Raw genomic sequence first — 41726 nt, forward strand, 5'->3', positions numbered from 1 at the left:
AATAATATCTTCTCCAAAAACCAAGCCTTTATCTGCTGCATAGTTAATGGCATAGACCCAGGATGGATCGAGTCCTGTAGCAAGCGGTCTCAAATTCGGCAGAAACCGAATGAGAAGATAACCCATGCAGGTAATAAGAGCCACCAAAGAAAAAGTAAGCTTGAAATGTCTGGGCAACGTGTTATTAGGCAGCATCGGGTTCGAGAATTCGGTTAGAGACGTTTAGAGAACTTAATGAGCAGGCCTTGTCCACCAGGCGATCGCGTAGGGCTGGGTGGCTTCATTAACCTGGCGCTGAAACTGTACGCGCAATTTGTATCGTCCGGTTTCAGGCACTGGATGAAAAAGATGCTGGACGCTATCAACATCGCTGATCGATGACCAGATACTCTGATTGACATCGTTGTCATCGGCACGCATGAGGTAAAGCGTGAGGGTGTTCAAGCCGCGATCGCGGAAGCTTTCCTCCATGTCAAACTCACCGTTGTTGTTTTTGTCTATCAGTTCCACTAGCCGATTCCAAACGAGTGTTGCGGAGACAAAGCTTCCCTTTTGCAACGGTTTGTCCAGCACATAATCTCGAAACGACGGCGTATCGGCTTCGGCTGCTTTAGTTTTCCCTTCGCTCTCACTTTTTAGCCCTACCGTGCGGTAGTCCCACCCGATCGCGGGTACGGCTGCAATTGGGGCATACTGACCGGGGCTAAACTGCTGATAAGCGCGAAAGGCGTTTAGTTGCCCTGCACCCATCTGAGTGTTTAGGGGTACTTTGCGATCGCTATAAGCATCAGATTCAATCCAGCTACGATTGTTCTTGTTCAGGATGGTGCGGCTCATGCCAAGAGTAAGCCCATCACCTGCATCTTGGATCTTGTCTGCTGAGTTGAGCAGCACGGCTTTCATGACTTGCTCACGCCGCGCATCAAGTGTCCAGGGGAGGGTACAGCCCGGCTGTATGCAACTTCGCCGCAGTTGGCGATCGCCATATTCTTGCAGTAGCGCTACGGTTGCCGTGACGTGAGGAGCCGCAAAGCTCGTGCCGCTGGAGGTCATCAGACTACCATTGAGAGCAACCAGGCTGACATCGTTACCGGGAGCCACCAGCCCAATCGCGCGGCGTGGCCCGACGTTACTTTCGATACCCGCGATCGCAGAACCTGACCCAGACGCATCACCCAGGTTGGCAAAGTCAAGCTTGCGAAAGATGCCTTCTAACCGGGTTGTAAAAGCAACATTAATGCCGTTGAAATTGTCGGTGGGAATGGAAATGCCGCCCTTGCCCTGATTGCCTGCAATGACATATAGCACGTCATGCACACGGGCAGACCAATCAATACACTGGGTCAGCAGGGCATTACCGTCTAGCGTTGGATTCGATCGCGGATCTTGCCGCAACGACTCACCAAAACTGAAGTTGATAGCTCGTACATCGCCGCCGTTTTGTTCCGCGACATATTGAGCCGATAAGCATTCTTCGGGTTGCCCGTAACGTTTGGGCGTTCCAGCGGCTGATGAATACAGTCGCGCCCCTGGTGCTACACCCGGTAGCCCCTTTGCTGCGCTGATCATAATGCTGGCAACGTTTTGAGCATGACCATCCACATTGGCGTTCATGCGAGCTGGAGAATCACGGAAAAAGACGCGTACCAGCGGTACGGTGCGATGTTGCGTGACGGCTTTATCAATGCCAAACTGACCTGGGCGACCGATTTCCACCTGACCGATCGCAATTTTGCGTCCAATCAGGTTATACGGCGGAGCGTGTAGTCGTAAGGCGTCAATGCCAGCTTCCCCGACTGAACTCGACTGTGGGGCTTTGCTAACTGCTGCGGTGGCACCGAGTACGATCGCGCACACGCCTCCACTGAACCAGACTATCGTTCTCAGAACTTGCCGCCACGCCACAACGGTTTCTCCACAAGATTAGTGTTTTGCCAAGCATTTTTTGAGGCATTAAGAATCCTCAAGCAATAAACCCAACGATTTTCTGGCTCTCAAGGCGAAGTTGATTAGGCGTCAATGAGTCGTTCAGCACAGGCACTCAGCCACTCATCGATCCCTTCACTCAAAGTTGACAATCTACTAGGGACTTGAATCACAGTTTGTTAAACTAACTACAATACAGCGCCGCTAGGAGATCCATACCGCCATGACCCAAACGCCATCCAGTAAAAAGCCGATTGTCGTTGCTCCATCGATTCTATCAGCCGATTTTAGCCGCTTGGGCGACGAAATTCGCGCGGTTGATGAGGCTGGTGCCGATTGGATTCATGTAGACGTGATGGATGGTCGCTTTGTCCCCAATATCACGATCGGCCCGCTGATTGTAGAGGCAATTCGCCCCGTGACCCAAAAGCCGCTCGACGTTCATCTGATGATTGTGGAGCCAGAAAAGTATGTGGAAGACTTTGCCAAAGCCGGAGCCGATCACATCTATGTGCACTGCGAACATAATGCCTCGCCGCACCTGCACCGGACATTGGGGCAAATTAAAGAATTGGGTAAGCTTGCGGGTGTTGTACTGAATCCTGGTAGCCCTCTAGAGCTGATTGAGTATGTGCTTGAGCTTTGCGATTTGGTTTTGATCATGAGCGTCAACCCTGGCTTTGGCGGGCAAGGCTTTATTCCAGGTGTGATACCCAAAATTCGTCAGTTGCGCCAAATGTGTGACGAGCGGGGTCTCGATCCCTGGATTGAAGTGGATGGCGGCTTGAAAGGTAACAACACCTGGCAAGTGCTGGAAGCGGGTGCAAACGCGATCGTGGCTGGATCGGCTGTGTTCAAAGCCCCCAGTTATGCTGAGGCGATCGAGGGCATTCGCAACAGCAAGCGACCAACTCCAGAGTTGGCGAAGGTTTAGCGTCTGGTCTTCAGTTTTGATCATGAGGGGGCGATCGTGTGACGATCGCCCCCTTTGTCATAAGCATTAATGACAGAATCGCCGATTAATGTCTTAGTAGGAACTGTTGCGCTGAAAGGTCATCCTTAATGTCGTCGCCTCACCCTCGGCTGGTTAGGATTGTTCGCCTTTTGAGTATCGCGTTGCTGGTGCTGGCAGTCTGCTTTCGGGTTATACACCTCGATCGTAAGGTGTACTGGCATGACGAAGCCTACACCTCTATGGTCATTACTGCCCGCCCTGGAAATTATCTTAGCCGAGGTCTGTTTCAAAACACCGTAGTGAAACCAGCAGATTTGCTGGCCTATCAGCACTTTGTACCCACGTTGTCTTTGACAGATATGATTGCGCGCAAAGGCGTTGAAGATGCTCAACATCCGCCTCTGTACTACATCCTTTTACGGTTTTGGGCAGAAGTGTGGGGAACCTCTCCGACCGTCACCCGTGGGTTTACAGCATTGCTCAGCCTACTGCTGTTTCCAGCCGTGTACTGGTTTTGTGTCGAGTTATTTGAATCTTCCCTTGTCGGCTGGATCGCGATCGCCCTCTTCGCCGTTTCGCCCTTCCAGTTGGTCTATGCGCAAGAAGCGCGGGAATATGGGCTTTGGACAATTCTAAGCCTCGCTAGCAGTACGCTTTTGTTGCAAGCCATTCGGTCTCCTTCCTGGCGAAACTGGGTTTTGTATGGGGTGTCAATGGTGACAACACTTTATACAGCCTTATTTGCCGTGTGGCTTGCTGTTGGTCATTTTTTCTACCTTCTTGTTGTAGATGAAGGCAACCAGTTGATGAAGCTGCCCTGGCGGCTTGGCAAGCGCACGGTGCTTTTTGTCATTACGCTTCTGGTTGTTGGCTTACTCTTTATGCCCTGGGCGTATTTTGTGACCACGTCTGGCGGGTTACTAGAAAGCTCGACTTCGTGGATTACAGTGCCGTTGCCATTGATTGACAGCATTCAATCCACCATCTTTAATTTTAGCCGCAGCTTTGTCGATTTCAATTTTGAGTTGAGTAATCCCGTTGCTTACGGGTTTGCAATTCCTGTTTTGATGCTCCAGGGGTATGCGATATTTGTGCTTTGCCGTCATGCTTCCAGGCGAATCTGGTGGTTTATGCTGACCTTTGTTGGTAGCACCGCATTGGCCTTTGGACTACCGGATTTATTGTCGGGTGGGCAGCGGTTCACCGTAACACGATATATCATTCCTTGTTTTGTTGGGCTGCAAATTGCGGTTGCTTATCTTCTAGCCATCTATTTAACCAGGCTGCAACGCTGGAAAATGCAGGCTGCAACGCTAGTTTTTTCCCTTCTCCTGACTATGGGAGTTGCGTCTAGCAGTGTATACATACAGTCAAATACCTGGTGGAATAAGGTACTCAATGCCAATTATGAGCAGGTTGCTGCGATCGTCAATGGAAGCGATCGACCGCTCATAGTTACCGATGCGTTTGGCTATAACCCTGCCAGCATGATCTCTTTGAGCTATCTTCTCAAGCCCGATGCTCAATTCTTGTTGTTGCCACCCGTTGGTAATGCTTTTTCACTTAAGACACTGCCTCAAGACGCTCACAACATTTTTTTAATGAATCTTCCAGAGGTGTTTCGCCGCCAATTTATCGCGAAATATCAACGATCGCTCACACCCATTTTTCAAGATTCGTGGAATGAACTGTGGAAGGTTCAATAATCACAGAGATTGTGAGAAAAGTGATACAGGATGTATGGCAAATTATTTTCGCAACTGGCGTTGAGCGAGAAGTCGATCGCGCACAACCTAGGGCGTGTTTTAAAACCCTCGAAAGCCCCCCACCCCCAATTCTGGGGGCTTCCAAACAGGCTTCAAAGTCCCCCAATCTTGGGGGCTTAAAGCCCTTTGGGCATACAAGAAAAGGGGGCAGAAGCTTCAGCAACGAAGCGATTAGGAGTTTTAAAACACAACCTAGAAACCACATCGTTTCAGTGCGCCATCGAGAGACACGTTAAAATTATAGCCTCGCTCGACTGTTGGAAAGTAACCGGGAGGCGGTGGTGCCATGTTGGGTTCCCTGCCCTGCTTGTAATCCATCCGCTTGGTTTGTGGGTTGTATGTCCATGCAATCAGCCATTCGCCAGAAAGCGTTTGCCATCCCACCTGGTCATACATTTTGCGGTAGTCACCCAGTGCTTTCAAAATATTTTGCTGTGCCGTAAAGCCAAATTTACCCTCGCTAGCAGCACTCCAAAGCGCATCTACTGTTTTGAGGTCTGTGCAGGAGAAGGTATCCATCTCATCCTGGGGAGTGTATCCCAGTGCTTGGGCTTTTGGCCCTGCGGCATCGAGAAGGCGAAGGTCGGTTTCTCGATCGGCGGCTTTCCAATCTTTTTTCTGAAGGTCGGCTTTCAATTGGCTGTAATCGACGTGGCGATCGCTGGCGAGTGCAAGTTGCCCAGATGCAGCAAGGGGTGCAGATGTAGAAGGCGATGGAGAAGGAGTGAGTGGCGCAGCAGAGTGAGTAGAGTTCGCCTCGCTGAATGAATTAACCCTTGTATCAGACTGACGAAACCACCAAAACCCACCACCCATTAAGCTAGCGGTGATTAAAAAGGCAAGTATTAAAGCCGGAGTTTCATTTTTTTGTGGCATACGATCGAAGGTGCATTTAAGACAAAAGGATTCTCTGTCAACCGCTGCTCAACTGCTAGAGAAGAGAACAGTTAATGGGTAGAAGCGTCTTAGAACAATAGAGAAACTGAATAATTGAGCAATGAAACAATAGCTACAAAAGTAATAGGGCTATACGCAAAGTTTAACTTTCTACTGAGTCAGAAAACAGCACAGAACTGAAGAGATTGAGCTGTTTAGATGATCTTTATATGTTGAGATATAGATACATCTAAACGAACCGAACGCTTCTAGTTTTCAAGAGATAAGGCAAGAAGTATACAAATCTGTAGGGACAAATTATACTTGTGGTTTTCCATAAAATCTTCCATGATTGGAGTTGAAAGCTTTTATAAGTGCTAATTGGCATTGGCAGAAAAGCTGCTCTACCGAAACGTTTGTCATGATTGCTCTGGCTGCTTCTTAGGCTTCTTTACAAAAGGCTTTTGATTGCGTTTAGAGGAACTGTTGATGAGGGCGATCGCTTGTTGCTTTTATGGATAGATTGTGTGGCAAAGCTGATTGACTTCAAGAATGGTATCCGTTCAAACACGAAATTTTAATGACAATCGGTTTTCGGTCAGAGGTTCACATTCAACGTTCAACTGGAGTTCAGTGAACCCATGCTTCAAGGATGGATTCAAATTGCATTAACGCTACTCATTGTGGTAGCAATTACTCCTGTTCTTGGGGAGTATATGGCTCGTGTCTATTTAGGACAGCGAACTTTTTTAGACCCACTCTTAAAACCGATCGAGCAGATCATTCTGAAACTTAGTGGCGTACAGAGCCGTGAAGATATGACGGGTTGGCAGTATGCGCGATCGGTGCTTTACAGCAATCTCGCGATGGCGCTGCTGCTAGCGTTGATCATTGTGAATCAAGCGTGGTTACCGTTTAACCCAACCGGGTTGAGTGCGCCGACCTGGGACACTACATTACATACGGTGATTTCATTTATCACAAATACCAATCAGCAGCACTATTCTGGCGAATCGACCTACGGGTATTTCGCACAGTTTGCAGGGTTAGGATATATGTTTTTTGTCTCGGCTGCAACTGGATTAGCGGTCGGGATTGCATTTATTCGTGGCTTGACGGGTAGACCACTCGGTAATTTTTATGTGGATCTGACGTTATCCATTACTCGCATTCTGTTGCCGATCGGTATTATCGGTACGATCCTTTTCATTGCGGCGGGTGTCCCAGAAACGCTGGCAGGCCCTGTGGTCATTCCCACACTGGAAAATCCTGCCATTAGTCAAGCGATCGCGCGGGGGCCTGTCGCTCACTATGAAATCCTCAAGCAGCTTGGTGAGAATGGTGGCGGATTCTTTGCCATCAACTCGGCGCATCCCTTCGAGAATCCCAACCCCTTTACCAATTTGTTGCAGATTGTGGGCATGGTGGCGATTCCAGCCTCGTTTATTTATACCTATGGCGTGTTTGCTAATAATCGCAAGCAAGCCTGGTTGGTGTATGGGATGGTGCTGGCGATTTCGGTGACGTTTATCATTGTGACGGCGATCGGTGAGTATAACGGCAATCCGGCAGTGAATGCGTTGCTGGGTGGTCAAGCGCCGAACCTGGAAGGGAAGGAAGTCCGGTTTGGGTGGGCACAGTCTGCTTTGTTTGCTGCCATTACAACCGGAACAATGTGTGGTGCGGTCAATAGCTTGCACGATTCGTTTATGCCCAATGGTGGCTTTGTCACGCTGGCAAATATGTTTCTGCAAATTATTTGGGGTGGGCAGGGGACGGGCACGGCGTATCTCTTTGCCTACCTGCTGTTGGCAGTCTTTGTGACAGGGCTGATGGTGGGTCGCACTCCCGAATTTTTGGGACGCAAGATTGAGAAGCGAGAGGTTGTACTGGCAAGCTTTTTAATTCTACTGGTGCATCCGATCGCCATTCTCATTCCCGGCGCGATCGCAATGGCGTTGCCGAGCGCTCCGGATGGAACCACTTTACAGGGCTTCTACAACGGTATTGCCAACCCCAGTTTTCACGGTTTGACAGAGGTGCTTTACGAATACGCTTCCGCAGCGGCTAATAATGGTTCTGGCTTTGAAGGGCTATTGGACAGCCAACCTGCTCCCTCAGCGCTGTGGTGGAATCTTAGCGCGAGCTTTAGCCTGCTGGTGGGACGCTATGTGCCGATCGTGGCGTTGCTGCTGTTGGCTGATAGTATGTCGCGCAAGCAGCCCGTGCCAATGACCACTGGCACGCTTCGCACCGATACCTGGCTCTTTACGGGTGTGACAGCAGGCGTGATTTTGATTATGGGTGCGCTGTCGTTCTTTCCGGTGCTGGCGTTGGGGCCGATCGCCGAAGCCTTTCAGATTGCCAAGGGGATTGGGTAAGTGATGCTATATGATCCCCGAAACTTCTCTGACCTGTGCTGAAGGCGTTTCTCCTGGCTTGCAGCAGGCAATCAATATATATCGCTCCAGTCCTCTCTCCGTTGCTAATTTCTTTGGTCTGGGGGCTGTGCTAATCCTCACGCTTCTCGCCAGTCAGAAACTCGTCCTTAGACTGCATGCTCAGTGACAGTAGCATTGCTTTGCTTCATTCCAGCGGATGACGATGTTAGAACGCCAGTGGCATCGAAGACCGTTTTAAGCAATGCCGAAGACAAGACTGTCTCAATCATCTCAACCCAACCTTTACGCCCAACACGGCATTGTCTTCTATGGAATCCAGTTCTACCTCTCTTCGTTCGATTAAGGTGCCTCAGGGTCCCCGCGACTCTCGCAGGCATACGCCCAAGGTAAATATGTCTGGTTTGTATCAACGGGCGGTGCGCGAGTCATTTGTGAAGCTCAATCCCCGCATTCAAGTGCGAAACCCAGTGATGTTTGTGGTATGGGTAGGCACTGTAGTGACGCTTTTGGTGACGATCGATCCCAATTTATTTGGTTCTGTACAGGCAGATGTGGGGCAGCAACGCTTGCTCAATGGGTTAATTACAGCAATTTTGTTTTTCACGATTCTGTTTGCCAATTTTGCAGAAGCAGTGGCAGAGGGACGCGGCAAGGCCCAGGCAGATTCGCTGCGATCGACTCGATCAGATACCCTGGCTCGTAAGTTGATGACGGATGGGTCCATTCAAGAAGTCAGTTCTACGGCACTGCGCCGGGGCGATCGGGTGAAAGTGATTGCGGGCGATATGATTCCAGCCGATGGTGAAGTGACTGAAGGCATTGCCTCCGTAGACGAATCGGCCATTACGGGCGAATCGGCTCCCGTCCTTAAACAACCTGGAACAGACATTTCAAGCTCTGTGACGGGTGGGACGCGCATTCTGTCGGATGAGTTGATCATCAGCGTAACCTCTGATCCAGGACAAGGCTTTATCGATCGCATGATTGCCCTGGTGGAAGGCGCAGAACGCACTAAAACGCCGAATGAGATTGCGTTGACAGTGCTGTTAGCGGTGTTGACGCTGGTGTTTCTCATTGTGGTTTCGACAATTCCACCGTTGGCAAATTATGTGCAATCGCCCACGACGATCGCCATTTTGATCTCGCTGCTGGTAGCGTTAATTCCCACGACGATCGGGGGCTTGTTGAGCGCGATCGGCATTGCTGGGATGGATCGGGTGGCTCAATTCAATGTCATCGCCACCTCTGGTCGTGCAGTGGAAGCCTGCGGTGACATCAATACCCTGGTGTTGGATAAAACGGGCACGATCACGTTAGGAAATCGTTTGGCGGATGAATTTATTCCTGTCAACGGACACACAGTTGAAGAGGTGGCTCAAATTGCACTCGCTGCCAGCGTGTTTGATGAAACACCAGAGGGACGGTCGATCGTCAGCCTTGCAGAGAAGTGTCAAGCTGTAACCGATTTCAATTTGAAGGACGCGACAGGTGTTGAATTTTCTGCTCGCACCCGCATGAGTGGCACAGATCTTCCAAATGGGCGTGAAGTGCGAAAAGGCGCGGTAGATGCAATTAAAGGGTTTGTTAGATCGCGCAGTGGATCGGTACCATCTGATCTGGATAGCGCCTACGAGCGAGTGTCGCGTTTGGGTGGTACGCCGCTTGCGGTGTGCGAGGACAGCGAAATCTATGGTGTGATTTATCTCAAAGACATTGTAAAAGCAGGTCTGCGAGAGCGATTTGACCAACTCCGCCGCATGGGAGTAAAAACCATTATGCTCACAGGCGACAACCAAATTACCGCCTCCGTCATTGCGAAAGAAGCGGGTGTGGATGATTTCATTGCTGAAGCCACACCCGAAGACAAAATTGATGTCATTCGGCGAGAGCAGTCGCAAGGCAAGCTGGTTGCCATGACAGGAGACGGCACCAACGATGCACCCGCTCTGGCACAGGCAAATGTGGGTGTAGCAATGAACTCAGGCACCCAGGCCGCCAAAGAAGCTGCCAACATGGTGGATTTAGATTCTGATCCCACAAAGTTGATCGATTTGGTGACGATCGGCAAGCAGCTTCTCATTACTCGCGGTGCGCTGACGACGTTCTCGATCGCCAATGACATCGCCAAATACTTTGCGATCATTCCTACCATTTTCGCGGCAGCAGGGATCGGCGCACTCAATATTATGGGATTGAAAAGTCCCCAGTCTGCCATTATTTCAGCGCTCATTTACAACGCCCTGATTATTCCTGCCCTCATTCCATTAGCCCTCAAAGGGGTGCAGTTTCGCCCCCTGACAGCAGACCAACTCTTGCGCCGTAATATCTTGCTCTATGGCGTTGGTGGTGTTATTGCGCCGTTTATTGCCATCAAAATCATCGACGTGCTGATTCCCTTTTCATAACATCCACATCTGTTCTAGCAGGTTGCAACCTCTTCCATACTTTCTCCCTTCTGCCTCCTGCCTTCTACCCTCTGCCTTCAACAGCCCACCTTTCCCGACTTCCTCCATCCCTTTACCTTCTACTGACTATGAAACGCCTCCTCGATCGACCACCCCTTCTTTTCACTCAAACCCTTGCACCCGCCGCCGAAACCATCATCGAGATCTGGACGGAGTGGCGGAGACAAAAACTACCGCTTTATCTCTTTCTCGGTTTGTGTCTCAACCTCGTACTGGCACCTGCCGTGTTTGCTGCAACGGGTAACGATCTGTCTCGCACCCAGGCGTATTGGCTGGCAGCACTCGGTTTAGTCACTATTGCCCTTGCGATTTACCTCTTTTTTGTCATGTTTGTACCGGAGAAATTCTAATGAGTTTTGCGCGTGAGGCTGGTAGAGCCGTTCGATCTACCTTGGTGCTGTGGGTCATTACCGCGATCGCCTATCCCCTGATCATGATTGCGTTTGGGCAAATTGTCTTTCCCTTTCAAGCGAATGGTAGTTTGTTGAAAAATGCGAAAGGCGATGTGGTGGGTTCTGCATTAATTGGTCAGCCCTTTACATCTGACAAATACTTCAACAGTCGTCCCAGCACCACCAGCTACAGTACGGCTGACCCTGGTAAAGATAAGGATGGCAAGCCCCTGGACACGTCGGGGGTGCTAAATACGGGAGTCTCTGGTGCGAGTAATTTGGCTCCTAGCAACCCAGCATTGCTCGATCGCATCAAAGGCAAGAGCGATCCTGACCCCAGTAAAGCGATCGAGGGTGATCTGCCGCGACTGCAAAAAGCGGGTGTTAAACCAACCGCAGATCTGGTCTATACCTCTGGCTCTAGCCTTGATCCCCACATTACGCGAGAAGGGGCGATCGCTCAAATTGATCGAGTTGCCAAAGCGCGGGCACTGCAACCCAACCAGTTAGAAGACCTGATCAAACAGAATACTGATGGTCGGTTTCTGGGTCTTTTGGGTGAACCAGGTGTCAATGTGCTGAAGCTGAATTTGGCGCTAGATGCCCTCAAGCCTGCCAGCTAGAACACTAAGACCTCCGATCGCCTCAAGAAATCGGAGGTCTGATATCAGAGTTTTTGTATGTGTAGTGATTTTTCGCTCCGTGCCCCTTCACGGTTCGCTGTCGTGGGGGATGGGTTGTCTTTAGAAATTTCTTGCCGTCGCCCTTTCAGTCATTCCAATGCTTGCTTGCATCAGCGCTATCGCCTCCTCAAGCCTTTGGGACAGGGCGGTTTTGGCAAAACCTTTCTCGCCCAGGATGAATACCAATCTACAAAGGCGCTTTGTGTCGTCAAGCAGATTCTGCCTAACCACAACAATCCACAAGTAACTGAGCGCTTTCAACAAGAAACCCAACGCTTAGCCGAGGTGGGTGAACATCCTCAAATTCCCCAATTGTTGAACCACTTTGAGCAGGATGGACAGTGCTTCATCGTGCAGGAATGGATTGACGGCTCGACGCTGGAACAAGAGGCGGTGGAACAACTCTTTGATGAAGGGGAAGTGTGGGCGCTACTTCGAGACTTGCTGCCTATTTTACAGTATCTCCACGATCGCAACATCATCCATCGTGACATCAAACCCGCAAACATCATTCGTCGCCGCCACACGGGTGCCACTGATTGCAGCTCTCATTCATTCGTGCTGGTTGATTTTGGTGCAGCTAAGCAGATTGATGAGATGCAGCCCGTTTCCACCGGAACTATCATTGGCAGTGCAGAGTATGCCGCTCCTGAGCAAATTCGAGGTCGTGCCGTGTTTGCCAGCGATCTCTATAGTTTAGGAGTAACTTGCCTGCACTTACTCACCCAAATGTCACCCTTTGAGTTATACGATGTGGGCGATGCCATTTGGAAATGGGAGGCGTACTTAACGCAGCCAATTAGTACCGCTCTAAAGCACATGCTCTGTACGTTGGTGCAACCAGCCATGAGGCGGCGCTATCAGTCGGCGGCAGAGGCATTCGTAGCATTAGAGGCTTTGACCCTACAGCCAGCCAAACGGATCGCACCGTCTGCTTTAGCTCTAACAAGTTCAGGGGTAGATGGGGACTGTATGTCATGTGTGGTTTCGCCTGCTGCGATCGCGGCCAACTACACCATACAAACGGTGCGATCGATCAAGGCTGCTACTGCCTATAATCCTCAGTCTCAGCGCTGGCACTCGCTTCCATCTGCAACAGTGCCCAATAATCTTACCTGTGACGTGGCGGTCTTCTTACGCTCTCGTCTTCTGAATACGTCCGCTCCCCACACTGATCGAGGTTCGCCAACGAATTTAATGGCTCCCAAACATCTAATGAGTTGGCGCTTAGTCGCCGTTGGGTTTGGGACTGCTGTTGCCAGCGTAGCACTAACCTGTCTATGGGTCTGTGTGAGCATCATTTTTCTGGCTCTTGCGGTGCCACCACAATCCACAACCATGCCAGCGAAAGTCACGTCTTCAGTGTTACCTCGATCGCTTTAAACCACGAGGATAATAGCCCAGATGATTCTCCATAAAGCCGGAAACCGCTTTGCCTGGCTGCAAAAATTACGGACTTACATGCCAAAGCGCTTCAATCCAGACGTGAGAGAAGCAACTGATATTATTTTTAGCGTGATGGTGATCTTTATGATCACTTGCATCGGCTCAATGCTACTCATCTGCTTTTTCTTTGAGATGGATCGACGATTGTCTAGTCCACCTGTCCAACCACGATCGGACGCGGCTGCTACACCCACCCGATAGATAGTGATGGCTCTAGTACAGCGCATCAAAAGTTCTGCAACGTGGGTTGAAAGAGTGCTGAGTGCTGTAGCTTGCTGCCGCTTTGCGGTGGACTGAGTGCTGAGGACTGAGTAGCGCTCAAGCCTGTTGCATCATTTCTGTTCCAGGACACTAGGAGTTGAGAAGGCGATCGCTCAGGTCGAGCTTGCCCGGTTGATTGTAGTTACAGCGAAAGATGCAGCGTTTATGGTTGGCGTGATGTAACTTGGCACATTTCACGGCTCTTCGCCCAAACCAAAATTGATATAACGCGGCAGCAGCAAGCATCCCAAGAGGCGGCACCAGCGCGTAAAGCCAAAAGGCTGTCCAGTTTTGGGCTGGAAACGCTGAGGCAAAACTGCGCGCAGGATTCATGCCAAAGCCGGAAAGCGGCGCTTCAAACGTGACGTAGAGCATCACTAAACATCCGGCAAACAACCCCGTGTAGCGGTTGAGCTTTGAGTTGTTACTGGTTAATAACACCATCATCATCATCACGAACGCAATGACACCTTCACCAATGAATGCGCCTAGCCAGCCCAGTGCTCCTGGAACCGTAACCACATAATTGACTGGCGGTTGCGTAAAGGTGCTGCCAAAGAGTAAGGCAACTAAACACACTCCTGCTAGCCCGCCCAGGCACTGAAACAGGATATAGAAAATGGCATCCTGACGTTGGACTTTGCCTGCTTGGTAAAACGTGAGCGTTACGGCAGGATTCATGTGTGCGCCCGATTGCTTGCCCCAGGGGGAATAGATAAGCGCGATCGCGGTCGATCCCATTGCCACCCCAATCAGAAATCGGCGTAGATCAGCATTGGCGATCGTTTGATGCACAGGTGAAGCAGGATATTCAAAGAGGATCGTGAAAACTCCGGCTGAAACCATAAAAAGACCGAGTTCTGCGGCTTCCATCAAATATTCTGGCAGGTGCTTTTTAAGGGTTTCCATGCGGATCGTCTCCCACGCTACGCTGGACATGTCGATGTTCCACATTTTGTAGAATCATGGCGGCGACCAAACCTGTCCAACCTGTTTGATGGCTGGCTCCCAGACCTGCGCCATTATCGCCATGAAAATATTCATGGAAGAGGATTAAATTACGCCAGTGTGGATCAGTTTGAAAGGTCTCCAAGTTCCCATAAACGGGACGTTTTCCCGCTTCATCAGGTTCAAAAATGGCGACTAAGCGATGGGAAAGCTCGATCGCCACCTCTCGCAGCGTCATTTCGTGACCCGATCCAGTGGGATATTCTACTTTAAACTTGTCACCAAAATACTCGTAGAACCGCCAGAGGGCTTCGATAATCAGGTAGTTAACGGGAAACCAAATGGGGCCGCGCCAGTTGGAATTGCCCCCAAAAAGACCTGTGGTAGATTCGGCTGGTTCATAGCGCACACAGTAATCATGTTCACCCTCATGCAGCATATAGGGATGATCTAGATGGACTTTCGACAAGGCGCGAATGCCATGAGGACTCAGGAATTCATTCTCATCCAACAAGTAATGTAAGACGCGCTTTAACTTGGCTCCGTAGACGATCGCGAGCAGCCGTCTGGCTCCCATGCCCGGTGTTTCCATACAGGCTACTTTATTCTTTAGCTGTGGGCGATTGCGAATAAACCATTCCATGCGCCGCTTGAACCCTGGAAATTGCTGAAGCGTGTCTAATTCCAACACCGTCACGGCAAACAGCGGAATTAAGCCCACCATTGATCGCACCCTCAATGGAAACTGACGACCATCCGGCAAGTGCAGAGCATCGTAATAAAACCCATCTTCATCATCCCAGAGAGCAATCTTTGCATCACCAATCCCATCGATCGCATCGGCAATGTAGAGAAAATGCTCAAAAAACTTGCTGGCAATGTCTTCGTAGGCATCATCCTCTTTTGCCAACTCCAGCGCGATCGCTAGCATATTCAAACAATACATGCCCATCCAGCTCGTGCCATCAGCCTGGTTCAGATAGCCGCCTGTGGGTAATTCTTTGCTGCGATCGAAGACACCAATATTATCCAGTCCCAAAAAGCCGCCCTGAAAGACATTGTTGCCTTTCATATCTTTGCGATTGACCCACCAGGTAAAGTTCAACAGCAGTTTATGGAAAACCCGCTCTAAAAATTGGCGATCGGCACGTCCATAAAACTTTTGCTCGACCTGATAAACTCGTAACGCAGCCCAAGCGTGAACTGGCGGATTCACATCGCTAAACGCCCATTCATACGCAGGGAGTTGTCCACTGGGCTGCATGTACCATTCGCGGGTGAGGCGATCAAGCTGTAGTTTCGCAAAGTCTGGATCGACGACAACTAACGGAATTAAGTGAAAGGCCAGATCCCACGCCGCGAACCAGGGATATTCCCATTTGTCGGGCATGGAGAGAATGTCTTCACTAAATAAATTTGTCCAGTCGTGGTTACGCCCTGTTTTGCGTTCTGGAGGTGGGGGTGGCTGGTTGGGATCACCCTTCAACCAGTCATACACCACGTAGTTGTAATACTGCTTGCTCCACAACATGCCCGCAAACGCCTGCCGCTGGGTGTTGCGTTCGTCCTCCGACATGGGGAAAGGGCAAATGCGCTTATAGAACGCATCGGCTTCCTGTTGACGGGTTTGAAAGATGGTGTCAAAATCTGCACCCAGTGATTCATTGAGTGCCTGCTGATCAGACAGGCGTAGGCGAATGGTTTTAGTTTCGCCCGGTGCAAGCGTCAGTGGATAACGGGCCGCAAATTTGGTACCAATGCGATCGATATTGACAGCGTGCTGTTTGCCATGCACCACGTAATCATTGATGCCATCTTTAACATACAGTGATGGATTGCTCGTACCAAAGAGCCGTTCGTAATTGGTTTCGTTATTAGTGAAGAGCAGTTCTGCGCCGGGTTCACAGTAAAGCCAGTGAGTACCCAGAGTGGGATGATCGGCTTCCAGCACACTGACGGGTGCTTCGGTAATGACTTTGATGAAAGGTGCTTCCATCTCAGGTTGCCAGTCCCACAGGTTACGAAACCATAGAGTGGGTAACAGGTGAAGCGTTGCGGCTTCTGGCCCTCGGTTGGCGATCGTCACCTGAATTAAGATGTCTTCTGGTGTAGCTTTGGCATATTCCACAAACACATCAAAATAACGACTTTCGGCAAAAACACCTGTATCCAGTAGCTCAAATTCCGATTCAAATTTACTTCGGCGACGATTTTCATCGACTAACTGCGTATAGGGAAACGCCTGCTGGGGATACTTATACAGGCATTTCATGTAGGAGTGGGTGGGCGTACTGTCGAGATAGAAATAATATTCTTTGACATCCTCGCCGTGATTGCCTTCACTGCCCGTCAACCCAAACAACCGCTCTTTTAAGATAGAGTCGTTGCCATTCCATAGGGCGATCGCAAAGCACAAACGCTGGCGGCTATCCGAAATCCCAGCGATACCATCTTCACCCCAGCGGTAGGCCCGCGATCGTGCCTGATCGTGTGGAAAATAATCCCAGGCGGAACCATAAGGGCTGTAGTCTTCTCGCACGGTGCCCCACTGCCGCTCACTCACGTATGGGCCCCACCGTTTCCAGTAGCGCGTGCGATCGCGATCTTCTTGTAATCGTTGTTCTTCAGCCGTCATAATTTCCTTCTAAAAAATAGTCGGCGACCAATGCAAAGGCTTTTCAAAAATAATTGTTTCTGACTCAACTTTGTCGTGTCGGTAGGGTTTTACCTCCCCAGTTTCGACAAAGTCCAATTGCTTTCAAAAGGAGATAACACTGTCATTAGTACGAACCACACCGAGTCTGGTTTTTTTGATTTCAAACCAGCGTTAGAGAATGGATTCGAGTTGGCAATAAGGAGCTTTTCCAATTCCCACTTTCCGATAAAGTTCTGAAATCAGAAACAGCCCAGCAGTGCTGCATCTTGAGTGGGATACGAATGGATAACGTCTGGCTCAAGCGAGTTGCCTGCCTCTGAAGATACAGGAGTGGGCAGCGCGTAGGCTTTTGCAAAAAACTGACAATGGCGCTGAGGACGCTGCTCTTTGCGATTTGAGCTTATTTCAATGCTACTCAATTATAGATGGGCACCCCCTGATGCTTCGATCCTCTGACCTGTAACCCAGCGGCTGTCTTCGGATGCCAGAAATGAAACAACATCAGCAATATCATCTGGCATTCCAATGCGCTTGATGGCTGAAGTCGCCAGTGTTTGTTGCTGTCCCTCCTCAGAGCGTAACCAGCCAGCGTTGAGATCAGTATCAATCGCGCCGGGAGCGATCGTGTTCACGGTAACACCTCGTTCTCCCAGTGAAGCGGCAAGATATTGAGTCAGCACGTTAACGGCTCCCTTAGAAGCGGCGTACACGCCATAAACTGGATAGGAGAAGCGTGTCAAACCAGTACCAAGATTGATGATTCGCCCGTTGTCGCGTAGACGGGAAAGCGCCGATTGAGTGATGAAAAACAGCCCTTTTACGTTGAGGTCAAACTGCTGATCAAATTCTTCTTCTGTCCAGTCACCAATGGGTTTTGCGATCGCAGTCCCAGCGTTATTTACCAAGACATCTAACTTGGATTCACCTGTCAAGTTGACTAGCTCAATGTCTAGTCTCTCGAACATGGCATGAATGCTAGAGACTTGAGAAACGTCGGCTTGTATAGCAATTGCCTTACTGCCTAACGCTGTAATTTCGGCAACAACTTCATCGGCTGCGGCCTGATTTTGACCATAGTGAACAATAATGGTTAACCCGTCTTTTGCCAATCGCAGCGCGATCGCACGACCTAACCCACGACTCGCGCCTGTTACAAGTGCAACTTTATTCATAGTCTCTCCTTAAAAACTTGAAAAACTTGAGAATTTGATGGAAACCACTCCGCTACTGTTCTTGATAGTTCCAGAGCAAGCCACCATCGACGAAAAAGGTGGTGCCTGTCACATAGTCAGATTCAGAAGAGGCTAAGAACGCGACGATCGAGGCCACATCACCGGGTTTGCCCAAGCGCCCCAGCGGAATATTTTGCAACAGTGCGCCTAGTTTTTGAGGATCGTTTAAAAGCTTGGTGTTGATGGGCGTTTCGATCGCGCCAGGAGCCACATTGTTGATGGTGATTCCTAGAGGCGCAAGCTCGATCGCCAGGTTGCGTGTCAGCATTTTCAACGCGCCTTTACTGGCACAGTAGGCAGCAAAGTGAGGAAAGGGCAATTCTTCATGCACTGAGCTGATGTTAATGATTTTGCCGGGGCGTTTAGCTTCCCTCAAATGCTTGACAAGCGACTGAGTGGCAAAGAAAACACCTTTAAGATTGACATCCAATACTGCATCATAATCGGCTTCAGTGACATCCCAAAAGTCAGCATTTTTTTCAATCCCGGCATTATTGACCAGGATATCTAGCTTGCCAAAGTGGGTAATGCTATCGGCAACCATGCGCTGTACGTCTGCCATCGTGCCCAGATCAGCTTGCACTGTAAAGCCCTCGATCGAGTCGCAGTGTCCATCCACCATATGACAGCTACCACCCGCTGCTTTGACTTTCTCCAGCGTTTCTTCTGCACCCTTTGGATTCGAGCGGTAGTTGATGGCGACATTGGCTCCTTCCTCGGCTAACCGAATGGCGATCGCCTGTCCAATACCCTGACTGCTGCCCGTTACGAGCGCTACCTGACCATCTAGCCTCATACGATTCTCCTATTTTCAGCATTGACTAACCATGACATCTCAAATCGTTTTGGTGTTTGCAAACATTTGGATGCGCGGCACCCCGACCACTCGTGAGCAATCGCTTACAAACGCGCAGTTAAGTGATCAGCCACTCTTAAAGCATTAGCAATAATGGTTAACGTTGGATTAACACCAGAGTTGGAAGGGAAAAAGCTACCGTCTACTACGTAGAGATTATCAATATCATGAGTGCGACAGTTGAGGTCAAGGACAGACGTAGTGGGATCTTCGCCCAAGCGACACGTGCCACACTGATGCCCCACCACTTGAATACCTGTGTTGTTGCGTGGATAGATACCGTGGTGCAAGTGCACGTTCTCAGCTTTATGGTCGATCGCTTTCAATACCTCTGTCCAACGATGCACCAGGCGATCGCGGGCTTTGGTATTATTGGGCGTGTAATCCAGATGCAATTTTTCTCCCTCTACGCGCACTCGATTGTCGGGATCGGGTAAATCTTCGGTTTGTAGCCACCAACCTGTAGAATGATTGGCAATTTGCTGTAGCCCAAAACCTGGGACTAATTTTGCCAGCGGAGCCAATAGGGGCGGCGCTTCAGCGGGGATCATGTCCCCAAGGACATTCCCGGTATTTTGCACTTCACCCATTGGATAGGGAAAATCAGGCTCGCCCCAGTAGAAATCATTAATGCAGATGGTTTTTTGATACACATCTGGGTTTGGAGTAATGCTGAGCTGTACCATTGCGGTGGTCAAATGTTTCATCAGGTTACGTCCGACTTGATCAGAACGATTGGCAAGCCCGGTGGGATGACGATCGTTGGCCGATCGCAACAGCAGTGCCGCTGAGTTAATCGCACCACAAGCCACGACCACAATCCCCCCCCGAAATAGGTGAGTCTCCCCATCAATTTCCGTCTCCACGCCTGTAATCTCTCGGCCCGATTCGCTGGTGTGCAGTCGCAGCACTTTTGCTTCCGTTTTCAGCGTGACGTTAGGAAATTTAAGGGCAGGTGCAATCCCCTCGACTTCAGCATCGGCTTTGGCATGAACCAGGCACGGAAAACCATCACACGTATCACAGCGAATGCATGTACTGAGGGTGCGATCGACTTCATTGAGCTTCAACCCTAACGGCAAATGGAAGGGATGCAACCCTTGCTGTGCGATCGCCTCACTCAACTGCTGCATCCGTGGCTCATGGCTAATGGGAGGATAGGCGTATTCACGGCTGCGGGCTGGTTCAGTCGGGTCTTCTCCTTGTTTGCCATGTACATCGTAAAGAACCTCTGCTTGGGTGTAGTAAGGCTCAAAGTCAGCATATTTAAGTGCCCACGCAGGTGAGAGACCATCGTAGTGTTCAACGTCTTCAAAATCCCGCTCCCGGAGGCGCAACAAGGCCGCTCCATAGACTTTGGTATTGCCGCCAACCCAGTAGCTCATTTGCGGTCGAAACGGCTTGCCATCACTGTCATACCAGTGATCAGAGGTGTGGTAGCGCTCCTTCACATATACTTCAGCCGCACTCCAATTTGCCTTTTCTTTGGGTAGGTAAGTGCCCTGCTCTAAAATCAGAATTTTCTTGCCAGTCGGAGCCAGTTTGTACGCCAGGGTGCCGCCTCCAGCTCCCGTGCCAATAATAATGAGGTCATATTGCTCATCACTGATCATGGTCGCTCTCCTCTTTGATATTTGCTCACCAACGTTTGCTCAGTCACTAAGAAGAAACACTCTCAGCTACTAGTGCCACATCATTTCAGGTTACTCGTTGAATCATGAAGTCTCCGACTGCACCCATAACAGTACCAATAGGTTCTGAGTAGCCGATGAGTGGTGCCATACAAATAGATGAAAGAAAGGTGAGGGTTAGAAAACTGTCTGGCAACGTGTTCTGTAGTCACTCATGGAATACCACAAATAACGTCTTAAAACATCCTCCAGACACGTTTGAGGTTGAACTGCTTTCCCCCCTCTACACAGAGTGGGTTTAGACGGTACCTTTTCGGCAAAAGATCTTTGTACGTTATTTCTATACAGAATGGAAACTTCTTTGCGGGTTCGTCAGTCTCAGCTTCCACCCACACATGCGGTCAACTCCTTGCAAGGATGGGTTTTCAGTTCAAACGTTGACTGCAAACGGTGCATTACTCTCAGAGATTGCTATCTGCTGAGAACCGATTAACATTAGGAGCTTTCACTATGAACCGCTTAATGCTTGCAGCGATCGGAGCCTTTCCGATCGTCGCTCTTTCGTGCTTGCCGAAGCCTGCTTCAGCCGAAACCGTGCCGCAAACCGCTTTTTCGCGTGCACCCATTGTGATTGCCGATCGCGACAATAATGATTGGCGTAATAACGATCGTCGAGATAATGACCGTCGCGACAACGATCGTCGAGATAATGACTGGCGCAATAACCATCGGGATAATGACTGGCGGAATAACCGCCGTGATTACGATTGGCGGAATAACCGTCGAGACTATCAACGTCGGGTATGGATTCCTGGTCATTGGGAACGCGGGTTCTTAGGGATTGGTCGCAAGTGGGTTGCGGGTCACTATGAATATCGCTAACTAGCAGCTTCCAGTAGACCTCCGAGGTTTTCGAAACCTCGGAGGTCTGGGAAAACCTCGGAGGTCTAGAAAGTCTCGATGGATGGAAATAGGTTGGGTTTGATGAGATCTTTGGGTTACAAAAGAGGCATCTCCTTGCCGAGCAAGCCCCATGCCAGAAGACAAGCCAGAAGAACCGTATGCCTACTCGCCCACCACGATCGAGAAAGTTTTTGAATTACTCGACAATAAGCTGGTCTCGTTCGGTGTTCCAGGGGCGTTAAGCTTTGTTGGCATTACAAAAGCCCGTGAAAATCAATGGACAGAAGCAGGCTGGTGTTTTGCAGGGGCCGCTGGGGTTTGGCTCGTCATCAAGCTTGGCAAGAAGCTATCACCCAAGCTAGAGCAGGCAATGGATGGCGCGATCGCCAGTATCGAGCGATCGTTATCAGACCTGCGATCGGACTTTGAGGGGCAATACCTGAAGCAACAGGCAAATCTCTGTGAGGAATTTACAACTGAAGGCTTTAACCCCGATCGCACCGCTCTTCCTTTATTGGCAGAAGTGTTTGTGCCGTTAGAGTTGAGTGGAGCGCTGGGCATGGCTGATCCAGCAGCACCCATCGCAAAAACAAATCCTTTGCGTCAACGTGACCCCTTGCAGCGTGACTCAGTATTGCGATCGACACATTTGCGATCGGAGCATCTCAGCATTTGGGATCTGTTGGCACGATCCCAGCGCGATCGCAAATTCACTCACCTACAACCTGCAACAGTCTCTCCCCGGAGAACTTCCGTCGATTATGGGCGGGGTTTGGGTGGCGGCTGATTGGTTTTCGGTCTGGGTAGAGGGGGGTGTCTTTTCTCTCGCGCAGAGAATTGTGAAGTGTAGCACATCGCAGTCCTAGACAGACCTCCGAGGTTTTCAAAACCTCGGAGGTCTAAGCCCCCACGGGTGTCTAACCTACATCCAGCATGAGCGTTTTGAGGGTTGTCACGAACTCATTGGTGATGGGAGCCAGAGGCCGATCGCCCGATTCCAAAAACACCTGAATCTCTGCCTCAGAGACCAATGGTTGTAAGATATCGAGCCTGGGTAAGGTGCCCGATCGCAGCCCAGCGTACTCAAGGTAACTGGGAAAACTCCCAGTCCTTTGGATGAGACACCAGCCCAGCTTTCGTTGGGTTGAGGTGAATGTACCGCGTGAGATGGTATAGATACTCGTCGCTATCTACCGCAATTGCCTGAAATTGACCTTGAAACAACGATCCCACCCGGTTGTAGCGCCGATTCATCGCTTTGGTATACGCCACCGATAACCGTTGCATCGCTTCAGACACCGCCTCTGTTTTGCACCGTACTAACAAGTGGTAATGGTTAGGCATCAAGCAATAAGCCAGCACATCCAGAGTTTCTTCGATCAGATGTCGTCGCACCAGACGCAAAAAGTGCAGGTAGTTTTCCCGCTCAAAGAAGATGGGATTGCGATCGTTCCCACGATTGTAGAGGTGGTAGTCATGATCCGTCTGGAACTTTACATCGCGACGCGGCATAAGAACGGTTTAGCTGCAACGACTCTCTTAAAATTCCCTCTTAGACCTCCGGATTTTAGACCTTCGAGGTTTTCAAAACCTCGGAGGTCTGTAGAGAGGCAGCGCAACTAACATCCGCTCGATCGCACCTGACTACCAGAGAAGTTGCACCAGGTGCAGGAGGAGTCAAACTTACTTTCACTTGATCGCAACTAACTATCAGACGAGTTTCACTCAGTTCAGAAGGAATGGCAGCAACATTCATTCGATCGCAACTGACGATCATTCATCGATTCATCATAAAAAATAAGCGATCGCAAGTAAGCGATAAGCGTTACTCGATCTTGCGTCATCACAACTTACACCGACTGCAATTGAAGCAACAATTTGACAAGCCTCAATCCCGTTTAGGTTAGTCTCGCCTTCACACATCTACTGTGGGTTTAAAGCAATGGCAATGACCAGGGGAAAATCAACTAGAAACCACTTCAGCACTGCGCGATCGGTTTCCTTAATTTACTCAATTCTTCTCAGGAAGATGGATAGCCTCAGACGCTAAATTGCAAACATCTATTCTTCCAAAGGAGTGCATCATGGCACGGCGTAAAAAAGTTTCTCGTGTCCTCGAAAAAGCCCAGCAGCGCGAAGCCAGTCTGCGATCGATTAGTGCTCAACTCGACCTTGGCAACGGACTCACCCTAACCACCTACACCAGCCGTCTGCAAGACTTACAAGCCCAGCTCTCCAACTACAACACAACCCTTTCCCTACTCGACAAACTCTCTGACGATATTGCCAATACGGAACAAGACGTGCGCGAACTCTCCGAAAAAATGCTGATGGGCGTTGGCATCAAATACGGTAAGAGTAGCCAGGAATATGGCATGGCAGGCGGCGTACCCAAAAACAAGCGTCGTCGTGCCACAAGTCAGCCATCATCTTCCGCTTCTGCTAGCCCTCAGTTTGAAATGGTAACGTCTACCTCTACCAATGGTAGAAACTCCGAAACCACCAACGGCAGTACTCTTTTGCAATGAAATCACTGGTTTTAGATTTCGCTTCCTCACCGCTTTAAAACAGTAACCCAGCCGCAAATCAAAACCAGTGGCTTGTCGTTAAGGAAGTGCTGCATCAATCGGGTTTCTCTAACTGAGCTGTCACGAAACCCGTTGATGCAAGACGCGATCCTTCTCTTAGAACGTGAAAGTCGTCCGAATCACGCCTACATATTGAGTTGCGTTCGTATCATTCCCTTCTGGGTTAAACAACACAAACAAACCGGGCGTAATCGCAATATTGTCAGTCAGGCGATAGCGGTAAAACGCTTCCACATGAAATGGCGTATCACCATCCTGACGGTTTGCTGTTAGCCCATCGTTATCAATAACGTGGGGCGTAATGCCAACGAGAAGGCCGCCCAAGCTACCTTTTTTACCCAAATCGGGAAAGCCCAGATAAGCTGCCGCATAGAGAATGGTAGCATCATCGTCGCTGCGATTGCGGTGTGCAAAAGCGGCTCCTGCCCAGCCACCCACAGTGATTCCAGGGCTAAGACTAAGCTGTACCGCACCACCCACACTATCAGCAGTAAACCCCACTCGATTGGTGGCGCTATTAGCAAACGGATTGGACGCATAAGCGGTACCAATACTGGCCGTGAGGTTTGCTCGGTTGCCATTGGCGGTATCACCCACCAACGTACCGGGGCCGTAGTAGGAGTGAGCGTAGGTAAGGCCGATCGTCAGCGCTTTACTGGGTGTAAACACCACCTGCGCGATCGCTGCATAGTCCCCATTAAAAAGGCCCGCACTGTCTATAGGATTGTTGCTAGCACTGCTTCCAGAGAAGCCACCCTCCAATCGGAAGGCATCACTAAACTTATAAGCAGCCGTGATACCTGCGGCTCCAGACAAACCAGTCGCGTTTAGCTGAGGATTATTGACCCGATAGATGGGGCTAAAGCGACCAAAGCGAGAGACGGCTCCAGCACCACTGCTTTCAAAGGGGCTGAGGGTGCTTACCAACGAGTCATAAAATTCAATGTTAGCGGCATCAATCTGAACGCGGAAGTTGTTGCCCAAGGGGAAGCGGTAGAAGATCTTATCGATTAAAACAGAGTTGCCTTCGTTGCCATCAAACCCTAAGCGCGTTTCATTGGTTCCGGTCAGGTTGCCACTATAAGGAGTGATATTGCGTGCCTGTAGTCGAGTTCGCAACAAGTCCTTACCACTAAAGCTAGTATCCAATGCTAAACGAACCCGGTCTGCAAAGATAGGATTTGTCTTGTTGTCTCTGGTAACGGGCGATCGATCAGCATTGGTCAAGCGGGTGTTGTTGCCCGATCGCACCGCGCGATCGCCAAACGTGTCAGAGATACTGAAGATGACTTCGCCCCTCAGTTTGGTGGTGGTCGAGAACTGCTGTTTTTCCAGCGTTGCGGTGCGAGCTTCTAACGCATCAACCCGTCCACGTAAGGTTGCCAGTTCCGCCGCAAACTCTTCTTGCAGCTTTTGCACCGCCAGCAAGTCTTCCTTTTTTACCAAATCAGCCGTGCCTGCGGCGATGAGTTCGTTAATGCGATCAAGGCACGCATTCAACCCGGCAGCAAACTCGTAGCGGCTCAATGCCTGATTACCGCGATAGGTTTTGTCTGGGTAGCCCACAATACAGCCATAGCGTTCTACGAGCGATTGCAGCGCTTGAAACGCCCAGTCGGTCGGCTTGACATCTGAAAGCTGAGAAACTGACGTGACTTGGTCAGCGGTACTTGTTCCAAAGTTTTCAGCACTGTAGGCACTGAGTAACGGCGCTGAGGCAGTGGGCTGAGCAGGTGCGGCAGAAAGGGGGGTGCCTGTTGATCGTTCACTGGGAACGCCTGCTACGGCTGCGAGGCTGAGCGCGCCCACAAACCCTGGAACCAGAGCGAGCGCCTTCAGCAAAATCTTGGCGGTCATGATACTAAAACCTCACACAATTAGAACGGATGACTGAAAAACGGCAATGCCTGCTTCCTGAGACGATCGCGGAAACAGCGTATTCTTAGCACCACACAACCAGCAGGTCTGGAGTCAAGCTGATGGTAATCAGGAAAACTACGATTAGCTGATCGAATTACCGTATTTTAGAGTAGGGCCATACTCTCACAGACTTTTCTAAAACACAAGTCGGACGCTTCTAAAGTGATCAAGCCTTAACACCTGGGTTTGAAGCGTCGGTCAAAAGCTCGATCGATTAATGCTGCTTGGAACCTTTTCACTTGCCTTTAGGCAAATACCTGTGGCATACTTCAAATTTGTTCAATTTTACGGTATCTTGATCGATATACCGTAATTAAAATTGAGCTTACATGCATTCGTGTTGAAGCGCATTTGTCTTGCTGGGGCAGACCGGGTTAACTGCTGCCCTGTTTACCCCTTCGTCAATGCCACCATCGGTATGGCTTACAGCGGTTTTCAATCTCAATGAGCCAGGTCTTAATCAAGATGGGCTTATCAAGATGGACATCGGGAGTTAGGGTCTTGAGGGTGGTGAAGGCAAAGGAAACTGGCAGTAATTTGCAGAGTGTCTTTCACCGTTCACTTTAGGAGAATCAAGATGGGTAGTTCATCGCATAGGGCAAATGTTTTAAACAGTGAACGGCTTTCGCCAGTGCAATGGGTACGATCGAAGGTGGTGGGGTCTGCGGCGGTACTGGCGATCGTGGTGGGGTTAGGCACGCTTTCTGCCTGCACGTCTGGCAGTAACAATGCCGACAATGCTTCACCACTGCCCAGTTCGTCACCCGTCAGCACCAACAGCACGCCTCAAAACGTTGCTCAAAGCAACGTCGTGCGGATTGGCTACCAGAAATACGGGACGCTCTTTTTGCTCAAGGCACGCGGCAACCTGGATGAGCGGTTAAAAGCTCAGGGTACAAGCGTGCAGTGGATTCAGTTTCCAGCGGGGCCACAACTGCTGGAGGCATTGAATACGGGCAGTGTGGACTATGGCTCGACGGGTGAAACGCCGCCTGTGTTTGCTCAAGCAGCGGGTGCACCACTGATCTACGCCGCAAATGAACCGCCCGACCCTACAGGGGAAGCTATTTTGGTGGCAAAAGATTCACCCATCAAAACGGTGGCTGACTTGAAGGGCAAAAAAGTGGTGCTGAACAAAGGCTCGAACGTCCATTACCTGCTGGTACGAGCGTTAGAGGAAGCAGGACTGAAGTATAGCGATATTCAAGCGATCTATTTGCCGCCTGCGGATGCACGAGCCACCTTTGAGAAGGGCAGTGTGGATGCCTGGGTGATTTGGGAGCCGTTCCTGACCGTGGCGAAAAAGGCAACGGGGGCGCGTGTGCTGAAAGATGGCATGGGCCTGGTGGCAAATCGTCAGTTTTACCTCGTGGCGAAACCGTTTGCGGAGCAGTATCCCGATCGTGTGCAGGCGGTGATCGAAGAAACGCAGAAGGTAAATGAGTGGGCCAAGGGCAACGCCAAAGAAGCAGCTACCATTCTTTCGCCTCAGGTGGGTATTGATGTGGCTACCCTGACTGAAATTTTGCAGGGACGCTCCTATGGCATTACTCAACCTGTGAAGCCCGATGTGGTGGACTACCAGCAAAAGATTGCGGATGCTTTCCTGTCACTGAAACTGCTGCCAAAGCCGATCGCGGTTAAGGATGTGGCGCAATTACCGAAGCCGTAGGACTTAGGAGGAATCGTTTTAATGCAACTACTTTGGTTTATTCCAACGCATGGCGATGGACGCTACCTAGGTACGTCGATCGGGGGGCGATCGACTGATTATGACTACCTGCGGCAAATTGCGCAGGCGGTTGATCAGCTTGGCTATACGGGTGCGTTATTGCCAACGGGACGGTCTTGTGAAGATGCCTGGATTGTCGCTTCAACCCTTGTGTCTCAGACCCAACGCATGAAGTTTTTGGTAGCAATTCGTCCGGGTATTGTTTCGGCAGGAGTGGCGGCACGGATGGCAGCGACGTTCGATCGCCTGTCGAATGGTCGCTTGCTGGTGAATGTGGTGACGGGTGGCGATCCGGTCGAGTTGGCAGGCGATGGCTTGCATCTAAGCCATGACGATCGCTATCGACTGACGGATGAGTTTTTGACGGCGTGGCGGACGATCGCGAGTGGTGGTGAAGCGAACGTTCAAGGCAATTTTCTGGATATTCGCGGTGGCAAGTTGCTGTTTCCGCCTGTGCAGCAGCCTTATCCGCCGCTCTGGTTTGGTGGCTCGTCGCCGATCGCGCAGCAGATTGCAGCAAAGCATGTGGATGTTTATCTGACTTGGGGCGAACCACCCGCTCAGGTGGCAGAGAAGATTGCCTCGGTGCGCCGTTTGGCAGAAGCAGAAGGACGGACATTGCGGTTTGGCATCCGGCTACATGTGATTGTGCGCGAAACGGCTAGCGAGGCGTGGGAAGCGGCGAATCGGTTGATCAAATATGTGGATGAGGAGGCGATCGCGACGGCACAGAAAGCCTACGCTCGGATGGATTCACAGGGGCAGCAGCGGATGACGCAGCTACATGGTGGCAATCGTGAAGCGCTGGAAATTAGCCCGAATTTGTGGGCCGGTGTAGGGTTAGTGCGAGGTGGCGCGGGAACGGCTCTGGTAGGCGACCCGGAGACGGTGGCGGCTCGGATGCAGGAGTATGCAGATTTGGGCATCGACACGTTCATTCTGTCGGGCTACCCGCATTTGGAGGAGGCTTACTATGTGGCAGAGTTGCTGTTTCCTAAGTTGCCGTTAGAAAATCTGCCGACGAAGGCGAAACAGTATGCGCTGAGTCCGTTTGGTGAGGTGATGGCAAATGATGCGTTTCCCAAGACGGCTGAGAAGAAGCCGCAATTGACAGTGGATTAGTTGTAGTGCTGCCATTTGCATATCACTGCCCCTATCCGCTGTCTTCAATGACTCAAAGTTTTTGGCTCCGAGCCTTGGGGGGCAGCCCCCAAACCCCCCGAACTGGGGCCGAAGCTTCCCTCAGACCCCTTCCAAAGGTCGATCGGTGAGCGTTGAATGCCCAAAGCAGCGCGATCTGAAGTGCCCAAAAGCAGTTCCACTTCTTTAAAGACAATTTCTATCTCACTCAGCCATCAGCCCAAACCTCAGATCTCTTGATTGCAGCTCACAACTCCAAAGCTCCTTCTACCTTTCCGTCCCTTACTTCCAAATGCTCCTCGCCCCCCTGCTTCCCCCGCTCCCCCTTCCCCGCACTCCTTTTGCCCTTTACTTTTTTCCTTCTCTTCAATGCCCAAACCTCTGAATCGACACATTAAAAAACTCATTCCGTGGGGTGTTCCTATCCTGCTGATCCTGGTCTGGCAGTTACTCTCGCAAACTGGGATCTTGCCAGCACGGATTTTGCCAGCACCTACAGCCGTTTTACAGGCGGGTATAACGCTTGCGACGACGGGTGAACTGTGGCAAAACCTTTACATCAGCGCGATTCGAGCGCTTACAGGCTTTCTCATTGGTGGGGTACTGGGCTTTGTGCTTGGCTTGCTCAATGGATTGTTTCCGGTGGCAGAACGGTTGCTGGATACGTCGCTGCAAATGCTGCGGAATATTCCTCACCTGGCGCTGATTCCGCTGGTGATCTTGTGGTTTGGCATTGGGGAAGAAGCAAAAATCTTTCTGGTGGCGATCGGTGTCCTCTTCCCCATCTATCTCAATACCTATCACGGAGTTCATACCGTGGATCAAGGTCTCATCGAGATGGGCAAAGTTTACGGGCTGAAGCCGCTGGATCTGTTCTGGCAGATTATTCTGCCGAGTGCGCTGCCGTCCATCCTGGTTGGCGTGCGCTTTTCGTTGGGGATCATGTGGCTGACGTTGATTGTGGCAGAGACGATCGCGGCTAGCTCTGGTATTGGCTACATGGCAATGAACGCACGGGAATTTTTGCAAACGGATGTCGTGGTGTTCAGCATTCTGCTGTACGCCCTGCTAGGCAAGCTGGCAGACGTTGCGGCTCGACTTTTGGAAGAACGGTTACTTCAGTGGCATCCCAGCTATCAAACTCGCTCTGCTGATGCCTGATACCTTTCGTCACAACAATCATTATCTTAAGGAGAACCAATGGCATCACTTCCGAGAGGAGCGGATCTCAAGCTCTTAGGTTTAGAAAAACGCTTCGGACAGCATCCGGTGCTGCGAGGTATCAATTTAGAGCTTCCACCGGGGCAGTTTGTGGCGATCGTGGGGCGGAGCGGCTGTGGTAAAAGCACTTTATTGCGCCTGGTCGCAGGGCTGGAGTCTTCTACAGATGGCGGCATACTCATTGATGACAACTCGTTACGACAACTCAACCGATCGGCGCGAGTGATGTTTCAAGATGCACGGCTGCTACCCTGGCGGCGGGTGCTAGAAAATGTGGGGTTGGGGCTACAAGGCAACTGGCGAGAACAGGCGCTGTGGGCACTCCAACAGGTCGGGTTAGCCGCTCGTACCCGCGATTGGATTGCGCCCTTATCGGGTGGGCAACGTCAACGAGTCGCGCTGGCACGGGCACTGGTCAGTAAGCCACGGTTGATGCTGCTGGATGAACCCCTGGGTGCCCTGGATGCATTGACGCGTACCGAAATGCAACACCTGATCGAAACGCTCTGGTTGCAGCAACAGTTCACGACGCTGTTGGTCACTCACGATGTTGAGGAAGCGGTTGCCCTTGCCGATCGCGTCATCATGCTAGACGAAGGCTTGGTCGCTCTGGATCTCACGGTCAACTTGCCGCGTCCCCGGCAGCGTCAAGAACTGGCGTTTGTCTCACTGGTAGACCAAATCCTCAAGCAAATTACAGGCGCTGTACCTGCCGGACAGTCGATCAAAACCACTAGTTCGCGCACCTGAAGCATTTTTCAAACGTCAAGCCTGAGTTGTCGCTAAGTCGTACTCTCCTCCCTAAACGATCGCTGCTGATGGGTGGCTCTCGCGCATCAGCAGTTTTTTCATGCATACGGCTGCTAGTCAACTGCGTCAATCCTGGATCTATAGCAGTACGTAGATGGATTAGGACACATCGCCATCATCAAAATACCGCTAGTACTCCAGTTGTAGATTGCTAGAAAGGTTAGGTAGGAAGTGCACAAAAGTTTTTTAATGACTCCAGGCTTCAGTTCAGTTCTAAGGACAGCCGCCGCAACTGTTTCAAGCGAAGAGGTTCAAGCCTGGGGGGAACAGTTTAATCGGTTGCATGAGCGGATTGCTCCCCACTTGAAACGGGTAGACACCAGACAGCACGCCCAAGCCTCTCTGCAAAGGTTGTTGAGTTCGATTGAGCGCAAAACTGATTGGCAGATTGCTGACCAAGTCGGAGAGGCGACTCCCTATGCCATTCAACATTTAGTCGGACGCTCAGTATGGGATGCCGATGCGGTTTGCAATGAAACCCGCCGCTACGTTGTAGAGCCGTTGGGACAACCTGAAGGGATGCTCGTGATTGATGAAACGGGGTTTATCAAAAAGGGCAACCTGTCGGTGGGTATGCAACGTCAGTACAGTTGCACAGCCGGATGGATCGAGAATTGCCAGATTGGGGGTGTTTTGAAGTTATGCGACACCGCAGGGTTACACCTTCTTACATCGAGCACTCTACTGACCTAAGCGTTGGACCGAAAAGGCACAACGATGTCAACAGGCAGGAGTGCCGCAGACAGTAGGATTTGCCACCAAAGTTCAAGCGCAACTACAGCTTGAAGTGAGCTTAACGCTCCCGGAAGGACGACGGTTGCTATCCGCCCTATTGTGGTCTTGGACTCCCAGTGTGGCTTCTATCTTTACCTGGTCAACTTGGTGGCGCGTTCATCAAGCCTTTGCCAGGTTCGATCACGACAAACGCTGTCTGATTTCTCCAAAGCTGGATCTACAACTGTAGTACTAGCCTTCCGGCAATGGCCTCCCTTTCGGTTCAGGTAAAGCGGGGCCGCGCTCATAGGGCATTGGAATGTATTGCACGGACGGTTTGCCACCTTGAGCCTGAGGGAACAAATCCATAAGATTGTAAATTGCTCTGGGCAGTCCTACCGTGATCGGTAAACCGAGTTCAGTCGCTTCTTCAACCGTAACCGGGTAATCGTGAGTCACTCGCCCTGCTGTAAGGGCCTCAATGATAGGCTCAACGCGCTCCGGGGCAATTTTGGGATAGGGAATGGTGTCTTGTAACAACGTCCTCACAAAGCGTTGCACCTGCTGAATAGCTTTGCGCGATAGATCCGCCATAATCAACGTCTGGTCATCAATCTCACTGATCGGCTTTTGCTCCACAACCTTGAGGATACTGGCCGCCGCAAAATTACCAAGCTGCGGATCAACTGGCCCTAGAACCGCATTGGCATCCATCACGATTTCGTCTGCCGCTAAAGCCAGCATGGTACCACCACTCATTGCATAGTGAGGCACAAACACGCTCACCTTAGCGGGATGGCGAATAAGTGCTCGTGCAATTTGCTCAGTGGCAAGCACCAACCCACCGGGTGTGTGCAAGATTAAGTCGATCGGCACATCAGGTGGTGTAAAGCGAATGGCGCGTAGCACTTGCTCAGAGTCTTCGATCGTAATGTAGCGTGAGAGCGGTATGCCTAAAAGGCTGATCGATTCCTGTCGGTGAATTAAGAGAATTGTGCGGCTATTGCGCTGACGCTCAAACTCTTTAATCGCTTGCACTCGCCGAAACTCAATTTGCCGACGCTGCCAGAGAGGCTGTAGCGACGAGAAGACTAGAAAGATCCAAAAGAGGTCAAAAAAGTTGAAGTTCAAAAGCATTGCTCCCTGAGGCGAAGGAAACTACCTGTTGCCTTCCATTATTTCAGCTCGATTGGCAAAAAAAGTCTATCTGAAGATCGTCCTTCAAACTACAAGCAGAAGACAAATACCTTATTCAAGAATCGCATCTCTCCAAAGAGACAAATACTTCATGTCGCAATCCAATACTAACGGTAGTACGTTATACGCTTACCCGGCGTTAAGGTTTGAATGATAGTGTTTAGCTTTTGAGGAAACGTTATGAGTACCGCTAAAGAGACTTCTAATAGCCCCCAGCCCGCTAGAGATAGCTCCGATCGCGTCGAGTCAGATGTTTACGATAGAGGTATTGTTCCTGCTGAAACAGCCGCTCGCAAAGAGCGAGAAGGCGAAGAGTATAAGACTCATCCAACTGAAGACAATTCTGACAGCGTGCAGACTGATGGGGGCTATACGGTAGACAAAGAAGGTCTGCTGAATAACTACGCCGTTGAACCCGAAATGTACTACGAAACCCCTGGTGATGCACGTCAACCGGAAGATGAACCACACATTAAAGAAGGTCAAGGGCCTGGTGTCGTTTAGTCGTGACTGGAAATCGAATTTGCCAGGTTGATGAAATTTGAATAGCTATTGTAAGCCTGAGCCTCATCAATGACTTAGGCTTGCGATAGAACAGATTATTAGGTCATAAGTATTTAAGTTACTAGCTCATAAATGTTTAAGTTTGAGTGACATGCTTTAAGTTTGAATGACATGCTCTGACGTGGAGGAATCTTACGTCAATGTTGCTTGCTAAAGCAGTCTCAAACCGTTTGTAAGAGAATGTTGTATTTGAACCAGTCAACAGTCAGCAATTATGCAGATTTAATGATTGCTGATCGCTGAAGGCAAATTCAAAATCATTTTCGCAAACTAAGTGAATCGCTGTATGTAGTCATTGAGTGCTCCAAAAAGAGGCTTCATCCTATGATGTTGCGTACACCAAAATGACTGCCTAAATTCGGTACCGTTAAATTTTGTAGGAATTCAGATTAACGCGATCGCAGCACGGCCTTAAATGTTTGATGGACCTCGAAACGCTCATTCGATTAAAACGGACGATTCGTGCGATCGGATTTGATGATGCGCCTTTTGTGCGACGGGCAAGCGAGCCAGTAGCAGTTGCAGGCGTGGTGTGTGCAGGCACCCGTTTTGAGGGCATGGTATGGACGCAGGTGCAACCTGATGGCTGGGAGGCGACCGAAGCCCTCGCGCAAACGCTGCTTCGCAGCAAGTTCTTACCACAGGTGCATATTGTGTTACTGGATGGCATCTCGCTGGCGGGATTCAACGTGATTGATCTACCGCTCCTGGCTAAACAGTTAGAGCGTCCTTGCGTCTCCGTCATGCGCCGCTTGCCAAAGCTAAGCGCGATCGAATTTGCGATGCGACGGTTGCCTGACCCAGAGCGTCGGTTAGCGATGCTTCAACAAGCGGGCAGCATTCATGCACACCCACCGTTCTATTTTCAGGTTTGTGGCGCTGAGCCAGTCGTTACAGCAGCAGCACTCAACCAATTAACCGATCGTGGGCATGTTCCTGAAGCACTGCGGTTAGCCCATCTAATCACAGCAGCCGTCGTTAAAGGCGAAAGTGGACGACAGGCGTAGGGGAAGGGATGAGGGATGAAAGTTTTGAGTTTTGAGTTTTGAATTGCTTCCCTTGCCTCCTTGTCTCCCCTGCCCCCTGCTCCTGATACCGATTTAAAGAATGACGGCTACAGATCAATCGGTGGGTAGGGGCAAGGCATTGCCTTGCCCCTACAGGATGTGCCGCATTTTCAAGTCAAATTGGTATGACTCCCGACTCCCATTCCCCACTCAAAAACAAACTTGACGTGAACGTTAAAGTTGCGTTATAAGTAAAGCGTGAACGACAGAATGCGTATCGGTGAATTTGCTGAACGGGCGGGGGTGACACCTCGAACGGTACGGTACTACGAAAGTCTAGGGTTGCTTGGTCCCAGTGAGCGAGCGGGCGCAGGCTTTCGTTACTACACGGATGTAGAACTCGGTATTCTGAACAAGATCAACATCTATAAGAAATTAGGTCTGAGCCTGGATGAGATCGCCGTTGTGCTGCCGCTCTACTCCCAAGATCCGACTGGAGTGCAGGGCAAACGGAAAATCGTCGAAATTCTCAAAGCACATCTCCAAGAAGCAGATGAGAAAATTGAAGCGTTGAATCAGTTTCGATCGGAACTCCAGGCAAACATCGATCGCATTCAACAATGGATCGATGAGCGCACTGAGCGTTAAACATTTTTGGGGCAGTAATTTTTTTGCTCTAAACCTGACGTTGACGTAAAAGTTAAAAAGGATAGGAAAATGCAAACACTCCAACATGCAGAAACTCAAAATTGTTATGGACGGGGTTGGGGCAAGCGGAACGGAAGGGCTAGCGAAGCGGGTAAACCGGGTCTTGACAGCTTGAGAGGTTTTGCCCCAGATCTCGGCTACCCCATGATCGAGTTTGCCTTTGATGATGTGTATCCTCGTTCAGATCTGGTGAGATCACAAGAAATTGCGGCGATCGCTGTGCTCACGGCACTCGGCAACGCACAGCCGCAGCTTAAAGTCCAGATTCACCATGCGTTGAACGTGGGCTGTACTCGTACTCAGGTAGTGGAAGCCATGCTGCAAGTGGCTGTACATGTTGGCTTCACGGCTATTTCGCCTAGCACCACCACCGCAAAGGAAGTCTTCCAAGAGCGGGATGCGCGAGCGAATGAACTCAACCACGCTTAACCGTTGGTTAGAGCCAAAGCAAGAAAAATTTAGGCAAGGAAGAGTTAAACATGGCAGGTAAGTTAGATGGAAAAGTGGCGATCGTCACTGGAGCCTCATCGGGTATTGGGGAAGCAACCGCGATCGCGCTGGCAGCAGAAGGTGCAACCGTGGCGATCGCAGCCCGCAGGAGCGATCGCTTAAACAAGCTCGCCAAGCACATTACAGAGAAAGGTGGACAAGTCTTGTCAATTACTGCTGATGTGTCTGACGAGGATCAAGTTAATGTCATGATGCAAAAGACGCAAGCAGAATTTGGCAGAGTCGATATTCTCATCAACAATGCGGGTGTCATGCTGCTAGGCATGATCGACGGTGCTAATACCGAAGACTGGCGGCGGATGATTAACCTCAACGTACTGGGGCTGATGTATGCTACGCACAAAGTTTTGCCGCTGATGAAAGCGCAGGGTGAAGGACATATTGTGAATATCTCGTCGGTTGCAGGTCGCGTCGCCAATGCCGGATCGGGTGTGTATAACGCTTCCAAGTGGGCAGTAGGAGCCTTCTCGGAAGCATTACGCAAAGAAGTTTATCAGAACAACATTCGCGTCACGATTATCGAACCGGGCTTGGTGGCAACGGAACTGCCGCAGCATGTGACCGACCCCAAAGCGAAAGAGACAACGGCTAACTTCTACGGTTCGGTCAAAAACTTGGACGCTGAAGATATTGCAGCGGCGATCGTCTATGCCGTGACTCAGCCATCGCACGTGAATGTCAATGAAATTCTGATTCGTCCCACAGAGCAAGAGCGTTAGAACGCAAGCGATCTCTTTCTACACCTCACTGTCCAGGTTTAAAGCCTCAGCTTCCGAGTTCCAAGTTCCATTATTCCAGTTCAGAACGCCATCATCCGAGTTCCAAGCTCTAACGTCCGAGTTCAAAACTCCATCATTCCAGTTCAGAACTTCATTATCCGAGTTCTAAACACCATCTTTCGAGTGCAGAACTCCATTGTTTGAGATCAAAGCGCCGTCTTTCGAGTGCGGAACTTTATTGCTCAAGCTCAAAGTTCCATGATTCAGGCTTAAAGCTTCCTCGCGAGTAATCAAACTTCGATCGCAGGCATTTGCATTCGCACAAACGTAACCCATAAATCAGGAATCACGGTCATGAAAACCAGAAAACTAGGTAATCAAGGGTTAATTGTCTCCGCATTGGGACTTGGCTGCATGGGCATGTCCCAGGCGTATGGTGCTGCCGATGAAACCGAGTCGATCGCCACCATTCATCGTGCCCTGGAGTTGGAGATTACCTTGCTCGACACGGCTGATGTATACGGGCCACATAAGAATGAGGAGTTGATTGGAAGGGTAATTCAGGATCGCCGCGATGAGGTCATTCTGGCAACCAAGTTTGGCATTCAGGGGTTTGATGGCAAGCAAATGCTGATCAACGGTAGTCCTGAATATGTGCATCAAGCCTGCGATGCTTCTTTGCAACGACTGGGCATCGACACGATCGATTTGTATTACTTGCATCGGGTTGATCCAAAGGTGCCGATCGAGGAAACCGTTGGTGCAATGGCACAACTCGTACAGCAAGGCAAAGTCCGCTACATCGGGCTTTCAGAAGCATCGTCAGAAACCATTAGACGTGCTCACGCCGTTCATCCCCTGACGGCTTTACAAAGTGAATACTCGCTCTGGAACCGCGATCCAGAAGATAACGTTCTACCAACGCTACGTGAATTAGGCATCGGCTTCGTGCCCTATAGTCCAATGGGACGTGGATTTCTTTCGGGACAGATTACTAGCCCCGATGATTTTGCTGCCGATGATTTTCGTAGAACATTGCCTCAATTTCAAGGCGACAACTTCTACAAAAATCTGCAAGTGGTCGATCGCGTGAAGGAAATCGCTACTGAAAAAGGGGCAACACCCGGACAACTTGCCCTTGCCTGGTTGCTGGCTCAGGGCGACGACATCGTGCCCATTCCCGGCACCAAGCGCCGCACCTATCTAGAGGAAAACGTCGGCGCAACTGACATCCAACTGACACCGAAAGATTTGCAACGCATTGAAGCCGTTGCACCCAAAGGAACCGTAGCAGGCGATCGTTACTCGGCAGCCTTGATGAGCACCGTCAATCGCTAAAGCAACGCCGATAGAACTTACGCAAACCTCGGAGGTTTCCAACCAGGAATCAAGCATCGTCATTAATGTCGTCGCTTAAACCTCCGAGGTTTTGGTCAAAGGCGTAAGTCTTGATCAATCAACAACTGTATTTAGAGGATAAATTCATGAAAACGAAAAAACTGGGCAATCAAGGTCTTGCCGTCTCCGAGTTAGGTCTTGGCTGCATGGGCATGTCGGAGTTCTACAGTGGGCGCAATGAGGAAGAATCGATCGCCACGCTGCATCGTGCCTTAGACCTGGGTGTCACTTTTCTCGATACAGCTGATATGTATGGCCCGTTCACCAATGAGAAATTGGTGGGTCAAGCCATTAACGATCGCCGTGATCAGGTCATTTTGGCAACCAAGTTTGGCAACGTGCGATCGGAGGATGGTGGCTTTCGAGGAGTCAATGGTCATCCCGATTACGTCCGTCAAGCGTGTGATGCGTCGCTCAAACGGTTGGGTGTAGAGGTGATTGACCTTTACTATCAGCACCGGGTCGATCCAAATGTGCCGATCGAGGACACCGTAGGCGCAATGGCAGAACTCGTCCAACAGGGTAAAGTCCGCTATTTAGGACTTTCGGAAGCGGCACCCGCCACCATTCGACGGGCACATGCCGTCCATCCCATCTCGGCTCTGCAAACCGAATATTCCCTCTGGAGCCGTGACCCTGAAGATGAAATTTTGCCAACCATTCGGGAGTTGGGCATTGGGTTTGTGCCCTATAGCCCTCTTGGTCGCGGCTTCCTGTCTGGGCAGTTTACCAAGCCAGATGATTTACCTGCGGATGACTATCGCCGCAACTCGCCTCGCTTTCAGGGCGAAAACTTCCACAAAAACCTGGAATTAGTCGAACAAGTAAAAGCGATCGCCGCCACCAAAGGCGCAACTCCCAGCCAGTTTGCCCTCGCCTGGTTGCTGGCTCAGGGCGACGACATCGTACCCATTCCCGGCACCAAACGCCGCAAATACCTGGAGGAAAACGTTGCTGCAACCGACGTTACGCTGACTCTCGATGAGTTGAAGCAGATTGAAACCGTCGCACCAAAGGGCATTGCAGCGGGCGATCGCTACCCCACCCAGCACATGAGTGCCGTTAATCGTTAAGTGTGGCGCACACCGCTGAAGGCACTGAAAAAGCTTGCTGGTAGAATTTGCTAGCTTTGAACCGCTGGAAATTCGCCACTTAATCTCCTGCATATTGCCCTATCTGGTCTGTACTGGATAGGGCAATTCTGCATCAGGCTAAAAGCCGCTGTGATTCAGTTGTTATACGGAACGAACGAACAGCAAAGTGAAGTAGCTTGATATAGCATCGAAGCCCTCATTCTTTATTCTGCTGCCGAATGAGTTACGGTTGCCTGTTCTGATGACGTAAAAATTAGTTGTCTTAATCGTAGAACGTTCATTGACTTTGCTATGCCGCCCAAAAAAGAAAATAATGGATGCGGATGTTCAAGCATTCCAATTTCATTCATCATCGTTTTATTAGGGATTGGTTATTGGGGCTTTACACATTTCGATTTTCGCAAAATCAGTCAGCTCTTGCCGACGATGCAGCCACCAGCAACACTTACACCTCAGAAATCAACTGCTCCTCTTCTGACTCCTGTGCCTGGACAAGTTGAAACCGCTGTTTCTCCACAAAAATCTTCCGGTACACCCGCTATTGCACAAGCACCTTTACGCAGTTCTTCTCCCAAGGCATCCTTAACTCAAGCTCTTTGGGAGAAAAAGTTGATTCGAGGCATCTATTTAAGCCGCTATCAAGCGACTAATAATGCTGATGAACAAACGATTCGACAACGGGTTCGCTATTACCATAGTCAAGGCATCAATACTATCATTCATGGGGTATGGGGCAATGGCTGCACGATGTATAAAAGCGAGGTCATGCAGCAAACGCTGGGTTACCAAAGTTGTCCCAATCAATTTCGAGATCAATGGCTAGATTGGCTCATTGACGAGGCGCATAAGCAGGGAATGCAAGTACACGCCTATTTTGAAAAGGGAATTAAAATCGACAAAAACAGTCCAATTTTCGACCTGGCAATCTCAAAGCGATGGCTCGTGCCTGGCGTTGATAAAACGTATACTGGTATCGATCAATACGTACTGGATATGGATATTCCAGAGGTTGCTAATTTCTTTAGGAAAATATCAGTAGAGTTTGTCCAAAAGTATCCAACCATTGATGCTGTTCAGTGGGATGATTACTTGGGCTATTACGCTGGCTTACCTGGGAAAGAAGACCGCACGGCTCGTTTGACCAAGTTTGTGCAACAAATGCGATCGGACATGAAGAAAGCAAACCCGACCGTCAGTTTCGACCTTTGCCACCATAATCCTTACTGGGGTAAGCGTTACTTTGCAGCAGATTGGCAAAATTGGGGAGTCGATCGAGTCTTCATCCAAACCTATAACGATGCTAACCTCAATCAGGAATTGAATTACGCTAAACATTATGCAGGTGTAGCTATTACCGATCAACAACTGTATCGCTTAAAATCACTGCTTAAGAACACCGAAATTAAGAGCATTTTAGTCTTTCCTTCATCTGGAAAACCTGAAGAAGCCGCTGCCCTTGTTAGAAAAACTATTCAATGAGTAGTTTAAAAGAGTCAAATCCTTAACATCATTACAGCTATTTTCACTCGAATGAGCTACACCTTATCTCCTTTGATCCCTTGACTCCCTTGCTTGTACTTCACTTGCTTGGAAATGGCTATGACTTATCCTAGAAAGAGAAAGCATGGTAGATCCTTATAAACTATTCAAGTACAGCCTAGCTAATATTGCAGTAATCGTCTCTATTCCTGGATTGGGCGAACGACTATACGGAATAGCTGATCAAATGCGAGGCCAGCCTTTTGCAGATGTTGGAGTTGTTATGTATGAGCATAGCGGTAGAGCCTGGCTATTCTGGCTAGTAAGTTTCCTATCGTCATCTTGTTTTCTTATATTTATGCTTAAGCACTATCTCAGCCGAGAGAGCAGCCTACCGTTCTGGTTTGGAGGAATTACAATTCTTCTATGTTTACCCTGGTACCTTTTTGCTTTGGCATGGTAGTAATGAGGATCGTTTGCTCTAGTAACCGCAAGCTTTTCTAGGCTAAGTAAGTTGAATCAGTCCACCGATCGCCATTCGGATTACCAGTGAGTGTGTTACATCAGTAAGGTGTTATTAAGCGGCACTCAACTTTGGCAGGACGATCATGATGAAGAGCGTTGTGGTTACGGGAGCATCAACGGGCATTGGCTGGGGTACGGTCAAAGTGCTCGCACAGAAGGGTTTTCATGTCTTTGGCAGTGTGCGGAAGGCAGAAGATGCCGATCGCCTCGTGGCGGAATTTGGCGAAGCCGTCACACCCCTCAAATTCGATGTGACGGATGCAGCGGCGATCGCCAGTGCTGCCAAAGAAGTACGAGAACGCTTGAACGGCGAAACTCTGTTTGGGTTGGTCAATAATGCGGGTATTGCCGTCTCTGGGCCGCTCATGCACTTGCCAATTGACCAATATCGGTTTCAGATGGAAATCAATCTCATCAGTCCGCTGGTTGTGACGCAAGCCTTTCTCCCGTTGCTGGGCACCGATCGCACCCTCAAAGGAGCATCCGGACGCATTATCAACATCAGTTCGGTTGGCGGCAAGATTGGTAGCCCCTTTCTGGGTGCCTATTCTGCCTCGAAACATGGACTGGAAGGGATGTCTGAAAGTTTGCGACGGGAACTCATGCTCTACGGCATTGATGTCATCATTGTGGGGCCAGGGCCGATCGCCACCCCGATTTGGGACAAAGCCGCTCAACTCGATCTCTCCATCTATGCCCAAACAGATTACGCAGACGCGACAAAGAAATTAGGTGATTACGCTATCAACCGAGGACGACAGGGCTATCCACCGGAACGGGTTGGCGAAGTCATCTGGGAAGCGCTCACGGCTGCCAAACCGCGCACACGCTACGCGATCGTTCCCAAACCTCTCACGAATTGGATACTGCCAAGCCTGCTACCTAAACGATGGGTAGACAAAATCATTGCCGATCGCTTTGACCTCAAACGCAAATAGTTTGAATATATATAGCAATCCCAAGTCAGTTGTGAGAAATTAGGGAGGACTCAGACAAGGTTGA

Annotated in this window: 36 protein-coding genes; 26 read left to right on the top strand and 10 right to left on the bottom strand. The window is 50.1% G+C overall.

The annotated features are described in order from the left end of the window. Positions 1–231 precede the first annotated feature (231 nt). Complete coding sequence (locus tag AC5JLP_RS07935) at positions 232–1905, bottom strand: S8 family serine peptidase (RefSeq protein ID WP_496067385.1); 1674 nt, start codon at positions 1903–1905, stop codon at positions 232–234. 244 nt (positions 1906–2149) lie between these two features. Between AC5JLP_RS07935 and rpe the strand changes: the two genes are divergently transcribed. Both rpe and AC5JLP_RS07945 read left to right on the top strand, forming a co-directional pair. After that, positions 2150–2860: a ribulose-phosphate 3-epimerase gene (gene rpe / locus AC5JLP_RS07940; RefSeq protein WP_496067386.1), complete on the top strand. Its 711-nt coding sequence runs from the start codon at positions 2150–2152 to the stop codon at positions 2858–2860. Positions 2861–3030: 170 nt separating this feature from the next. Then, complete coding sequence (locus AC5JLP_RS07945) at positions 3031–4587, top strand: glycosyltransferase family 39 protein (RefSeq protein WP_496067387.1); 1557 nt, start codon at positions 3031–3033, stop codon at positions 4585–4587. 252 nt (positions 4588–4839) lie between these two features. On the opposite strand, the gene AC5JLP_RS07950 is transcribed toward AC5JLP_RS07945, so the two are convergent. Next, a complete protein-coding gene (locus AC5JLP_RS07950; protein WP_496067388.1) occupies positions 4840–5523 on the bottom strand; it encodes a GUN4 domain-containing protein in 684 nt (227 codons plus the stop codon). A gap of 641 nt (positions 5524–6164) precedes the next feature. Here AC5JLP_RS07950 and kdpA point away from each other — a divergent pair. From kdpA to AC5JLP_RS07980, 6 genes are all read left to right on the top strand, one after another. Further along, the gene (gene kdpA / locus AC5JLP_RS07955; protein WP_496067389.1) at positions 6165–7904 is read left to right on the top strand and encodes a potassium-transporting ATPase subunit KdpA; all 1740 of its coding nucleotides are present in this window, start codon (positions 6165–6167) and stop codon (positions 7902–7904) included. A 413-nt stretch (positions 7905–8317) separates the two neighbouring features. Continuing rightward, on the top strand, positions 8318–10330 hold the full coding sequence (kdpB, locus tag AC5JLP_RS07960; protein WP_496067390.1) for a potassium-transporting ATPase subunit KdpB: 2013 nt from the start codon (positions 8318–8320) through the stop codon (positions 10328–10330). 128 nt (positions 10331–10458) lie between these two features. Beyond that, positions 10459–10740: a potassium-transporting ATPase subunit F gene (locus AC5JLP_RS07965; protein ID WP_496067391.1), complete on the top strand. Its 282-nt coding sequence runs from the start codon at positions 10459–10461 to the stop codon at positions 10738–10740. Then, a complete protein-coding gene (gene kdpC, locus AC5JLP_RS07970) occupies positions 10740–11405 on the top strand; it encodes a K(+)-transporting ATPase subunit C (RefSeq protein WP_496067392.1) in 666 nt (221 codons plus the stop codon). Before AC5JLP_RS07965 ends, kdpC begins: the two co-directional genes overlap by 1 nt. 57 nt (positions 11406–11462) lie before the next feature. Further along, a complete protein-coding gene (locus tag AC5JLP_RS07975) occupies positions 11463–12848 on the top strand; it encodes a protein kinase domain-containing protein (protein ID WP_496067393.1) in 1386 nt (461 codons plus the stop codon). Between the two features lie 21 nt (positions 12849–12869). Next, positions 12870–13112: a hypothetical protein gene (locus tag AC5JLP_RS07980; protein WP_496067394.1), complete on the top strand. Its 243-nt coding sequence runs from the start codon at positions 12870–12872 to the stop codon at positions 13110–13112. Positions 13113–13262: 150 nt separating this feature from the next. Here the strand turns inward: AC5JLP_RS07980 and AC5JLP_RS07985 are convergent, their stop codons facing one another. The 5 genes from AC5JLP_RS07985 to AC5JLP_RS08005 form a co-directional block, all read right to left on the bottom strand. Continuing rightward, on the bottom strand, positions 13263–14081 hold the full coding sequence (locus tag AC5JLP_RS07985; protein ID WP_496067395.1) for an MIP/aquaporin family protein: 819 nt from the start codon (positions 14079–14081) through the stop codon (positions 13263–13265). After that, positions 14068–16755, bottom strand: coding sequence for an MGH1-like glycoside hydrolase domain-containing protein (locus AC5JLP_RS07990; protein ID WP_496067396.1), 2688 nt, complete (start codon positions 16753–16755; stop codon positions 14068–14070). The genes AC5JLP_RS07985 and AC5JLP_RS07990 overlap by 14 nt, the downstream gene beginning before the upstream one ends. A gap of 440 nt (positions 16756–17195) precedes the next feature. Beyond that, a complete protein-coding gene (locus tag AC5JLP_RS07995; protein ID WP_496067397.1) occupies positions 17196–17948 on the bottom strand; it encodes an SDR family oxidoreductase in 753 nt (250 codons plus the stop codon). A gap of 52 nt (positions 17949–18000) precedes the next feature. Further along, positions 18001–18804 carry a glucose 1-dehydrogenase gene (locus tag AC5JLP_RS08000; RefSeq protein WP_496067398.1) on the bottom strand — a complete coding sequence of 268 codons (804 nt, stop codon included), beginning with the start codon at positions 18802–18804 and terminating at the stop codon, positions 18001–18003. A 104-nt stretch (positions 18805–18908) separates the two neighbouring features. Further along, positions 18909–20477 carry a GMC oxidoreductase gene (locus AC5JLP_RS08005; RefSeq protein WP_496067399.1) on the bottom strand — a complete coding sequence of 523 codons (1569 nt, stop codon included), beginning with the start codon at positions 20475–20477 and terminating at the stop codon, positions 18909–18911. A 528-nt stretch (positions 20478–21005) separates the two neighbouring features. On the opposite strand from AC5JLP_RS08005, the gene AC5JLP_RS08010 reads away from it, so the two are divergent. Beyond that, a complete protein-coding gene (locus AC5JLP_RS08010; RefSeq protein ID WP_496067400.1) occupies positions 21006–21377 on the top strand; it encodes a hypothetical protein in 372 nt (123 codons plus the stop codon). Positions 21378–21528: 151 nt separating this feature from the next. Next, the gene (locus AC5JLP_RS08015; protein ID WP_496067401.1) at positions 21529–22185 is read left to right on the top strand and encodes a hypothetical protein; all 657 of its coding nucleotides are present in this window, start codon (positions 21529–21531) and stop codon (positions 22183–22185) included. A 296-nt stretch (positions 22186–22481) separates the two neighbouring features. On the opposite strand, the gene AC5JLP_RS08020 is transcribed toward AC5JLP_RS08015, so the two are convergent. Then, a complete protein-coding gene (locus AC5JLP_RS08020) occupies positions 22482–22910 on the bottom strand; it encodes a transposase (RefSeq protein ID WP_496067402.1) in 429 nt (142 codons plus the stop codon). Positions 22911–23482: 572 nt separating this feature from the next. Here AC5JLP_RS08020 and AC5JLP_RS08025 point away from each other — a divergent pair. Further along, entirely contained in the window at positions 23483–23926 is a 444-nt protein-coding gene (locus AC5JLP_RS08025; protein WP_496067403.1) for a hypothetical protein, read from the top strand. Positions 23927–24082: 156 nt separating this feature from the next. On the opposite strand, the gene AC5JLP_RS08030 is transcribed toward AC5JLP_RS08025, so the two are convergent. After that, on the bottom strand, positions 24083–25843 hold the full coding sequence (locus tag AC5JLP_RS08030) for an iron uptake porin (RefSeq protein WP_496067404.1): 1761 nt from the start codon (positions 25841–25843) through the stop codon (positions 24083–24085). A 640-nt stretch (positions 25844–26483) separates the two neighbouring features. Here AC5JLP_RS08030 and AC5JLP_RS08035 point away from each other — a divergent pair. The 6 genes from AC5JLP_RS08035 (at position 26484) to AC5JLP_RS08060 (ending at position 31773) form a co-directional block, all read left to right on the top strand. Next, complete coding sequence (locus tag AC5JLP_RS08035) at positions 26484–27578, top strand: sulfonate ABC transporter substrate-binding protein (protein ID WP_496067405.1); 1095 nt, start codon at positions 26484–26486, stop codon at positions 27576–27578. A gap of 21 nt (positions 27579–27599) precedes the next feature. Then, positions 27600–28760 carry an FMNH2-dependent alkanesulfonate monooxygenase gene (gene ssuD, locus AC5JLP_RS08040; RefSeq protein WP_496067406.1) on the top strand — a complete coding sequence of 387 codons (1161 nt, stop codon included), beginning with the start codon at positions 27600–27602 and terminating at the stop codon, positions 28758–28760. 387 nt (positions 28761–29147) lie between these two features. After that, entirely contained in the window at positions 29148–29939 is a 792-nt protein-coding gene (ssuC, locus tag AC5JLP_RS08045) for an aliphatic sulfonate ABC transporter permease SsuC (RefSeq protein WP_496067407.1), read from the top strand. A 39-nt stretch (positions 29940–29978) separates the two neighbouring features. After that, positions 29979–30749 (top strand): ATP-binding cassette domain-containing protein, encoded by a 771-nt coding sequence (locus AC5JLP_RS08050; protein WP_496067408.1) that lies wholly within the window; start codon positions 29979–29981, stop codon positions 30747–30749. A 249-nt stretch (positions 30750–30998) separates the two neighbouring features. Next, positions 30999–31502, top strand: a complete 504-nt coding sequence (locus tag AC5JLP_RS08055) for a transposase (RefSeq protein WP_496067409.1) — start codon at positions 30999–31001, stop codon at positions 31500–31502. A 40-nt stretch (positions 31503–31542) separates the two neighbouring features. Beyond that, a complete protein-coding gene (locus AC5JLP_RS08060; protein ID WP_496067410.1) occupies positions 31543–31773 on the top strand; it encodes a hypothetical protein in 231 nt (76 codons plus the stop codon). A gap of 2 nt (positions 31774–31775) precedes the next feature. Here the strand turns inward: AC5JLP_RS08060 and AC5JLP_RS08065 are convergent, their stop codons facing one another. Further along, positions 31776–32660: an SDH family Clp fold serine proteinase gene (locus AC5JLP_RS08065; RefSeq protein WP_496067411.1), complete on the bottom strand. Its 885-nt coding sequence runs from the start codon at positions 32658–32660 to the stop codon at positions 31776–31778. A gap of 240 nt (positions 32661–32900) precedes the next feature. Between AC5JLP_RS08065 and AC5JLP_RS08070 the strand changes: the two genes are divergently transcribed. The 9 genes from AC5JLP_RS08070 to AC5JLP_RS08110 all read left to right on the top strand — a co-directional run bounded on the left by AC5JLP_RS08070 (position 32901) and on the right by AC5JLP_RS08110 (position 41662). Further along, on the top strand, positions 32901–33224 hold the full coding sequence (locus AC5JLP_RS08070; RefSeq protein ID WP_496067412.1) for a hypothetical protein: 324 nt from the start codon (positions 32901–32903) through the stop codon (positions 33222–33224). Between the two features lie 482 nt (positions 33225–33706). Beyond that, on the top strand, positions 33707–34291 hold the full coding sequence (locus tag AC5JLP_RS08075; RefSeq protein ID WP_496067413.1) for an endonuclease dU: 585 nt from the start codon (positions 33707–33709) through the stop codon (positions 34289–34291). Between the two features lie 258 nt (positions 34292–34549). Then, entirely contained in the window at positions 34550–34939 is a 390-nt protein-coding gene (locus AC5JLP_RS08080) for a MerR family transcriptional regulator (RefSeq protein WP_496067414.1), read from the top strand. A gap of 69 nt (positions 34940–35008) precedes the next feature. Further along, positions 35009–35428 carry a carboxymuconolactone decarboxylase family protein gene (locus tag AC5JLP_RS08085; RefSeq protein WP_496067415.1) on the top strand — a complete coding sequence of 140 codons (420 nt, stop codon included), beginning with the start codon at positions 35009–35011 and terminating at the stop codon, positions 35426–35428. Between the two features lie 50 nt (positions 35429–35478). Continuing rightward, a complete protein-coding gene (locus AC5JLP_RS08090; RefSeq protein ID WP_496067416.1) occupies positions 35479–36228 on the top strand; it encodes an SDR family NAD(P)-dependent oxidoreductase in 750 nt (249 codons plus the stop codon). A gap of 354 nt (positions 36229–36582) precedes the next feature. Beyond that, the gene (locus AC5JLP_RS08095) at positions 36583–37566 is read left to right on the top strand and encodes an aldo/keto reductase (RefSeq protein WP_496067417.1); all 984 of its coding nucleotides are present in this window, start codon (positions 36583–36585) and stop codon (positions 37564–37566) included. Positions 37567–37712: 146 nt separating this feature from the next. Next, a complete protein-coding gene (locus AC5JLP_RS08100) occupies positions 37713–38699 on the top strand; it encodes an aldo/keto reductase (RefSeq protein ID WP_496067418.1) in 987 nt (328 codons plus the stop codon). Between the two features lie 312 nt (positions 38700–39011). Continuing rightward, the gene (locus tag AC5JLP_RS08105) at positions 39012–40199 is read left to right on the top strand and encodes a family 10 glycosylhydrolase (protein WP_496067419.1); all 1188 of its coding nucleotides are present in this window, start codon (positions 39012–39014) and stop codon (positions 40197–40199) included. 608 nt (positions 40200–40807) lie between these two features. Continuing rightward, positions 40808–41662: an SDR family oxidoreductase gene (locus AC5JLP_RS08110; protein ID WP_496067420.1), complete on the top strand. Its 855-nt coding sequence runs from the start codon at positions 40808–40810 to the stop codon at positions 41660–41662. Positions 41663–41726: the final 64 nt, after the last annotated feature.

This window comes from Stenomitos rutilans (assembly GCF_059505485.1).

Excerpts from the sequence above, each read along its gene's own strand:
- AC5JLP_RS08050 (WP_496067408.1), top strand. The coding sequence starts at position 29,979 with ATGGCATCACTTCCGAGAGGAGCGGATCTCAAGCTCTTAGGTTTAGAA.
- AC5JLP_RS08020 (WP_496067402.1), bottom strand. The coding sequence starts at position 22,910 with ATGCCGCGTCGCGATGTAAAGTTCCAGACGGATCATGACTACCACCTC.
- AC5JLP_RS07990 (WP_496067396.1), bottom strand. The coding sequence starts at position 16,755 with ATGACGGCTGAAGAACAACGATTACAAGAAGATCGCGATCGCACGCGC.
- AC5JLP_RS08055 (WP_496067409.1), top strand. The coding sequence starts at position 30,999 with ATGACTCCAGGCTTCAGTTCAGTTCTAAGGACAGCCGCCGCAACTGTT.
- AC5JLP_RS08110 (WP_496067420.1), top strand. The coding sequence starts at position 40,808 with ATGATGAAGAGCGTTGTGGTTACGGGAGCATCAACGGGCATTGGCTGG.
- AC5JLP_RS08025 (WP_496067403.1), top strand. The coding sequence starts at position 23,483 with ATGGCACGGCGTAAAAAAGTTTCTCGTGTCCTCGAAAAAGCCCAGCAG.
- AC5JLP_RS08015 (WP_496067401.1), top strand. The coding sequence starts at position 21,529 with ATGCCAGAAGACAAGCCAGAAGAACCGTATGCCTACTCGCCCACCACG.
- AC5JLP_RS07980 (WP_496067394.1), top strand. The coding sequence starts at position 12,870 with ATGATTCTCCATAAAGCCGGAAACCGCTTTGCCTGGCTGCAAAAATTA.
- AC5JLP_RS08035 (WP_496067405.1), top strand. The coding sequence starts at position 26,484 with ATGGGTAGTTCATCGCATAGGGCAAATGTTTTAAACAGTGAACGGCTT.
- AC5JLP_RS08105 (WP_496067419.1), top strand. The coding sequence starts at position 39,012 with ATGCCGCCCAAAAAAGAAAATAATGGATGCGGATGTTCAAGCATTCCA.
- rpe (WP_496067386.1), top strand. The coding sequence starts at position 2,150 with ATGACCCAAACGCCATCCAGTAAAAAGCCGATTGTCGTTGCTCCATCG.
- AC5JLP_RS08005 (WP_496067399.1), bottom strand. The coding sequence starts at position 20,477 with ATGATCAGTGATGAGCAATATGACCTCATTATTATTGGCACGGGAGCT.
- AC5JLP_RS07995 (WP_496067397.1), bottom strand. The coding sequence starts at position 17,948 with ATGAATAAAGTTGCACTTGTAACAGGCGCGAGTCGTGGGTTAGGTCGT.
- AC5JLP_RS08095 (WP_496067417.1), top strand. The coding sequence starts at position 36,583 with ATGAAAACCAGAAAACTAGGTAATCAAGGGTTAATTGTCTCCGCATTG.
- AC5JLP_RS08000 (WP_496067398.1), bottom strand. The coding sequence starts at position 18,804 with ATGAGGCTAGATGGTCAGGTAGCGCTCGTAACGGGCAGCAGTCAGGGT.
- AC5JLP_RS07985 (WP_496067395.1), bottom strand. The coding sequence starts at position 14,081 with ATGGAAACCCTTAAAAAGCACCTGCCAGAATATTTGATGGAAGCCGCA.
- kdpB (WP_496067390.1), top strand. The coding sequence starts at position 8,318 with ATGTCTGGTTTGTATCAACGGGCGGTGCGCGAGTCATTTGTGAAGCTC.
- ssuC (WP_496067407.1), top strand. The coding sequence starts at position 29,148 with ATGCCCAAACCTCTGAATCGACACATTAAAAAACTCATTCCGTGGGGT.
- AC5JLP_RS07975 (WP_496067393.1), top strand. The coding sequence starts at position 11,463 with ATGTGTAGTGATTTTTCGCTCCGTGCCCCTTCACGGTTCGCTGTCGTG.
- AC5JLP_RS07965 (WP_496067391.1), top strand. The coding sequence starts at position 10,459 with ATGAAACGCCTCCTCGATCGACCACCCCTTCTTTTCACTCAAACCCTT.
- AC5JLP_RS08065 (WP_496067411.1), bottom strand. The coding sequence starts at position 32,660 with ATGCTTTTGAACTTCAACTTTTTTGACCTCTTTTGGATCTTTCTAGTC.
- AC5JLP_RS08100 (WP_496067418.1), top strand. The coding sequence starts at position 37,713 with ATGAAAACGAAAAAACTGGGCAATCAAGGTCTTGCCGTCTCCGAGTTA.
- AC5JLP_RS08070 (WP_496067412.1), top strand. The coding sequence starts at position 32,901 with ATGAGTACCGCTAAAGAGACTTCTAATAGCCCCCAGCCCGCTAGAGAT.
- kdpA (WP_496067389.1), top strand. The coding sequence starts at position 6,165 with ATGCTTCAAGGATGGATTCAAATTGCATTAACGCTACTCATTGTGGTA.
- kdpC (WP_496067392.1), top strand. The coding sequence starts at position 10,740 with ATGAGTTTTGCGCGTGAGGCTGGTAGAGCCGTTCGATCTACCTTGGTG.
- AC5JLP_RS08010 (WP_496067400.1), top strand. The coding sequence starts at position 21,006 with ATGAACCGCTTAATGCTTGCAGCGATCGGAGCCTTTCCGATCGTCGCT.
- ssuD (WP_496067406.1), top strand. The coding sequence starts at position 27,600 with ATGCAACTACTTTGGTTTATTCCAACGCATGGCGATGGACGCTACCTA.
- AC5JLP_RS07950 (WP_496067388.1), bottom strand. The coding sequence starts at position 5,523 with ATGCCACAAAAAAATGAAACTCCGGCTTTAATACTTGCCTTTTTAATC.
- AC5JLP_RS08085 (WP_496067415.1), top strand. The coding sequence starts at position 35,009 with ATGCAAACACTCCAACATGCAGAAACTCAAAATTGTTATGGACGGGGT.
- AC5JLP_RS08030 (WP_496067404.1), bottom strand. The coding sequence starts at position 25,843 with ATGACCGCCAAGATTTTGCTGAAGGCGCTCGCTCTGGTTCCAGGGTTT.
- AC5JLP_RS08090 (WP_496067416.1), top strand. The coding sequence starts at position 35,479 with ATGGCAGGTAAGTTAGATGGAAAAGTGGCGATCGTCACTGGAGCCTCA.
- AC5JLP_RS08075 (WP_496067413.1), top strand. The coding sequence starts at position 33,707 with ATGGACCTCGAAACGCTCATTCGATTAAAACGGACGATTCGTGCGATC.